General features: G+C 47.9%; 53 protein-coding genes and 1 riboswitch (1 of these 54 running past the window's edge). Of the genes, 36 read left to right on the forward strand and 17 right to left on the reverse strand.

The window, feature by feature from the left end; all coding sequences use genetic code 11:
• Positions 1 to 114: 114 nt before the first annotated feature.
• Positions 115 to 849: a T9SS type B sorting domain-containing protein gene (locus tag B153_RS35395; protein WP_425423150.1), complete on the forward strand. Its 735-nt coding sequence runs from the start codon at positions 115 to 117 to the stop codon at positions 847 to 849.
• Between the two features lie 101 nt (positions 850 to 950).
• Here B153_RS35395 and B153_RS0117855 read toward each other — a convergent pair whose 3' ends face one another.
• Entirely contained in the window at positions 951 to 1,664 is a 714-nt protein-coding gene (locus tag B153_RS0117855) for a YebC/PmpR family DNA-binding transcriptional regulator (RefSeq protein WP_020598106.1), read from the reverse strand.
• Between the two features lie 103 nt (positions 1,665 to 1,767).
• On the reverse strand, positions 1,768 to 3,021 hold the full coding sequence (gene lysA, locus B153_RS0117860) for a diaminopimelate decarboxylase (RefSeq protein WP_020598107.1): 1,254 nt from the start codon (positions 3,019 to 3,021) through the stop codon (positions 1,768 to 1,770).
• 42 nt (positions 3,022 to 3,063) lie between these two features.
• On the opposite strand from lysA, the gene B153_RS0117865 reads away from it, so the two are divergent.
• From B153_RS0117865 to B153_RS0117895, 7 genes are all read left to right on the forward strand, one after another.
• Entirely contained in the window at positions 3,064 to 4,455 is a 1,392-nt protein-coding gene (locus B153_RS0117865; protein WP_020598108.1) for an alkaline phosphatase D family protein, read from the forward strand.
• A gap of 58 nt (positions 4,456 to 4,513) precedes the next feature.
• Positions 4,514 to 5,236 carry a glucosamine-6-phosphate deaminase gene (locus tag B153_RS0117870; RefSeq protein ID WP_020598109.1) on the forward strand — a complete coding sequence of 241 codons (723 nt, stop codon included), beginning with the start codon at positions 4,514 to 4,516 and terminating at the stop codon, positions 5,234 to 5,236.
• 81 nt (positions 5,237 to 5,317) lie between these two features.
• Positions 5,318 to 6,640, forward strand: a complete 1,323-nt coding sequence (locus B153_RS0117875) for an NCS2 family permease (protein ID WP_020598110.1) — start codon at positions 5,318 to 5,320, stop codon at positions 6,638 to 6,640.
• 14 nt (positions 6,641 to 6,654) lie between these two features.
• Positions 6,655 to 7,488 (forward strand): 5'-methylthioadenosine/adenosylhomocysteine nucleosidase, encoded by an 834-nt coding sequence (locus B153_RS0117880; RefSeq protein WP_020598111.1) that lies wholly within the window; start codon positions 6,655 to 6,657, stop codon positions 7,486 to 7,488.
• Between the two features lie 132 nt (positions 7,489 to 7,620).
• Positions 7,621 to 8,700, forward strand: coding sequence for a lipase family protein (locus B153_RS0117885; protein ID WP_020598112.1), 1,080 nt, complete (start codon positions 7,621 to 7,623; stop codon positions 8,698 to 8,700).
• Between the two features lie 218 nt (positions 8,701 to 8,918).
• On the forward strand, positions 8,919 to 9,533 hold the full coding sequence (locus B153_RS0117890; RefSeq protein WP_020598113.1) for a TetR/AcrR family transcriptional regulator: 615 nt from the start codon (positions 8,919 to 8,921) through the stop codon (positions 9,531 to 9,533).
• Between the two features lie 13 nt (positions 9,534 to 9,546).
• Positions 9,547 to 10,698 (forward strand): FAD-dependent oxidoreductase, encoded by a 1,152-nt coding sequence (locus B153_RS0117895; protein WP_020598114.1) that lies wholly within the window; start codon positions 9,547 to 9,549, stop codon positions 10,696 to 10,698.
• Positions 10,699 to 10,704: 6 nt separating this feature from the next.
• Here B153_RS0117895 and B153_RS0117900 read toward each other — a convergent pair whose 3' ends face one another.
• The 4 genes from B153_RS0117900 to B153_RS0117915 all read right to left on the reverse strand — a co-directional run bounded on the left by B153_RS0117900 (position 10,705) and on the right by B153_RS0117915 (position 14,578).
• On the reverse strand, positions 10,705 to 11,433 hold the full coding sequence (locus B153_RS0117900) for an esterase family protein (RefSeq protein WP_020598115.1): 729 nt from the start codon (positions 11,431 to 11,433) through the stop codon (positions 10,705 to 10,707).
• A gap of 74 nt (positions 11,434 to 11,507) precedes the next feature.
• Positions 11,508 to 12,101: a GDSL-type esterase/lipase family protein gene (locus B153_RS0117905; protein WP_020598116.1), complete on the reverse strand. Its 594-nt coding sequence runs from the start codon at positions 12,099 to 12,101 to the stop codon at positions 11,508 to 11,510.
• Positions 12,102 to 12,107: 6 nt separating this feature from the next.
• On the reverse strand, positions 12,108 to 13,187 hold the full coding sequence (locus tag B153_RS0117910) for a homoserine O-acetyltransferase family protein (protein ID WP_020598117.1): 1,080 nt from the start codon (positions 13,185 to 13,187) through the stop codon (positions 12,108 to 12,110).
• A 77-nt stretch (positions 13,188 to 13,264) separates the two neighbouring features.
• Positions 13,265 to 14,578 carry an O-acetylhomoserine aminocarboxypropyltransferase/cysteine synthase family protein gene (locus tag B153_RS0117915; protein WP_020598118.1) on the reverse strand — a complete coding sequence of 438 codons (1,314 nt, stop codon included), beginning with the start codon at positions 14,576 to 14,578 and terminating at the stop codon, positions 13,265 to 13,267.
• 196 nt (positions 14,579 to 14,774) lie between these two features.
• Positions 14,775 to 14,878: riboswitch (SAM riboswitch) on the reverse strand.
• Between the two features lie 192 nt (positions 14,879 to 15,070).
• Here B153_RS0117915 and B153_RS0117920 point away from each other — a divergent pair.
• Entirely contained in the window at positions 15,071 to 15,397 is a 327-nt protein-coding gene (locus B153_RS0117920) for a DciA family protein (protein WP_020598119.1), read from the forward strand.
• Between the two features lie 24 nt (positions 15,398 to 15,421).
• Here B153_RS0117920 and B153_RS0117925 read toward each other — a convergent pair whose 3' ends face one another.
• The 3 genes from B153_RS0117925 to B153_RS0117935 all read right to left on the reverse strand — a co-directional run bounded on the left by B153_RS0117925 (position 15,422) and on the right by B153_RS0117935 (position 18,938).
• Positions 15,422 to 16,207 carry a polysaccharide deacetylase family protein gene (locus B153_RS0117925; protein WP_020598120.1) on the reverse strand — a complete coding sequence of 262 codons (786 nt, stop codon included), beginning with the start codon at positions 16,205 to 16,207 and terminating at the stop codon, positions 15,422 to 15,424.
• Complete coding sequence (locus B153_RS0117930; RefSeq protein ID WP_020598121.1) at positions 16,159 to 17,157, reverse strand: glycosyltransferase family 2 protein; 999 nt, start codon at positions 17,155 to 17,157, stop codon at positions 16,159 to 16,161. Before B153_RS0117930 ends, B153_RS0117925 begins: the two co-directional genes overlap by 49 nt.
• Before the next feature lie 182 nt (positions 17,158 to 17,339).
• Entirely contained in the window at positions 17,340 to 18,938 is a 1,599-nt protein-coding gene (locus B153_RS0117935; RefSeq protein ID WP_020598122.1) for a Na+/H+ antiporter, read from the reverse strand.
• A 109-nt stretch (positions 18,939 to 19,047) separates the two neighbouring features.
• On the opposite strand from B153_RS0117935, the gene B153_RS0117940 reads away from it, so the two are divergent.
• The 5 genes from B153_RS0117940 to B153_RS35400 all read left to right on the forward strand — a co-directional run bounded on the left by B153_RS0117940 (position 19,048) and on the right by B153_RS35400 (position 23,178).
• Positions 19,048 to 20,040: an ion channel gene (locus B153_RS0117940; protein ID WP_020598123.1), complete on the forward strand. Its 993-nt coding sequence runs from the start codon at positions 19,048 to 19,050 to the stop codon at positions 20,038 to 20,040.
• A 53-nt stretch (positions 20,041 to 20,093) separates the two neighbouring features.
• The gene (locus B153_RS0117945; protein ID WP_020598124.1) at positions 20,094 to 20,999 is read left to right on the forward strand and encodes a S66 peptidase family protein; all 906 of its coding nucleotides are present in this window, start codon (positions 20,094 to 20,096) and stop codon (positions 20,997 to 20,999) included.
• 12 nt (positions 21,000 to 21,011) lie between these two features.
• Positions 21,012 to 21,809: an SDR family oxidoreductase gene (locus tag B153_RS0117950; RefSeq protein WP_020598125.1), complete on the forward strand. Its 798-nt coding sequence runs from the start codon at positions 21,012 to 21,014 to the stop codon at positions 21,807 to 21,809.
• 132 nt (positions 21,810 to 21,941) lie between these two features.
• A complete protein-coding gene (locus B153_RS0117955; protein ID WP_020598126.1) occupies positions 21,942 to 22,895 on the forward strand; it encodes a hypothetical protein in 954 nt (317 codons plus the stop codon).
• On the forward strand, positions 22,882 to 23,178 hold the full coding sequence (locus tag B153_RS35400) for a type II toxin-antitoxin system HicA family toxin (RefSeq protein ID WP_020598127.1): 297 nt from the start codon (positions 22,882 to 22,884) through the stop codon (positions 23,176 to 23,178). Before B153_RS0117955 ends, B153_RS35400 begins: the two co-directional genes overlap by 14 nt.
• 70 nt (positions 23,179 to 23,248) lie before the next feature.
• Here B153_RS35400 and B153_RS0117965 read toward each other — a convergent pair whose 3' ends face one another.
• Positions 23,249 to 24,601 (reverse strand): amidohydrolase, encoded by a 1,353-nt coding sequence (locus B153_RS0117965; RefSeq protein ID WP_020598128.1) that lies wholly within the window; start codon positions 24,599 to 24,601, stop codon positions 23,249 to 23,251.
• 205 nt (positions 24,602 to 24,806) lie between these two features.
• Between B153_RS0117965 and B153_RS0117970 the strand changes: the two genes are divergently transcribed.
• A complete protein-coding gene (locus B153_RS0117970) occupies positions 24,807 to 26,789 on the forward strand; it encodes a glycoside hydrolase family 97 protein (RefSeq protein ID WP_020598129.1) in 1,983 nt (660 codons plus the stop codon).
• 20 nt (positions 26,790 to 26,809) lie between these two features.
• On the opposite strand, the gene B153_RS0117975 is transcribed toward B153_RS0117970, so the two are convergent.
• Positions 26,810 to 27,052, reverse strand: a complete 243-nt coding sequence (locus B153_RS0117975) for a helix-turn-helix domain-containing protein (protein ID WP_020598130.1) — start codon at positions 27,050 to 27,052, stop codon at positions 26,810 to 26,812.
• 144 nt (positions 27,053 to 27,196) lie between these two features.
• Between B153_RS0117975 and B153_RS0117980 the strand changes: the two genes are divergently transcribed.
• From B153_RS0117980 to thrA, 18 genes are all read left to right on the forward strand, one after another.
• Positions 27,197 to 27,970: a LytR/AlgR family response regulator transcription factor gene (locus B153_RS0117980; protein WP_020598131.1), complete on the forward strand. Its 774-nt coding sequence runs from the start codon at positions 27,197 to 27,199 to the stop codon at positions 27,968 to 27,970.
• A gap of 85 nt (positions 27,971 to 28,055) precedes the next feature.
• Complete coding sequence (locus B153_RS36745; protein WP_020598132.1) at positions 28,056 to 29,219, forward strand: sensor histidine kinase; 1,164 nt, start codon at positions 28,056 to 28,058, stop codon at positions 29,217 to 29,219.
• Between the two features lie 341 nt (positions 29,220 to 29,560).
• Positions 29,561 to 29,920: a response regulator gene (locus B153_RS37710; protein ID WP_157634738.1), complete on the forward strand. Its 360-nt coding sequence runs from the start codon at positions 29,561 to 29,563 to the stop codon at positions 29,918 to 29,920.
• Positions 29,921 to 30,036: 116 nt separating this feature from the next.
• Entirely contained in the window at positions 30,037 to 33,207 is a 3,171-nt protein-coding gene (locus B153_RS0117995; protein WP_020598134.1) for a lantibiotic dehydratase, read from the forward strand.
• A 203-nt stretch (positions 33,208 to 33,410) separates the two neighbouring features.
• Positions 33,411 to 33,590 carry a hypothetical protein gene (locus tag B153_RS0118000; RefSeq protein WP_157634739.1) on the forward strand — a complete coding sequence of 60 codons (180 nt, stop codon included), beginning with the start codon at positions 33,411 to 33,413 and terminating at the stop codon, positions 33,588 to 33,590.
• Positions 33,591 to 33,837: 247 nt separating this feature from the next.
• Positions 33,838 to 34,008: a hypothetical protein gene (locus B153_RS37715; protein WP_020598136.1), complete on the forward strand. Its 171-nt coding sequence runs from the start codon at positions 33,838 to 33,840 to the stop codon at positions 34,006 to 34,008.
• A 323-nt stretch (positions 34,009 to 34,331) separates the two neighbouring features.
• Positions 34,332 to 34,595, forward strand: coding sequence for a hypothetical protein (locus B153_RS0118010; RefSeq protein ID WP_020598137.1), 264 nt, complete (start codon positions 34,332 to 34,334; stop codon positions 34,593 to 34,595).
• A 272-nt stretch (positions 34,596 to 34,867) separates the two neighbouring features.
• Positions 34,868 to 35,038, forward strand: coding sequence for a hypothetical protein (locus B153_RS37720; protein WP_020598138.1), 171 nt, complete (start codon positions 34,868 to 34,870; stop codon positions 35,036 to 35,038).
• A gap of 36 nt (positions 35,039 to 35,074) precedes the next feature.
• Entirely contained in the window at positions 35,075 to 35,236 is a 162-nt protein-coding gene (locus B153_RS37725) for a hypothetical protein (protein WP_157634740.1), read from the forward strand.
• A gap of 27 nt (positions 35,237 to 35,263) precedes the next feature.
• On the forward strand, positions 35,264 to 35,425 hold the full coding sequence (locus B153_RS37730; RefSeq protein WP_020598140.1) for a hypothetical protein: 162 nt from the start codon (positions 35,264 to 35,266) through the stop codon (positions 35,423 to 35,425).
• 80 nt (positions 35,426 to 35,505) lie between these two features.
• The gene (locus B153_RS37735; RefSeq protein ID WP_157634741.1) at positions 35,506 to 35,874 is read left to right on the forward strand and encodes a hypothetical protein; all 369 of its coding nucleotides are present in this window, start codon (positions 35,506 to 35,508) and stop codon (positions 35,872 to 35,874) included.
• Between the two features lie 253 nt (positions 35,875 to 36,127).
• Positions 36,128 to 36,580, forward strand: coding sequence for a CPBP family glutamic-type intramembrane protease (locus B153_RS38875; protein ID WP_425423151.1), 453 nt, complete (start codon positions 36,128 to 36,130; stop codon positions 36,578 to 36,580).
• Between the two features lie 767 nt (positions 36,581 to 37,347).
• Complete coding sequence (locus tag B153_RS35410) at positions 37,348 to 38,328, forward strand: ABC transporter ATP-binding protein (protein WP_342664809.1); 981 nt, start codon at positions 37,348 to 37,350, stop codon at positions 38,326 to 38,328.
• 34 nt (positions 38,329 to 38,362) lie between these two features.
• Positions 38,363 to 41,998 carry an ABC transporter permease/M1 family aminopeptidase gene (locus B153_RS0118040; RefSeq protein WP_020598143.1) on the forward strand — a complete coding sequence of 1,212 codons (3,636 nt, stop codon included), beginning with the start codon at positions 38,363 to 38,365 and terminating at the stop codon, positions 41,996 to 41,998.
• Positions 41,999 to 42,760: 762 nt separating this feature from the next.
• The gene (locus tag B153_RS0118050) at positions 42,761 to 43,954 is read left to right on the forward strand and encodes an HlyD family secretion protein (RefSeq protein ID WP_020598145.1); all 1,194 of its coding nucleotides are present in this window, start codon (positions 42,761 to 42,763) and stop codon (positions 43,952 to 43,954) included.
• Between the two features lie 34 nt (positions 43,955 to 43,988).
• Entirely contained in the window at positions 43,989 to 46,253 is a 2,265-nt protein-coding gene (locus B153_RS35415) for a peptidase domain-containing ABC transporter (protein WP_020598146.1), read from the forward strand.
• The gene (locus tag B153_RS0118060; protein WP_020598147.1) at positions 46,250 to 47,698 is read left to right on the forward strand and encodes a TolC family protein; all 1,449 of its coding nucleotides are present in this window, start codon (positions 46,250 to 46,252) and stop codon (positions 47,696 to 47,698) included. The genes B153_RS35415 and B153_RS0118060 overlap by 4 nt, the downstream gene beginning before the upstream one ends.
• 270 nt (positions 47,699 to 47,968) lie before the next feature.
• A complete protein-coding gene (gene thrA / locus B153_RS0118065; RefSeq protein ID WP_020598148.1) occupies positions 47,969 to 50,425 on the forward strand; it encodes a bifunctional aspartate kinase/homoserine dehydrogenase I in 2,457 nt (818 codons plus the stop codon).
• Between the two features lie 4 nt (positions 50,426 to 50,429).
• Here thrA and B153_RS0118070 read toward each other — a convergent pair whose 3' ends face one another.
• Both B153_RS0118070 and B153_RS0118075 read right to left on the reverse strand, forming a co-directional pair.
• Entirely contained in the window at positions 50,430 to 50,786 is a 357-nt protein-coding gene (locus B153_RS0118070) for a DUF5615 family PIN-like protein (RefSeq protein ID WP_020598149.1), read from the reverse strand.
• Positions 50,787 to 50,792: 6 nt separating this feature from the next.
• Positions 50,793 to 51,026 (reverse strand): DUF433 domain-containing protein, encoded by a 234-nt coding sequence (locus B153_RS0118075; RefSeq protein WP_026262245.1) that lies wholly within the window; start codon positions 51,024 to 51,026, stop codon positions 50,793 to 50,795.
• Positions 51,027 to 51,178: 152 nt separating this feature from the next.
• Between B153_RS0118075 and B153_RS0118080 the strand changes: the two genes are divergently transcribed.
• The 3 genes from B153_RS0118080 to B153_RS0118090 all read left to right on the forward strand — a co-directional run bounded on the left by B153_RS0118080 (position 51,179) and on the right by B153_RS0118090 (position 55,016).
• Positions 51,179 to 52,309: a retropepsin-like aspartic protease gene (locus B153_RS0118080; protein WP_157634742.1), complete on the forward strand. Its 1,131-nt coding sequence runs from the start codon at positions 51,179 to 51,181 to the stop codon at positions 52,307 to 52,309.
• A gap of 68 nt (positions 52,310 to 52,377) precedes the next feature.
• Positions 52,378 to 53,970 carry an McrB family protein gene (locus B153_RS0118085; RefSeq protein ID WP_020598152.1) on the forward strand — a complete coding sequence of 531 codons (1,593 nt, stop codon included), beginning with the start codon at positions 52,378 to 52,380 and terminating at the stop codon, positions 53,968 to 53,970.
• Positions 53,971 to 53,984: 14 nt separating this feature from the next.
• On the forward strand, positions 53,985 to 55,016 hold the full coding sequence (locus B153_RS0118090) for a galactitol-1-phosphate 5-dehydrogenase (RefSeq protein WP_020598153.1): 1,032 nt from the start codon (positions 53,985 to 53,987) through the stop codon (positions 55,014 to 55,016).
• Here the strand turns inward: B153_RS0118090 and B153_RS0118095 are convergent, their stop codons facing one another.
• The 4 genes from B153_RS0118095 to B153_RS0118110 form a co-directional block, all read right to left on the reverse strand.
• Positions 55,017 to 56,417 carry a DUF4932 domain-containing protein gene (locus B153_RS0118095; RefSeq protein ID WP_051097304.1) on the reverse strand — a complete coding sequence of 467 codons (1,401 nt, stop codon included), beginning with the start codon at positions 56,415 to 56,417 and terminating at the stop codon, positions 55,017 to 55,019.
• A gap of 150 nt (positions 56,418 to 56,567) precedes the next feature.
• Positions 56,568 to 56,972, reverse strand: coding sequence for a hypothetical protein (locus B153_RS0118100; protein WP_026262246.1), 405 nt, complete (start codon positions 56,970 to 56,972; stop codon positions 56,568 to 56,570).
• A 17-nt stretch (positions 56,973 to 56,989) separates the two neighbouring features.
• Positions 56,990 to 57,430, reverse strand: coding sequence for a hypothetical protein (locus B153_RS0118105; protein ID WP_020598156.1), 441 nt, complete (start codon positions 57,428 to 57,430; stop codon positions 56,990 to 56,992).
• 56 nt (positions 57,431 to 57,486) lie between these two features.
• Positions 57,487 to 57,671: the 3' end of a hypothetical protein gene (locus B153_RS0118110; protein ID WP_020598157.1), read on the reverse strand. It continues 187 nt past the right edge of the window; only the last 185 of its 372 coding nucleotides appear in the window; its start codon lies beyond the right edge, outside the window; the stop codon is at positions 57,487 to 57,489.

Here is a 57,671-nt window from a genome sequence, read left to right on the forward strand (position 1 = left end):
CCCGTCACCTCGGCCAGCTCCTACACCTTCACCGATGACGGCTCCGACCGCTTCACCGCCGATGGCAACACCAGCCGCAGCCTCTCGGCCGACAGCAGCTACTGCTACCGGGTGATGACCCGGGGCCAGTACACCGACCTCCAGCTGGCCCGCCTGGGGGTGCTGCTCAACTACAGCCAGATCAGTTGTGCNTCCCCTTCGGACACCACCCGGCCCTGCCCCCCCGCCCTGAGCGTGGAGGCTCTGGACTGCGCTTCCCTGAGCTCAGAGGCCCTCTGTGACCAGAGCAGCTTCACCAACAAGCTCAGCTGGCAGCCCACCACCAGCCCCACTTGTGATGCCAACCTGGTATCCTACANGATCTACTACGGCCGCTACCCCACCGANTCGCTGACCCAGCTCAGCTCGGTNTCGGTGCCCACCACCCGCTTTGAGCACAGCAGCCTGACGACCGTGGCGGGGTGTTACTACGTGACGGCNGTGAGCCGNCGGGGNCTGGAGAGNGCNCCCTCCAACAAGGTGTGTGTGGATGCATGCCCGAGTTTTTTGCTGCCCAACGTGTTCACCCCCAACGGGGATGGCAAGAATGATGTGTTCCAGCCGCTGAAGTGTCCCCGGTTTGTGGAGCAGGTGGTGTTTGTGGTCTACAACCGATGGGGGGCCAAGGTGTACGAGAGTGTGGGCAGTAGCCTGAGCTGGGATGGTCGGAGCAGTGATGGGGCGGAGTTGCCGACGGGTCTGTACTATTATCAGGCCACGGTGCGGTATGGGTTGCTGGAGAAGGATGCCCCGCCCCAGGTTTTGAAGGGCTGGGTGCAGATTCTGCGGGAGGGTGTCTCCATGAAATAAGCTCACGACACGAGGCCAAGCAGAAATTGGTAATGAAAAAGGGAGGAGGCAGAACCAGTACGGATTCCCTACTCCCTTTTCATTACCAATTTCTGATCGGCCTACTTCATGTTGTGATACACCATTTGAACATCATCGTCTTCTTCGATACGCTCGATGAGTTTCTCAACATCACCAACTTCTTCGTCAGTTAACTCTTTGTAATCGTTCGGAATCCGCTCGAATTCAGCCTGTTTGATTTCATAGCCTTTTTCTTCCAGAAATTTCTGTAGACTCCCAAATGCGGTGAATCCGCCGTAAATAACCAATTGATCAGTGTCTTCGTCGTATTCAATTTCATCGCCACCGTAATCGATCAATTCAAGTTCTAGTTCGTCGCGGTCGACCCCTTCGGCGGGAATACGAAAAACCGACTTACGATCGAACATGAAATCGAGCATGCCCTGTGTACCCAGGCTACCGCCCAGTTTATTCAGGTAACTCCGAATGTTGGCGACAGTACGGTTATGGTTATCGGTTGCCGTTTCGATGACGAGCGCAATACCATGCGGAGCGTAGGCTTCGTATACAATTTCCTTGTAGTCTTCCTGCTCTTTCGACGAGGCTTTTTTAATGGCCCGTTCTACGTTTTCCTTCGGCATGTTAGCCGCTTTGGCATTTTGAATGATGGCCCGTAGCCGCCCGTTGGTATCCGGGTCGGGACCAGCACTTTTAACGGCCATAACGATGTCTTTGCCGATGCGGGTGAAGGTCTTTGCCATTTGCCCCCACCGCTTCATTTTGCGCGCTTTCCGGTATTCAAACGCTCTTCCCATTGTTCTTTGTGGTCATTAAGTGGTCATTCCATAGTCATTTGGTAGTCAGTGGTTGTAAGCAGCAAAGGCAATACATGACAACTACTGACAACTTAATGGCGATCTAATGACTATATACAATTGATTCAAATTCAATAATTTCCTGCCCTCGCATCAAATCCTCGAAGGTTTCGCGCTGACGAATAAGGTAGGGTTTACCCTCATAGACCAGCACCTCGGCAGGACGAAAACGGGCATTGTAATTCGATGCCATGCTGAAGCCATAGGCCCCTGCATTTTCGAACGACAGCACATCGCCCGGACGTACTTCGGGTAAGGTACGGTCGGTGGCGAAGGTATCCGTTTCGCAAATGTACCCCACTACAGTATATTTTTGAGGCTCGCCCGCTGGATTCGAGATATTTTTGATGTCGTGGTACGCATCGTACATCATCGGGCGAATCAGGTGGTTCAGGCCCGAATCGACTGCCACAAATGTCCGGGTTGGGTTTTGTTTGACAAGATTGGTGCGTACCAGCAGATGCCCACTTTCGCTGACCAGAAATTTACCGGGTTCGAACCAGAGTTCTAACTCACGGCCATACTGCTGGCAGAATTTCTGGAAAGCCGCCGACACCTGATTGCCCAGTTCGGCAACATCCGTAATGTGATCGCCCTCTTTGTAAGCTACTTTGAAGCCACTGCCAAAATCAATAAATGTCAGGTCAGGGTAATCGGTCGCCAGATCGAACAGAACATCAGCTCCTTTCAGAAAGGCGTTGGCATTCTTGAAATCCGATCCCGTATGAACGTGCAGCCCCGTTACCGACATCTGATATTTTTCGACCAATGCCCGCATTTCAGCTCGTTGCAGGATCGAAATACCGAATTTAGAGTCGGCATGGCCCGTTGAAATCTTGATATTGCCGCCTTCACTGATATGGGGGTTGATACGAATACTAACCGGAACCCGGCTACCGTAGTTTTGCCCTACCCATTCCAGCAGCGGCAAACTATCGACATTCAGTTGCAGGCCCAACTCGATGGCTTCGCTGATTTCGCCGAACGAAACCCCACTGGGTGTAAACATGATCTGATTCGGAGCAAAGCCAGCCAACATACCCATCCGGGCTTCGTTGACCGACACCGAATCCATTTCAACCCCCTGCTGGCGCATCAACTTCAGAATCGACACGTTGGTCAATGCCTTGGCTGCGTATTTTATCTTGAGGTTAACTCCGGCAAAAGCCGACCGGAGCAAGCCGATTTTTTCGATAATTTTGTCGGCATCGTACACGTACAAGGGCAGACCGAACTCATCGGCTATAGCCCGTACATCAACACCCTGAATCTGATAAACCTGGTTATTTAGTTGCATACCTTCATAAAACGAATCGCAAAATTACGCCATCTTTCCCCCATGTACAAAATTCAAAGGTATCTGTTCATACTTATCCTGCTTGGTACGTATCCGGCTTTTGCTCAGCGACCTACCACTGCCACCCCGAAGAGTCGCCCGGCCAACGCAGCTCAACCCGCCAGATCGAAGTCCAGGCTCCAGTCGGGCCCGATGGTAGGGTATTCCGACATGCGGGAAGTGATGCTTTGGGCACAAACCAACGAGCCGGCCAAAATTCAGATTCGTTACCATGAAGCGGGCAAGGATAACCCGGTTTATCTGACCAACGAAGTACAAACGACCCGGCAAGCGGCTTTTACCGCCCACCTGCTCGCCGATCGGGTGGAACCCGGCAAAAAATACGAATACGACGTGTTGATCGGGGGCCAGAAGGTGAGCCTGCCCTACCCGACCCAGTTTCAAACCCAATCCCTGTGGCAGTGGCGAACCGACCCACCGACTTTTCGTTTCGGCGTCGGAAGCTGCACCTACGTCAACGAACCTGACACCGATCGCCCTGGTAAACCCTACGGCGGAGGATATGAGATTTTTACGGCACTGGCGGCTCAGAAACCCGATTTCATGCTCTGGACGGGCGACAATACCTATACCCGCGAAACCGACTGGAATAGCCGCACAGGGGTTATGAGACGCTACACCCATACACGCTCTCTACCCGAACTGCAGCCTTTGCTCGCCAGCACACACAACTACGCTACCTGGGACGACCATGATTACGGCCCCAACGATGCCGACCGTTCGTACTGGCTCAAACCGGTTACCCTGGAAGCGTTCAAGCTTTTCTGGGCCAATCCGAATTTCGTTTTTCCGGAAGGCTGCGCGGGTACATTTTTCTGGAACGACTGCCAGTTTTTTCTGCTCGATGACCGAACATTCCGGGCTCCAAACGACATGCCCGATGGGCCAGAGAAAGCGTATTTTGGCGATAAACAGATTCAGTGGCTACTCGATGCCCTAACCTTCAGTCAGGCTCCATTTAAATTTATCATAACGGGTGGTCAGATCATCAATCCAACGAAGGCTTTCGAAAACTACAGTATTTACGGTACGGAACGAGATCGACTTCTGAAAGCCATTACCGATGCCAAAATCCCCGGGGTTCTGTTCATCACTGGCGACCGACACCACTCCATCCTGCATAAACTGGACCGCTCGAATACCTATCCCATCTACGACTTAACCATTTCGCCATTGACGTCCTCGGTAGCTCAGCCCCGCGCCGATGAGTTGAAGCAACCCACCTACATAGATGGTACCTTGGTTACGGAGCGTAATTTTGGGCTTCTCAGTGTAAGCGGCCCTCTTAAAGACCGGGTACTGACAATAAAAGTCTATGACCAGAAAGGGGCCGAACGCTGGAGCCGCGATATACGGGCCAATGAGTTGAAATGATAAACCTGTTTAACATTTCAGCCTCACCAACGTAAACCCTTAAATCTGAACTAAAAGCATGATTCTTCAAAAATTTCCTGACCACGACACCCTTTCGCAACATACAGCCGAACACATTGCCGAACTCATCATCCAAAAACCAAACGCCCTACTTTGTCTGGCTTCCGGCGATACCCCCATCGAAACCTACCATCGGTTTGTCGATCTGGTAAAAGCCGGGAAAGTCGACATCAGCCAATGTACGTTTGTGGGCCTGGATGAATGGGTTGGTTTTGGCCCGGACGATTTTGGTAGCTGCTCATATTATGTATTCCGGGATTTATTCAATCCACTCCAATTACGACCCGACCAGATTCATGTGTTCGATGCAAAAGCATCCGACCTTGCCGCCGAATGTGCCAAAATTGACGCGGTCATTCGGGCCAATGGTGGATTGGATTTACTGCTGGTCGGTATGGGGATGAACGGGCATATTGCCCTTAATGAACCCGGCACTCCTTTCAACTTGGGCTGTCATGTTTCCCAGCTAGCCGAAAGCACGATCACGGTTGGGCAAAAATATTTTAACAAAGAAACCACTCTCACACAGGGCATTACCGTTGGTTTACGGCATCTGGCCGAAGCCCGTGAGGTTATTCTGCTGGTGAGTGGCGAAAAGAAAGCATCCAAACTACGCGAAGCCCTGACCGGCCCCATTACCAACGAAGTTCCCGCCAGTATCCTGCAAACACACCCTAACGGACTGGTTTGGGTCGATGAAGCAGCCGGAAAATTGGTTTGATAGTTACCGTTTTTCGTTCAAAGTTTGTAGTTTGAAGCTGCAATCCTCCCAACGTCAAACCTCAAACTACAAACTTTTCCCTTGCTGACCTCTCTGCCAACTGCTACTGTTCATCGTCGAACCGAAATTTTGGCTGGTATCTCGACGTTTCTGGCGACCATGTACATCATTGTCGTGAACCCGGCTATCCTGAGCCAGGCAGGTTTACCGTTTAGCGGTGTTCTGACGGCGACGGTCCTGCTTTCGTTCTTTTGCAGCCTCATGATGGGCCTGTATGCCCGAAATCCAATTGTGGTAGCACCGGGCATGGGGATGAACGCCTTCTTTACCTTTACGGCGGTAAAAGGCATGGGTATTCAGCCTGAGGTAGCCCTGGGTGCGGTGTTTTGGGCGGGCGTGTTGTTTCTGCTGATGTCGGTGCTGAATCTTCGGTCGGCCATTGTGCGGGCTATTCCGCAACCTTTACGCTACGCGGTGTCGGCTGGTATTGGCCTCTTTATCACCCTCATTGGCTTCGAAAACGCGAAGTTCATCATTGCCAATCCGGCTACGCTGGTTGGTATTGCCCACCTGAACGACCCGATTATACTCACGTTTGTGTTTGGCCTGCTGCTCACCAGTGTCCTCGTCATTCGTGATGTACCGGGCGCTATTATCATCGGAATTGTGCTAACTACGCTGGTTGCCTGGCCCATCGGACGCTGGTGGGGCGATGCATCGGCCATTAATTTCGGGCAAAAAACGCTGGTCAATTTTCAGAGCGTGTGGGCTACCCCCGATTTTTCTCTACTGGGCAAACTGGATCTAATGGGTTCGTTGTCCTGGTCACTATGGCCCGTGATCTTTGCGTTCGCGTTTACCGATCTGTTCGATAGCCTGTCTACGTTTGTGGGCGTGGCCGAAGCAGGTGCGTTGCAGGATGAACAGGGCAACCCGCGAAATCTGAACCGATCCCTGCTAACCGATGCTGTAGCTACCACCCTGGCCGGAATCCTGGGCACCAGTCCGGGCACGGCTTATATCGAATCAGCGGTGGGAATTGCGCAGGGCGGACGGACGGGGCTAACGGCCATTGTGGCGGGCTGTTGTTTTCTTCCGTTCCTGTTTTTGTCGCCATTACTATCCGTTATCCCAGCTATTGCTACGGCTCCGGCATTGGTACTGGTAGGGGCATTCATGATGAAACCCGTTACGCGCATCCACTGGGCAAAATTGGACGATGCTTTACCGGCTTTTCTGGCGCTGGTGCTGATTCCGTTTAGTTACTCGATTACACAGGGACTCATTTGGGGGTTTCTGTCCTGGACGGTGATTAAACTGGCCATCGGCAAAACGAACGAACTCCCGTTAAGCCTGTGGGTTGTCGATATTTTTTGTGTACTGGCCCTCACGAGTGGACATTGATTAACTTTCCTGGCATGAATAAAAGGCGCCTTTTTCTCGTTTTCACGTTTTCGCTCTTTTACTCGTTCGCTTTTGCCCAACGCTACAAAACTAAACCCATTACGGGATTGCTGGGTGCGTTTGGAGCCGAAGTAGCCCTGGTAAAAGAGTCGTTGCGAAAACCCAAAACGGTTATCGTCGACGGTGTTTCATTTACCTGCGGCCGAATTGGTAATCAGCGGGTTGTCGTAGCCGAAACGGGTATTGGTAAAGTAAATGCCGCCATGACCACCACCCTCATGCTCGACCATTTCCGCCCTTCGCGTGTGCTGTTTACGGGCATTGCCGGGGGCACCAACCCCGATCTCCAACCGGGCGATATCGTCATTGCAGGCCGGACAGCTCATCATGATTATGGTTCCATTACCAGCAAAAACACGCCCACCCGGCAAACCCGCAACGCCATCACCAAAGAATTTAATCCCGTCTATTTCCCCGCCGATTCGTCACTGATGCATCTGGCCGAAAAGGTAGTCAGAACAGTCTCGTTAGAAGGCATTCCATTAGCGTCGGGTGGGGTCTCGGATCGGCCAGTAAAGGTGGTAACGGGTACGGTGGTGACGGGCGATGTGTTCGTAGCCTCGGTTGATAAAGTAAAAAGTTTGCGGACCGATTTTGGGGCCGACGCGACCGAAATGGAAGGCGCGGCAGTAGCCCAGGTTTGTTATCAGATTCAGGTGCCCCACCTGATTATCCGCAGCCTCAGCGACCGGGCCGATGCTGAAGCCCACATTGCTTACGACAAATTTTATCCAACAGCCGCCCGCAACTCGGCCAAGCTGGTGATAGCTCTGGTCAAGGCCTTATAGCCATTTAGTCAAAATAGTACTCACTAGAAAGTAAGTATACTGTTTTTTTTCATATTTGAGAACACTAAACGGCTGATCGATAAGTTATTGTTACTTATTGAACTCGTCAGTACTATTTATCGCTCCTCAACTATGAATCGTATTATTTACTTTCTACTGATCTTACTTCCTGTACGTCTTCTCGGGCAGCCGCTAAAGCCGGGGTTCGATAAAGCGGAGTACATCGAACTTTTAAAAGTATCGGCCCAATTTGGTGATTCAACCTACGTCAGGGCTTTTCCAACGCCCGAGCGCTTTACGTTCGTTTACCGTTCACCAATAGTCGGGCTGGATAATCGCTGGGATTTATGGGCCAACAATCAGGGCGTAGCGGTTCTGAGTATACGGGGTACTACGGCCAACAGCGTTAGCTGGCTGGCTAATTTCTACGCGGCTATGGTTCCGGCCAAAGGCGAACTCCAGATCAGCGACACCGAGAAATTCAACTATGAACTGGCTTCCAGTCCGTTAGCGGCTGTGCATGTTGGCTGGCTGGTCAGTACAGCCTTTCTGACGAAAGACATGCTCCCCAAGATTGATTCGTGTTATCGGACAGGCACTAAAAATATATTGATCGTGGGGCATAGTCAGGGTGGTGCCATCGCGTTTCTGCTAACAGCTCACCTTCGCCATCTGCAAAAACAGTCCCGACTGCCTGCCGACATCCAATTCAAAACGTATTGCAGCGCTGGCCCCAAGCCTGGAAATCTGCACTTCGCCTATGAATACGAAGCCGCAACCCAGGCCGGGTGGGCCTATAACGTGGTCAACTCCGCCGATTGGGTGCCGGAGGTTCCGCTAACCGTTCAGACTGTCAATGATTTTAATCCGACCAATCCCTTTGTGGGTGCTCCGGCCATGATCAAAAAACAGAAATTTCTGAAGCGTGTCGCCCTCAAGTACGTCTACAACAGTCTGAGTAAGCCCGCGCTCAAAGCTCAGAAAAACTACCAGAAATACCTGGGCAAACTAGCCTCCAGCACCGTAAAAAAGAATCTAAACGGCTATGTAGCCCCTGATTATTACAAAAGCAATAACTACGTCCGAACCGGCAACACCATTGTACTACTGGCCGACAGCGCCTATTTCGCTAAATATCCCGATAGCAAAGACCAAGTCTTTATCCACCATTTTCATTTGCCCTATTTATACCTTACCGAGAAGCTCCCCTGATTTTTGAAGATGTAGCTCACCAAGTTAGTACTGCTTCTGCCGACTAAGCATCGAGTTTGCCATTACGTACTTCGATCGGAATGGCAAACTTGTCAGCGTTAACGATTTCCAGCAAAAATCCGATTCTAGTTAAAGCCTGAAACAAATAAGGAAAAAAATCAATTAGTAAATGAACGTTTACTTACTAAAAAACATTATTTCAGCAAATAGCAGGTTCTATGCGGCCAAGAAATATTGAAAAGGAAGAGTCGATTCGGGCAGTAGCCTTAAAAATCATTCAGGAAGAAGGGCTGGAAAATCTGAGCATGCAGAAGCTGGCCAAAGCCGCCAACGTGTCGCCCCGGACGATCTATATAAAATATGAGAACAAAGAAGACCTTCTCATTAAGCTGTTCATCGACGAAGTGCTGGGTGCTTATGAAGCGGCTGTACTGGAAAATTTCGATGAAAACATGGAGTTTTCAGCAGGCGTCAAAAGGCTATGGCAGAACAGTTTCCGGTATTTCCGACACAATCGGCAAGCGTTTACGCTGATGCAATACGGCAAATCATCGCCCTTACTTAACAAGGCGTTTCGGGAAAGGGACATTCAGGAAGGACAGTTCTTTGCCCCCATTCATCGGTTTCTGGCCCGTCATGCCAGCGCCGGCACTATCCAGCATTTTCCATTTCAAGTCCATAGAGCCTTACTCTTCGCGCCCCTTTTCGATCTGATCAACGAGTACATTGAACATAGTGACCGCCCCGCGCAGCCCATCACCGACGAACTCCTGCTCGACTGTTGCCAAACGGTAATCAGTGGTATGCTTATCAAAACGAACAAACATCAATAATCGCAACAAACCAATGAACCCCATTACAAACAAAAAAATAGCGATCGTTGGCGGTGGACCAGGAGGGTTGACCCTCGCCCGACTTTTACAACAGAAAGGAGCGAATGTGACCGTTTACGAACGGGACGCCAATCCGCATGTCCGCGTACAGGGCGCTACACTGGACCTTCACCACGATTCTGGGTTATTAGCCTTACAGGAAGCCGGACTGATGGATGCGTTTAAAGCCGCCTATCGGCCGGGAGCCGACCAAACGAGAATTGTCGATAAAGCGGGGAAGATCCTCTTTGATGACGAGTTCAACGACAGTAACGATCTGTTCCGGCCAGAAATTGACCGTGGACCGCTCAGAAAATTATTACTGGATTCACTACAACCTGATACCGTCGTATGGGACAGTCATCTTTTATCGCTGAGTCCATCCGGTAATGGCTGGCAGCTTGATTTTAAAAAGGGTTCGTCGGCTTTTGCTGATCTGGTGATTGCCGCCGATGGAGCTAACTCAAAAATACGGCCACTCATCACCCCGGTCAAACCTTTCTATTCGGGCATTACCATTGTGGAGGGTAGCGTTTACGATGCTGAAACCAAAGTATCAGCCATCCATACGTTATTGATGGGCGGTAAAATTTTTGCGCTAGGTGACGAAAAAACCCTGATCGTCAGTTCAAAAGGCGATGGCAGTCTGGTGTTCTATACGGGTTGCCAAACAGACGAATTCTGGTTTCGCGACAATGGCATCGATTTTAGTGACCGAACCCAGGTACTGAACTGGTTTAAGACAACCTTTAGCGGATGGGATACTGGCTGGCTTGAACTGATCGAAAATGCCAGTTTCCCCTTAACGCTGCGCCCGCAGTACTGTATGCCTGTAGACCAGACCTGGGATGCCTTGCCGAATCTGACCATGTTGGGTGATGCAGCTCACCTGATGCCTCCTTACGCAGGTGAGGGCGTGAATATGGCGATGCTGGATGCCCTCGAATTAAGCAACTGCCTGACCAGCGGAGCCTATACAAATACCCAAACGGCCATTGCGGAGTATGAAAACCAGATGCGGGCTAGAGCTTCTGAAGTAGCCCGACTCACATTGGCTCAAACAGCCAGCCTGCATTCGTCCGATGCGATACCTAACCTGCTTGATCTATTCAATCAAACCGAATAAAAGCCCCTACAGATACAATTGCACCATTTTTCGCCAATCGTCGGCCTGATGGGCCCGACCGTCCCAAAGGTATAAGTCGTGTGCGATGTCTTTAGCCCAAAGCGTTTCACTCAAGCTAAGATTACTGGGCAGGAAAGGGTCGTCGGCTCCAATGGTCATTACAATCTCCATCCGGCGAAGGTGGCCAATCAGGGCTTCGTCCTGCAGATTGGGCAGGAAATGGTTCGGGCTGTGGAAATAAATATCCTCGTCGTAGTAATTATCAAAAAGCCCCCGAAACTCAGCTACTGGCTCCGATAGGTTATATCGACCACTGAATGCGGCTACTTTCCCAAACCATTGCGGATGCCGAAACGCGATGTTCAGCGCATGGTAAGCGCCCAGGCTACACCCATGCGCGATCATGAACGGCTGCGGATTTTTCAGTCTTGAAAACGTGAGTACTTCGTTCAGAATGTATTGTTCATACTGATTATGGCGTCGAATACGATCTTGCGGAGTAGCTGCACGATTGTATACGCTTTCCCGATCAACGCTATCTACGCAAAAAAGCTGGAGCCAGCCGTTTTCGATACGATCGGCTAATGCTTCAACCAGGCCCAGTTCTTCGTATTCATAAAAGCGACCACGTCGGGTTGGAAACACCAGAACCCGCGCGCCAGCATGGCCGAAAACGAGTAGTTCCATGTCACGGTTCAGATTAGGACTGAACCACTTATGATACTCACGGTTCATACCGCATGTGTTAAGTACCCATGAAAATACGGCGACCCGATCAAAAAATTAATATCAGGCAAGTAAATAAATCGTTAAAAACTCGGGACTTGCTGCTCAAGCGTTCGCTTCCAGGCCTGATATCCCGCCGGACTTAAATGCAGACCGTCACTCTCAAACGACTCCCGACGAGGCTGCCCATTTGGCCATAGCAACGGCGCGGTCATATCGATGTAATGCGCATTCTGTCTTTTTTCAACCTCTTTACCGATCAGGTAGTTGGTATACCGAATCCGGTCAACAATACCCCAGCGAGCCGGGCTAATTTTTATGGATAGATAGAAAAGCGGCAAACTGGGGAAATGGTGGCGCATTTTGTCGGCGAAGGTACAGAAGAATAAATACACCTCTTCCGGATGTCGCCCATCGCCCAGATCATTGTCGCCCGCGTAAAACACAACAGACTTAGGGTTGGCAGGTAACAGGAGCCGCTCGAAAAACCAGGAGCAGGCCGCCAGTGTAGAGCCCCCAAAGCCAAGGTTTAGGGCGTTGATCTGCGGAAAATCCTGCGCCAGCGTGGTCCAGAGCCGGATGGAGGAACTACCATAAAAAACCACCCTGTCAGACGCGGGCGGTAATGTTGTTAACTTCGACTCCAATTGCCGAACCTCGGCTTCGTACCAAACCATATTCTGTTATTTAGCCTGCCGCACAACTTCTTCCAACTTAACAACTTCGGCAGGGGCGCTTGCCATCCATTTTCGGATTATGTTTGCTAGTGGCCGAAATTCAATCAAGAATCCATCGTGGCCATACAATGAATCAATTTCTTCGTAGGTCGCATTCGGGATATGGCGAGCCAGAAACTGCTGTTCGGTGGGCGGAAACAATAAATCAGACCGGATGCCTACTACCAGTGTATAGGCCTTAATTTGCCCCAACGCGTTCAAAATACTCCCCCGATTCCGGCCCACATTGTGCGAATCCATCACCTTCGACAGGGTCCAGTACGTAAAGGCATTGAAACGGTCGGCCAGCTTATCGCCCTGGTAGCGCTGATAACTGGCCGATTTGTACCCATCCAGTTGTTCATTGTTATCCAGTGCCTGGGTAAAGCCATAGGTATCATAGTTCCGATACGAAATCATGGCCATAGCCCTGGCCGCTTTCATACCTGCTACCCCCGCATCGGCTCGTCGTTCGGGCCAGGTTGGGTCGGCCTCAATAGCCATACGCTGGGCTTCGTTGAAGGCGATGCACCAGGGCGATGCCACGGCACTGGCGGCAATGATTACCAGATTATGGATCAGATTAGGTTGTAGGATCGCCCATTCCAGCGCCTGCTCTCCCCCTACTGATCCTCCTATACAGGTATGTATTTTTTCGATACCCAACTCCTGCCGAAGTAAATCCAGGGCGTTCACCATATCCCGAATGGTAATCGCGGGAAAATCATGATAATAGGGCTGCCCGGTGGCAGGATTTACAGACAAAGGTCCGGTTGAGCCATAACAGGAACCCAGCACATTGGCACAAACAATAAATTGCCCGGTACCCGTGGGGGGAGCCGGGTCAAAATACCTGCCAGAACCAACCATACCACCCCACCAGTCGCCCGCATCGGCATTGCCCGTCAGCGCATGGCATATCCACACAACGTTCGATCCCTCTTCATTTAAGGTACCGCGTGTTGTATAGGCCAACCGAAACCCCGGCAGGCTCTCGCCCGATTCGAGCGAAAAAGAATACTTGTAATCGAAATACTGTAGTGTCAATTGAAAAATAGTTTCAGGTCTGAGGTCTGCCCTGTGTGCTTCGGATGAACCAGCCCCAAACGGCAGACCCCAAACTATTAAACACGTACTGATTCGGCAATTTGGGCGAAGGCCTGCTCAAAATCGGCTTTGATATCGTCGAGATGTTCGATCCCGGCCGAAACCCGCAGAACACCCGCTTCAACACCGGCACTGGCCTGATCCTGCTCGCTCAGTTGCTGGTGAGTGGTAGCTGCCGGGTGAATGATCAGCGTTTTCGAGTCGCCAACATTCGCCAGGTGGCTCACCAGTTTCAGACTGTTTACAAACCGATCGGCTGCCTCTTTATCGCCTTTTACCTTGAATGTAAACACGCCCCCAAAGCCTCGTTTCAAATATTTTTTGGCCAGTTCGTGGTAGGCACTGCTTTCCAGACCGGGGTAATTGACAAATTCAACCTGATCGTGCTGCTCGAGCCACTGGGCCAGCGCCAAGGCATTCTGAACGGTCCGATCAACGCGAAGGGAGAGCGTTTCCAGCCCCTGAATCAGCAAAAATGCATTGAACGGGCTGAGTGCCGGACCGTAATCGCGTAAACCTTCAACCCGTGCCCGAATGATAAACTGGATGTTGCCAAAAGGCCCGCCCACCCCAAAAACATCGCTGAATACCATGCCATGATACCCTTCCGACGGCTCACTGAACTGAGGGAATTTCCCATTACCCCAGTTGTAATTTCCACCATCGATAATAACGCCACCAATGCTGGTGCCATGGCCACCCACCCATTTTGTAGCCGACTCAACCACGACAGCGGCTCCATGTTCGAGCGGTCGAAACAGATAACCGCCTGCACCGAACGTGTTATCGACAATCAGTGGGATGTCATGCTGTTTGGCCAGAGCCGCGAAGGCTTCGAAGTCAGGCACATTAAACCCTGGATTACCGATGGTTTCGAGATAAATAGCCTTCGTATTTTCATCAATCAGTTTGGCAAACGATTCGGGCTTATCGCCATCGGCAAAACGCGCGTCGATACCCAGCCGCTTGAACGACACCTTAAACTGATTGTAGGTACCACCGTACAGGAATGAAGTGGTCACGAAGTTATCGCCCGCATTCAGAATATTGTTCAGAGCAATGAATTGTGCCGCCTGCCCCGACGATACGGCCAGCGCAGCTACACCGCCCTCCAATGCCGCCATGCGTTTTTCAAACACATCGGTAGTCGGGTTCATGATGCGCGTGTAAATATTACCGAACGCTTTCAACGCAAACAAATCAGCGCCGTGAGCTGAGTCGTTGAATACATAGGATGTCGTTTGATAAATTGGGACTGCCCGGGCATTGGTCGTGGGATCTGGCTCTTGCCCTGCGTGTAGCTGGAGCGTTTCGAAATGCAGTTCTGACATGATTGAGGATGTATGTTCTAACGTGGTTTTGGTAAAATCTTACGACTCATGGTGAATATTTGGCTGGTTGACCAATTTATAGTCACCAGCAACGAACAGCACACGACAAACCCTCCCGGTTTTCGTGGCAGAAGGTGGTTGTGCTTAGTAGGCCCCACAGGGCATACAGCGTTGAATACAGAGCATGTGAAGAAACGATTTATAGTCCCTAAATAACTTTAGGCAGGAGTTAGCACCTTGCCATGTGGTAGGTTGCCAGCGGTTCGCAGAGCCTGATCTCTCCCCGCTTCTTTATAAATCAACGCGCGTCGGTATGATAAAACCGCGTACCTATTGACTTGATACTGCAAGTATAGCAGTCAACGAGGGCGAATCCAAAAAACGACCGCTTTTTCTGACGGTTAAAATATTTTTTGTGATAACACACATCCTTGCCATACACGGCGTTTAATCCTTCTTTACTTTTGTAGCAAAACGACAACATCCCACCCCATGAACCAAACGTACCGCTACAATCGAGACAATGCTACCCGCGTAGCAGGAACCACTACGGTTAAGGACGCCATTGGGCAACTGTTGAAGGCTTATCAGCTTCAAACGCGCTTCAACGAAACGTATCTGGAAGCCTTCTGGGGAAAAATGATGGGGCCAGCTATTGCTTCCCGAACAAACCGGCTCTATGTCCGTGATCGGAAGCTGCACATCGAAATTGCGTCGGCTCCACTTCGTAATGAACTTGTCAATGCCAAACAGAAACTGATTCAACTCGTCAATAAAGACATGGGCAGCGATGTGATTGACGATGTTATCTTTATCTAGAAACGGTTTACGAAGCCTATAAGCTTACAACCCTTCTACAAATTCCTGCATGCCCTTGAATTCGCCCATCGGCTTCAGGTATTGCAGTAACTTTTCGACCCGATCCAGCAACCCTTCGTGCGAATGCCGACGCACATAGGTAGGGATTTTTTCATAGGCCGATAAGTCGGTAAACTCCCAGGGGTGTACATACAGGTTCAGAAACCCATCTGCTTCGAGGGTCTGGCGGCAAAGTCGTTTATAGTAGCTAAACGGAAAATTTTTCAGGCTCAGCCAGAACAGAGGTAAGCGAAGTGTTGGTGTAACCGAAGCCGGAATTTGCCAGACGCCAACCTCCCGGAACGGATGCCGGGGTTCGCCCCAGTGATTGTAGCGGCCCGGAAGCCAGGTCGGATGCAAGGAGGAATTGTACTGATACCCCGCCTGTTTCACGTCGTTTGGATCGACAAAGCCCATCCTCGCGCGACGAAAACCCGTAATGGGACGATTCAGCAAATCTTCCAGTGCGAGTCGGGATTTGAGCAGATCGGCGGGTTCGAAAGTGGTGTGATAATAGCCATGAGAAGCTATTTCATGCTTGCCAGCCAGACGTAGCATCAAGTCCGGCTCGTGAAGGGCATAATTGGCCGTTGTGAACAGCGTCGTTCGAACATTCAGTGTATCGAATCGTTCGGCCAGAAGGGTTAAGCCACGCGTTGAAACGGCCACCTGTTCATTCAAAGGAATGTTGTGGCCGAATTCAACGGCGGTATCAAATTCTTCTACGTCAACGGTGAATAAAATATTTCTTCCTCGATTGGGGATTGCCATGGCGTTACAGTCTCCTCGATCTCGCTCGTGTCGCCGATAATATAAGCTGGTCGGCCTTTCACTTCGACAAACGTTTTGCCCAAATATACGCCGATAATCCCGATCATAATAAACTGTACCCCGCCAATCAGCACTAATAGCAGTACCAGCGTTGTCCAGCCCGATACGGTTTCGTCGGTAAAATAATGTTCATAAATCGCTTCGGCCCCAAACAGGATAGCAAACAGCGACATACAAAAGCCAAGTGTTACCGACAGATAGAGCGGACGCGTTGAGAACGATGTAATTCCCATAGCGGCCAACTGCATCATTTTCCGGAATGAATATTTCGAACGACCGGCATAGCGTGCGGCTGGTTCATACAGGATCCGGCATTGGCGGAAGCCTACCCAGGAGATAGCCCCCCGCAGAAACAGATCAGCTTCTTTGAACTGCTTGATGGTATCCACGACTTTTCGGTCGAGCAACCGGAAATCGGCAGCTCCATCTTCAATCTCCAGATTCGAAACCCGGCGCAGGATACGGTAGAAATATTTTGAGGTAGTGCGTTTGAACCACGACAGCTTAGGATCGGGTCGCCGAACGGTATAAACCACCTCAAAGCCCTGCCGCCATTTGTCGATCAGTGCCGGAATCAACTCGGGAGGGTGCTGCAGATCGGCATCCAGGCAAATGACAGCGGCTCCCCGCGCATTGTCATAACCAGCCCGCAAAGCCATCTGGTGGCCAAAATTGCGCGAGAAGGAAATGAACCGCACGACCGGGTATTCCTGACTCAATTGCCGCAGTACGTAACGGGTTTGATCGGAACTACCATCATCAACGATCAGGATTTCATACGATTCGTACTGTTTCATTACCGCCATCAGCCGATGTACCAGCACGGGTAAATTCTCTTCTTCGTTATAAGCGGGCACAACCAAACTGATCATACCCTGATGAAATGCCATAGGTTACTAATTAGTAAGGAATTATTACGGATGGGGTTTCGAAGAAACTGGGTATAAATATAAGTAGATTTACCTAATGCACAACAAAAAAACCGTTGTATAATCTTTAATTTTCGGATAATGCCTTTTAATACCCTAGCTATTAACCACTTGCCAGACTGAGCATACACCCCAATTTAGGTCTAGGGTTGGACCAGACTCAGACGGGCCGCTTCGAGATCTAGCTCCTGTTCCATTTTCCGAATGACCTCCCCATCCAGCAACGTACTTTGCCGTTGCTCCGTCAGCACGGTTCGCTCTACATCAATCAGTTCGAGTTGCAGACGGATCGCCTGCTGGTAGAGTTCCGTTGGTTTATGAGGGGTACTGATCGACCCGCGCAGCATACCATTTAGCTCGTTAATCCGTAGTTCGTACGTGTTTTTCACATAGTTGAGCACGTCATCATGCACCGAGCCAGCCGAATGGTTTTCTTCCAGATGGGTAATCACCTGGAGAGCCATTTGCCGGCGAAGCTTCCGTTCCTCCTGCTTCTCGTCGATGTTTTCCCGCACATTAAGTGCTTCGACCAGCAAAGGCAGGGTTAGCCCCTGTATGACCAGGGTAATCAGAATCACAATAAAGGTGATGAACAAGATCAGATCGCGGGCAGGAAAGGGCTGCCCGTTGGGTAAGGTATTGGGTAAGGCCAGCGCACCAGCCAGCGAGACTACTCCACGCATGCCTGCCCAACCAACCACCATAACCTGCTGCCAGGCTGGTTTCGCTTCACGCTGGCGAATACGGGCACTGAGCCAGCGAGGTAGGTAAGCCCCCGGAAATACCCATATCAGTCGGCTTATTACGGCTACTACGCTGATCAGTAAGGCATAGTTGATTGCTTCGGGGAGTGTATATCCGTTCAGGTCAGCCACAATCATGGGAAGTTGCAGACCGATCAGGATAAAGACGAGGCCATTGAGCAGAAAAACCACAATTTCCCAAACCGAATTGGTCTGTAATCGACTGTGGTAGGTAAAGAGTTGCGAGGTTCGGGCCGACAGAAACAAACCGGTAGTCACAACGGCCAACACACCTGAGAGGTGAAAGTTTTCGGCAAGTAGGTAGGACCCATACGGTGTCAGTAAAGTTATGGCGGTGCTCGTCACATTGTCTTTACTAATCATCCGATGAACCCAGATCATAATCCAGCCAATGGCCAGACCGATTGCTACACTGATCAACGCGATACCAATGAACTGATAACTAGCCTCCCAAAGAACAAAATGATTGGTAAGGATAGCTACTAGTCCATACCGATAAATAATCAGGCTGGTGGCATCATTGACCAGGCTTTCGCCCTCCAGTACAGTCGTGATCTGTTTGGGTATATTGAGTCCGCGCATAACGGAGGTAGCCGCTACGGCATCAGGTGGTGCAATGATTGCCCCTAACAAATAGCCCTGGGCCAATGAAAAACCGGGGATAAAAGCGTGAGCAAACAGGGCTACCAGTGTCGATGTAAATAAAACCAGCCCCACAGCCAGCAATGATACCGAACGGCTATATAATTTTAATTCTACGTTATCGATCTGCCAGGCGGCTGCGTACAGCAAGGGAGGCAAAAAAACCAGAAAAACCTCATCAGGCGACAAAATAACGGGAGGCAATCCCGGAATCCAGCCGATCAATAGCCCCACAATAACCAGCAGGATTGGATACGATATCCGCAGCCAACGGGCCACGACCACCAATAAGGTAGTGACCCCCAGCAGACCTGTTACAATTTCAATTGGATGCATTGAATGATCAGAATTGGAATGATTGCAGCTTAACGGTTAAAGCCCGGCAAATTTGCTATAACTTTGTCAGTAGGCCATAACTGGTGATAGAGTAACAATTATACGCCTTATGAATTCATCAACCCGCCAGGTTTTAAAAAAAACGCCCAAAAACAGTCGGTTAGTTGAACAGGAAGAACAGCGTAACGACATTGGCTTCGGCACCAAGCTCACCGATGCCCAGGCCCGGTTGGTCAACCAGGACGGAAGTTTCAATATTGTTCATGCCAACGTCAGTTTATGGGATCAGTTAAACATCTATAATCGGCTCATTACAATGCGCTGGTCGCATTTTTTTGGCTGGATTCTACTGGCGTATCTGATTACAAACACACTTTTTGCCGGTGTGTATATGCTGGCAGGGGCCGGCACCCTCGAAGGTATGGATGATGACTCCATTTACGGTCCTTTCTGGAAATGTTTTTTCTTCAGTTCACAAACGCTTACGACCGTAGGTTACGGGCATATTTCGCCCAATAGCTTCCTGACCAGTTGTATTTCAGCCTTCGAATCGATGGTTGGGCTGCTGGCATTTGCACTCGCTACCGGCCTGCTCTACGGTCGGTTTTCGCGTCCGGTGGCACACATTCGTTTTTCGAAGCATGCCGTACTAGCCCCCTATCTGGATGTCAACGCCTGGATGTTCCGAATTATCAACACACGTCCAAACCAGCTTATCAACCTGGAAATCAGTGTGAGTTTATCAAGAGTAGAAGCCAATGCGCAAGGTATACTCACCCGAAAATATTACCCAATTCATCTCGAACGGAATACAGTGGCTTTTTTCCCGGCCAACTGGACGCTGGTACACGCGATTACAGAAACCAGTCCTTTGTATGGTCTGACTCCCGAGGATCTGGAAAAATCGGATACTGAGTTCTTAATTTCATTTCAGGCACTGGACGACACCTTTGTGCAGGGTGTCCATCGGCGTTTTTCCTACCGTCATGATGAGATACGCTGGGGCTATAAATTCCGGCCTATGTACGACGGGGCTCAAACCGGCCGGGTCATACTTGACCTGGACAAACTTGACGAGATTGAAGAAGCTACGTTAAATTGATACTGGTGTTTATGGTAAACTGAATACCCTAAACCGCAAACAATAGATTAACCTTGATTGTACCTCCTTTTTTACGCCCTGGCGACACGGTAGGTGTGGTATCTCCGGCCAGTTGGTTTCCTTATGAAGAACTAGCCGATGGGCTCCGCATTTTGCGAGACGATTGGCAGCTAAATGTCATCGAAGGCGATAGTCTGCGCGCAATCGACGGACCTTTTGCGGGTTCAGATGACCTCCGCCGGGCCGATCTCCAACGGCTTTTCGATGATCCAACGGTTCGGGCAGTGTTTGCCGCTCGTGGTGGATACGGATGTTATCGAATTGCTGACGGGCTCGATCTGACGGGCTTGGAGGCCAATCCGAAATGGCTCATTGGTTTCAGCGACGTAACGGTATTACTTAGTCTACTCCATAATCATCAGTTGGTCAGTCTGCATGGACTCATGCCCCGCCAGTTTGGTGATCCCGACCGAGCCGCTTCGCTGGAATCGGTTCGGCAATGGTTATTTGGCGAAATCCCCGCTCATTACACTGTACCTGTGCATCCACTGAACCGGATTGGCCAGGCCTCGGGTCCATTGGTGGGTGGTAACCTGACCATGCTCAGCAATTCGATTGGTACCCCTACCGATGTCGATCTCGACGGAAAAATTCTGTTTATCGAAGACATCGACGAAACGTTTTTCTCCCTCGACCGGATGCTGACCCAGTTCCGGCGAGGTGGAAGGCTGGCCAATCTGGCAGGTTTGGTAGTGGGCCAGTTTACCGACATGCGCGGCAACGCATCACTTCCTTTTGGCAAAGACGCGAATGAGATTATTGCCGATGCCGTTTCGGCCTACCGTTATCCCGTACTGTTCGATTTTCCGGCGGGCCATGTGCCGTTCAATCTGGCCTTACCAATCGGGAAAACAGTTACGCTACAGCTAACAACTCAAACGGCCCAGCTCGTATTCTAACCGATCTCTCCTATGAGTTTTGCCAATTCCGTTGTCTGGATTACAGGGGCATCGTCTGGTATCGGTGAAGCTATCGCTGTGGCGCTGGCCAGCTATAAAAACATATCTCTGGTGATTTCAGCCCGTCGTGCCGACGAACTACATCGGGTAGCCAATCAAACTGGGTTACCAGCTTCCCATTTGCTTGTATTGCCCATGGATATGACCGAGATCAACAGTTTAGCAACTCATGTCGAAACGGTTCGTCAGCGGTTTGGCCGGATTGACTACCTGTTTCAAAATGCAGGAATCAGCCAGCGAAGTTCCGTTGTCGACACCGATTTTTCAGTGTATCGGCAACTCATGGAGGTCAATTTCTTTGGTGTGGTAGCACTCACCAAGCTGGTTTTGCCGATTATGCTGGCACAGGGAAGTGGTCATTTTGTAGTGACCAGCAGTGTAGCCGGGAAATTGGCGACGAAGCAACGCTCCGGCTATTGCGCCAGCAAACACGCGCTGCATGGTTTTTTCGATGCTCTTCGGTCGGAGGTCTATGAGGCCGGGCTTCGGGTAACCATTGTTTGTCCTGGGTATATCCGGACAGCCATTTCGATCAATGCGCTTAATGCCGATGGACAGAAGCACGACCAGATGGACGAGAATCAGCAGAAAGGCATGGCTGCTGACGACTTCGCCCGACGGCTATTACGAGCTGTCGAATCTCAAAAAGAAGAGGTATATATTGGTGGGAACGAAATCTACGGCATCTACCTCAAGCGTCTCTTTCCCAGCTTATTATCCAGAATCCTTCGCAACCGAAAAGGGGTTTGAGCATGCTTACGGCATTCTGATCCAAAACAATGCACTAGTCAACGAACTCATTTTGCAGCTTTTAAGCAAACAAGTAGTTGGCCTAATTTTTGTACTTTTGGAGCAAATTCACGCTTAAATTGTTAACCTTTTATGCAAGAGCAGCCCAAAGAAATATTTAATCTGCAGATTGGTGGAGAGGTTGGCAAGTATAACTCTTTGCCTGTTGAGTATCTTATTGAAATTGCTAAAAACCTCCAAAATTTCTTACAAACACTTGCCAGAGTAAATGTATCAGACGGTTCAACCATAGATCTTAACAATTTCAAGTTAGAACTTACTGGATTTCAAAAAGGTAGTGCTGTACCACAATTTGTATTCACTCCTCGCAGACGACTTACACTTGATGCTGACATTGATAATCAACGACTGTTAGTCAGGCAAAAGTTTGACGAAGTGGTTGAAGCTTCAAGCAAAGGAGACTTCGCTAAAGTAAGACAGCTTTATCCTGATGCCTATCGTCGAAACGAAGTGGTTGATGGGTTGTACAATTTCGTTAACAGTTTCGGTAACTCTCCCGTAAGTGTGGTTGATTTAGATGCTAAGAAAGGTAAAGATAAGATCACCCCACTTTATCGCATCCGGCCTTTTGGCAAAGAAGTTCGTGACCGATTAATTACAACTGTTATTGAAAGCAGAGACTTAGAGACGGTAGAAGAGATCAGCCTAAGAAGGGTAGTTACAACTTATCGCGGTGGAGCACGAGTAAAAACCAAGACAGTCGAGGAGTATTCAGACAAACAAGCAGCTATATCACTAGCTCCAGATCAGATCCTATCACATACGCATACTTATAGATTAATCAGCCCTCTTCGTTGCCTTCTTGAAAAAGAAGATGACTACTATGTCTTAACATGTGAGTTACTCGACTTAGTCGGCACAGGTTTGTCAATAGAAGAAGCACAGCAAAGTTTTGCAGAAGAGTTTGAGTTTATTTATAAACGTTACAATGCTTTGTCCGATAAAGAACTTACTCAGCGACTTCAATCCATTAAAACAATCCTAAACGCCTTAATTAAACAAGTCGATATCCATGCCCACGCTTGACGCAAAACAGACATATAAAAATTTAAAAAAGAAGGGATTTGAAGATGCTCCTAGTCGAAGTGATGACCATAAATATCTGGAATTTCGCCATAAGGGGAAAGTAGTTCTCTATACTAAAATTAGCCACGGAGAAAAAGAATTAGGGGATTTTCTCATTGGTCAAATGAAGAGGCAGTGTAAACTAGATAAATCTGATTTCATGGATCTGGCTAACTGTCCACTGTCTTTAGATGAATATACTATTAGATTACGTGAACAAGGCTTATTAGACGATAACGATTGATTAAAAAATTGTATACATTGGCTGACGCCTGATTTTTCGCGTCAGCCAACCACAAATGTCAAAATAATTCTTACTGCCCGCCCAGAGTCAATTCCTTAACGGCAACGCCTTTGTTGGCAAACTCCATATAATCGGTCGTCAGGCGGCACAACGATTTCATACCCAACACAAAACCACCTTCATCGATGTAGAAATCGGGCGTATGGTGCGAAGGTACTTCAGTTCCTCGTTTCCCTTTAGGCATACCGCCCAGAAAGAAAAAGAAACCCGGTACTTTTTGCTGATAGAAGGAGAAATCTTCTGCTCCGGTTTGCGCGGGGGTAATCTTGACGTTGTTTTTACCGGCAACGGTTTCGAGCGACGGGATCATCTGATCGGTTAGCTTCGGATCGTTGTACGTAACCGGGTACATGATGTCGATTTTCACTTCGGCTTTGGCGCCAGCACTTTCGGCGATATTGGTCGCTATTTCGTTGATCCGACGATGCACCAGTTGCTGCGCTTCGGGGCTGAACGTACGGATGGTGCCAATCATGTTCGCTTCTTCGGGAATGATATTCTGCCGGATACCGCTATGCAATGCCCCAACGGTTACTACAGCCGGATTATCGGTCAGAGTAAGGTTACGGCTCACAATGGTTTGCAGGCCCAAAACCACCTGTGCAGAAGTAACGATGGGGTCAACACTCGACCAGGGAGCGGCACCATGGGCCTGCTTCCCTTTGATTTTAATAGCGTACGAATCGACCGCAGCCATCGTAGCACCCGGCCGGTATTTGATGGTTCCTACTTCGGTTTGTGAATTGATGTGCAGACCAAAAATGGCGTCTACTTTAGGATTTTCCAGAACCCCTTCTTTCACCATCAGGTAAGCGCCCCCTTCTTCACCCTGCGGAGCCCCTTCTTCGGCAGGCTGGAAAATAAACTTAACCGTTCCGCGCAAGTCGGCCTTTACGGATGTCAGAATTTCGGCTACCCCCATCAGGATCGCCACGTGCGAATCGTGCCCGCAAGCGTGCATAACCCCCGTTTGCTGGCCGTTATATTCGGTCCGTTCCTGCGATTTAAAAGGAACGTCGACCCGTTCAGTTACCGGAAGCCCGTCCATATCTGCCCGAAGCGCCACAACCGGGCCAGGTTTTCCCCCTTTCAGCAAGCCCACAACCCCTGTTTTGCCCACACCCGTTTTCACTTCTATGCCCAGCGACTGAAGATGAGCCGCTATTTTGGCTGCGGTCTGAAACTCCCGGTTCCCCAATTCGGGGTGCTGGTGAAAATCACGACGCCAAGTTACCACTTTTTTTTCAAGACTTTCGGCCATTTTATCCATTCGGGTATTCAAGGTAGCCACCTGCGCGAATACCGACTGCGCCAAAAGCCCGCCCAAAAGCAGTGAAGAAACTAATATGTTATGCTTTTTCATCAAAAAAGACAGTTTTTGAAACTAAGTTCGATTAGCGTTCAATTTACACATAAGTCCGTATAAAATAAGGCTATTAGAGCGAACCCTTCGTTAAACCACCCCATTCTTATTGTCTTACCAAGTTATATTTTCCATTTGGAGCCTGTGGCAGAATCCTTTTTTCTCCATTCCTTTTGCTTAATTTCCTGCTGGTAAACCATCGTTTATGAAACCCAACCGTCTATTTTTCCTGTTGATTGTTTTGCTCCTTCAGGCACAGATTGCCTCCTGTGAGGTACGGGTATCGTCGCCCAATGGTCGTATCGAGTTTGTTTTTAACCTAACTCCGTCGGCCCCTACCTACAGGATTCTATTCGACAAAAAGATTCTGGTCGACCACTCAACGCTAACCCTCACATTTCAAAATGCTGACCTGTTCGGCCCCAATCTGCTTCAGCAAAAACCGACCATCGAAACTATCGACGATACCTACGAGCTTGTAGTGGGGAAGGCCAAGAAAGTGCATACGGTGTATCGGGAAGCGACCATCCCTCTGCTTGAACGGAATAAAGCCGGGCAATCGGGTCGACAGATTATGTTATGGGTTCGCGTATTCGATGATGGCGTAGCGTTCCGGTATGAGTTTCCGAAACAGGCCAACTGGGAATCATATATCCTTACAGACGAAAACACGACATTCCAACTCCCTCAGAACCCAACTGTTCGGGCTTTGTTTCTACCCAGTTTCACCACTTCCCACGAAGGGCTTTATACGACTATTCCATTGGCAAAAATCAAAAATGATACGCTGATGGATATGCCCGCGCTGTTTGAGTTTCCTAATAAAACCTATCTGGCTATCACCGAAGCGGCACTGGTAAATTATGCGGGCATGTATTTGACGAAAAAGAATAATGTGCTGACCAGCCAGCTTTCGCCCCTACCGAATCAGAAAGAGGTGAAAGTAAAAGCCACACTTCCTCACCAGACTCCCTGGCGGGTGATGCTCATCAGTGACCGGGTCGGCACCCTGATCGAATCAAACATACTGACCAGCCTGAATGAACCCTGCCCGTTTGAGGATGTTGCGTGGTTGAAACCTGGCAAAACCACTTTCCCCTGGTGGAATGGCAATGTAACCCCTGATACGACTTTTGCCCCCGGCAACAATTTCGAAACCCAGAAGTATTACATCGACTTTTGTGCGGCCAATCACATCGACTACCACTCTGTAGTTGAGTACGGTTTGCATGAATGGTATGTCAACGATGGAGCAGGTTTCGTACCAGGTCCGAACGTCAATGCGGCTAAGGCGGTACCAGGGCTGGATATGCAGCAGGTGTGCGACTATGCCAAAAGTAAAGGCGTTGGTATTCGGGTATGGGTTTACTGGTCGGCCCTCTACCCAAAGTTGGAAGAGGTATTTACACAATACGAAAAGTGGGGAATCAGCGGGCTAATGGTCGATTTTATGGACCGCGACGACCAGGAAATGGTCAATATTCAAAACGAAATTCTGCACTCAGCCGCCCGTCATAAATTACACATCCAGTTTCACGGAGCCTACAAACCGACAGGTATGCACCGCACTTATCCCAACGAACTCACCCGTGAAGCCACACTCAACTACGAAACCAACAAATGGAGTGGCCTGGATACGCCCGATCATGACCTTTCTTTCCCGTTTACCCGACTGCTGGCGGGCCCAGCGGATATGCACCTCGGTGGGTTTCGGGCCGTACCGGATAAGCAATACAAAATTCAGTATACCCGCCCACTCATGCACGGCACCCGCTGCCACCAGTTGGCCATGTACGTTGTGCTCGAAAGTTACCTCAATATGGTATGCGATTACCCGGATGCCTACAGAGGTCAGCCGGGCTTTGAGTTTATCCAGCAGGTGCCCACCACCTGGGATGAAACCCGCGTTTTGAACGCCGAAGTAGGTCAATACATCACCGTAGCCCGTCGCAAAGGGACCGACTGGTTTATTGGCAGCATCACCAACTCAACCGCCCGCGAGCTATCTGTCAAACTGGATTTTCTGCCCGAGGGCAACTATTCGGCCGAACTCTACGCAGATGCTCCCGACGTAGCTCAAAACCCGAATCATCTCATCCAGCAAACCCAGGCGGTTGGCCGTTTGGAAGTCGTATCGCTGAAATTAGCCGCCGGAGGTGGTCAGGTCATGCGGTTACGAAAGCAGTGATTTTGTATCTATATCCAACCCTAAGAAAGCTGCTGGCGCACAGCAATAACTAATAAATCAGGGACTGTCAGACTGAGCAGGTCGGTAAGACTAATATTATATAACGACGACACCTGTTGCAGGACGGTTAGGGATAATTCCGTTCGGCCGGTTTCCTTTTTGCTGTAAGCCGCCTGACTTACGCCTAGTTGAAAGGCTACATATTCCTGTGGATAACCGTGAATTTCCCGAAGTTTGCGGATTTTGGTGGCTAAGGCATTCATAGATTAAACTGGAAAAATTTGTGTTAGTTAACACCTGCAAAACAAAGACCTGTGGCCAGAAAGGGAAATATATTTCGACAAATGTGGATTCTTGATCGATAAATGAGTCACCAGAATCGCTAAATCGAATATATTGCCCCCATTATGAACGAAACGCTTACCTGTTACTTAGTTGATGATGAGTCGCCAGCACACGTCATCATGTCGAAATACATTAGCCGGGTACCTTATCTGACCTTGCTTGGCAAAAGCTACGATCCGTTCGAAGGACTGGAGCAAGTACAGGCCCTCAAACCCGATGTACTCTTTCTGGATGTCGAAATGCCCTATATGACGGGTGTTGAATTTCTAAAATCGTTGCCCTTGCCGCATCCGGTGATTATTATGGTAACGGCATCGCCCCAGTTTGCCATTGAAACCTACAACTTCGACTCGGTCACACACTATCTGCTCAAACCCGTTGGCTTCGACAAGTTTCTGGAAGCGATTAATCGAGTTACCAAACGACTTGGCTTTGCTATTGATCCTGAAGCCCCTATTCCAACCAAGCCTCCTATTCGCTCCCAGACCGAGCCACCTGTTGATCCCCGCGAAAAGATTCCCTACTTCCTGATTAAAGAAGACAAAAAGCTGATTCGAGTAGCCCCGGAAGACATTGTGTTTGCCGAGGGTATGAAAGATTATATCAAACTGCACCTGACTTCCCGTGTACTCATTACTCACATGACCATGAGCAAGCTGGAAGAGATGGTGCCTCCCTCGCAGTTTTTACGCATCAACCGTTCTTACCTGATTCGTCGACAAGCCATTAAGGAAATCGATGGAAACCTAATCACTACCCTCGACGGCAAAAAAGTAGCCATTGGGGTCACGTATCGGGAACGCGTGATGGAAGAATTGAAGAAAAATATGATTTAAGAATGAATACGAAGTAATAAGCAATGTCCAGTCATAAGTTTTATTAATCCATCATTAACTACAAATATGACTCTCCGTTAAATACATGAAGATTCAATCACACATCAATCAATCCACACAAGACTTTATCTTAGGTTTTTATGAAAGCAACCGCCAAACAATCCGTGGGTTTTGGCATATTTTAATGTGGATAGCAGTTTATTTTTTATTAATAAGAAGCACTGCTCCAAGGATATTCGAAGATAATACAAAAGTTATCAATACGGCTTCATTTGTAGATCTTTTGCAAACTATAGTATTATATTATTTGATAGGTTACTATATTTTTCCTCGATTATTTTATCAAAGATATTACGCTACATTACTGCTATCTTTAGTATTCATCTTTTTTTGTGTTTATCAGCTAAACTATAATTTATTCTATTATTTAGCTTCTATAAGCACTCAAAATCAGCAAAGAAATACTTATGCTATAAAAATAGCAACCATGCTTAAAGAAAGTGGCTGGCTAGGCTGCTTTACAAATTTACGAATTAGTTTATGGAATTTATCTTATGGCTTCTTTTTACCAATGTTACTATTAGTATTCAAAGCATTTCGTGACATAATAACATATCAAAAAAGAATAGTAACAGTTGAACGAGATAAATTTGAATTGGAATTAAGTTTTTTAAAAGCACAAGTTAATCCTCATTTTCTATTCAATACCCTCAATAGTATTTATGCCGACATTTTTGATACGAATGAAAAGGCCGCCGATTTGGTGCTACGCTTATCGGAATTGATGCGATACAATCTCTATGAAACTGACTCTCCCAAAATTGCTCTTGATAAAGAATTAGCCTATATACAAAACTACCTTGACTTGGAACGTAATCGCCTTTCAGATCAGTATGTAGTAATTGATTATAAACAGAGTGGCAATTCTTCAATTTTTCAAATTACCCCTTTGTTGCTCATTGCATTTGTAGAAAATGCCTTCAAACACGGTATTAAAGGAACTACAGAACCCGCCTATGTACAGGTAAGGACCAGTTTACTAGAGGACCAACTCATCTTTCAGGTAGAAAACAGTATTCCTCTTAAACGACCGCTTGGTGAGCCAGACAAGAAGTCGGGAGGCATTGGTTTAGACAATATCCGAAGGCGATTAGAGGCATTGTACAAAGGCAACTATGAATTAATTACGAATATAGCTGCAACTACCTATACAGTTACGCTCAAGATAAAAGTAGAACCTTTACCCTAACAAAGCATTAGTCGAAGGTATTAGTCCATTAGTCGAAAAAGTCATGTTCACATGTCGAAAGTAGTTGAAGCGGCCTATATGAATCTGCTACTTTTGAATAGTCAAAGGACACCGTTCCGGCTCCTAAATCATTAAAACCACAGCATTTGCTTACACTCATGAAAACGCTAACATTACCCGATCTTCCTGCTTCCAACACACCAGCTCGCTTAGTCTTTAAAAGGCAACGTATTGTTTGTCTAACAACTATGCATACTAAAAACGGCCCCAAAGGAGGTGACTCAAGCAGATTATGTGATTTTTTTACAATTGCTTAATTCATTTTGCCAATCTATCTTCTCTTGAACCCATCCTGGGCGAGTAAACGTCAACTCGCCTATTACTTTCAGCGCATCGGTTGGGTTATCATCTGGCAGTCTAGTCCATTTACAGAGGAAATGCTGCCTATGATCCAGTCCGATGATTGTGCGCTGGTTTTTGTCAGGCTGGCTGAACTGGACAACCCGGTACCAGCACCGTTTCTGGATGTACTGCGGCAACATCCTGCCGTAGTGGTTACTTCACCTTATCCACAACATCTGTTCAGTCATCTGAACCTGCATCCGCTCGATTTTCTGACTGAGCCGTATTCATTTGAGCGTTTCGCACGTTGTATGGAACGGTATTGGAATCAGCACAACCCGAAAGAGTCTCCTCTTTGAAGGAGGCTCTTTCGGGTTGTTTAAGTGAATCTGTATTAAAAAATAGGTTAGTACTAATTATCCTATTGGTTTTACATTGACGACAAAATATCTTTGAGGCTTATCCATCTAGTTCGATGATTCAGCCTGACGATTACTTTATCCTACGTCAACCAACGTTTCCAATCAATAACCTGATTCAGTTTTATACTCAACTTTTCTCCCAACCCATCGGCGAACTGCTGCGCCAGCATTATCGGCACCCGATAGCCCAGCAGGCCATTCTGACCGCATCGCCCCTCCTCTATGAACGAATGCAACGCTGGCTGGCGGGCGAAACACTTCCCGAACAGGAGAAGCTTTACATCACCCTGCATAAATACCTGATTCGGATGTGTAGTCGTCCTACACCGTATGGCCTTTTTTCCGGTTGTACAATAGGGTATTTCGATGAGCATACGCAATGGAGAGCCGGAACAGCGAACACCATTCAGACACACCTTCGCCTTGATACCGAGTGTATGCTGGCCCTTTGCCGCTGGATTACACTCCACCCCGTTCTCCGGGATCAGCTGCTTTTATTCCCTAACTCATCGCTTTATCCGGTAGGTACATCGCTGCGGTATGTAGAGCAGCAAGTCGAAACGGCAAAGCCAGGAACAGGCCAACGGCAATATTTCATTAGCATGACCGATGCCGACCGACATCTGTCGGCCATTCTGGAAGCTGCCCATTCAGGGGCTACCATTCAGGAATTGGCATACGTTTTAACACGCTTTCAAATTGAAGAAACCGAGGCCGTTGAGTTTATTGAACAATTAATTGAAGGACAATTACTATCGTTCGAGATCGGGCCTACCGTAACTGGCCCTGATTATCTGGATCGATTGATAAACCGTATCGCCACACTGACTGGTACTTCCGTTATTGTAGAATCCTTACGTCAGCTACAGGCATTTATTCAACAACCCAATAGATTACAGGCGCATACAAGCGTTCGGGCCTGGTTCACTGAACGTGACATCCATCTACCCGTTGCCGATCTAGTACAGGTAGACACCTTCTTCGAGCATCCGGCACCCAGGCTTGGCCGCCGGGTGTTACACCAACTACAACGCGATCTGGAAAAATTACTGGTATTGAATCGGTCAGCCATTTGTCCGGACCTGGACGAGTTTAAACGCCGGTTTTATAATCGCTATGAAGACGAAGAAATTCCGTTGGCACTAGCCATCGACGCTGAGTTTGGCGTAGGCTATGGGTCAGGAGCAGCATTCGGGGTTGGCTATGCACCGTTAATAGACGACCTAACCCTTTCGACCGATCTGGCTCCTGCTCATACAAGTTGGGATTGGTGGCAAACCCTGGTCATGGACAAATATACCCGCGCACTGCGAACGACACGCACTGCAGGTACAAACGATGAAATTGTCCTTACCGACGACGATCTGGCCTACATTGGTCGCCATCAAACGTCTCAGGCACCTCTACCCGATAGCTTTTATGTGTTTGGTACTTTAGTAGCCAACTCGCCCAAAGAATTGGATGAAGGCAACTTCCGCTTTAATCTGCTGGCTTGCAAAGGGCCATCGGCTATAAATCTGATGGCCCGGTTTGGCAATGGTCATGCCGAACTGGCCCAACGTATGCAACGGAGCATACGGGCCGAGGAAGCTTATCATCCCGATGTAATTATGGCCGAAATTGTACACCTGCCCGAAAATCGGGTTGGTAATATTCTACATCGGCCAACGCTCCATCAATACGAAATACCGTATATGGGTCACGCATCGGTAGATACTGACCATCAGATCCCCCTGACCGACCTGATGGTATCGGTGCGAAATGATACGCTCATTCTACGATCAAAACGACTCGACCGGCGGGTAATTCCCCGGCTGACTAATGCCCATAATTTTACACAGGGGCTACCGATCTATCGTTTTCTATGCGACCTACAGACCCAGGATGCTCATTTGTCGATTGGCTGGAACTGGGGTCTGCTACGCACCCAGACCTACCTACCGCGCGTGCGTTATCGTTCCATTATACTGAGCCGGGCAACCTGGCAAATCCCCTGCCGCGAACTCACGCCCGATAATCCATTACGACTGGTAACCGAGCTAACAGCGGCTGGCTTACCTAATCAGTTTATGCTGGTACAGGGCGATAATGAACTCTTTATTTCGATGCATACCCCTGCCTCACTGGCACTGCTTATGCAGGAAATTCGCCGACAGATAACTGCCCACCAGAAGGCTAATCCACAAAATGAACGAAGAGCTACTGCCGATATGCCAGGGTATATTCGGCTGATCGAATGCTTATCGATTCCCGAGCAATGCCCTTTGCAGGATAAACGGGACCGTTATACGCATGAACTACTCATTCCATTTCGAAACAAACGCGTACAGCCTTTTGCCGGATTAAATCAAGCGGTAATACCCAGACTACAGCGTAAGTTCTCGGTGGGTAGCGAATGGTTTTACCTGAAAGTATATACGGGCGAAAAAACGTCGGACCAACTCCTGATCGATACCATTTACCCAACCGTAGCCCAATTGCTAAAAACTCAGATTATTCAGGAGTTCTTTTTTGTACGCTATAAAGATACCGACCCTCATCTGCGCTTACGGTTCAGAGGAAATGCCCACCTGGAATTCTATCATCAGGTAGTTCGGGCCATGGAAAAAGCCCTTCATAAGGCAGTAGAATCGGGCGTTGTGCATCGGGTGCAGGTCGATACCTACCAGCGCGAACTGGAGCGCTATAGCCTGGAGCAAATGCCGCTATGCGAACGGTTGTTTTACTACGATAGCTTATCGACGCTACTTTTTCTGGCCTATATGGGCGACACCTTCGATGAAAATGTTCGCCTGGCCTTTGCCATACGCAAAATTGATCGACTATTGACCGGGGCAGGTTTTCCAATAGAGACCTGCCATCGTATCCTGGAATCGCTAAAAGAGCGTTTTTTCCAGGAATTTGGCGGCACCCCCATCCTACGCCATCAACTAGCCGAAAAATACCGCGCCTATCGTCCCCTTATTCATCAGGGCCTGAGTGCCAATTTTTTATCCATACCGGGACTTAGCGATTGGGAGTATCGGCAGGAAGGCCTACTCCAACAATTAATGCAGTCCAACGTCAGTTCCTACCAATTGCACACCATTATCGACAGTCTGATTCACATGATCGTAAATCGGCTATTTCCATCCAAGCAGCGGGCTTATGAGCTAGTACTCTACTACTGCTTGGCTAAATACTACGACTCGGTACAGGCTCAACAATTGACGTCCAACGCATAAAATCAAAATAGCCTACAAAAGCCTTACTCATATTACTCGTTTTCATATCCACTACACTCTCTATAACTAATCCGAATACAATATAATCAAACGAATTACACTACAACTACTCGTTATTGAAACAGGCGAAAATAACGCTCAATTTTGACTCAACAAATCAGCCAAGCGAAATCAAAGAATGGATATCTAAATTAACTATAGCTATGAAAAAGCACCTTCATTCGGAGTATTCTTTTGAGGTATGGATTAACGAAGCGAGTGACAACCTGGGCGACGAAACTGGCTCTTTCGATGACAACTGGATTGTATCGGCAAGCGATCTATTTAGCCAGATGAACCTACCGACTAATGATCCTATGGGTTCTTATGAAGAAGTGGCCTAATGCCGTATTGTTTTTATAACCAAAGCGAATAAAGTACAACCTAAGGTTTTTGAAACACAACACACTACCCATCATCTTTGCAATGTCGATTACGAAAATAAGTTAGACTGTAAGCCGCTCAATTAGGTCCTAACATACGAGTTATTTTCCAGAAAGCCGACGTGAATTAAAAAATAAGAATACTGCAACTATCCAGCCTTTTAATTTAGTATTTTTTACAATTCAGTTTATTAACAGTTTAAATTTTATGAAACAAATTATGAATAGTCAGAATCAAACAATCGAAAATGTAGATGTATGTATGCTCGATCAAAACGAGCTACGTGAATTAAATGGTGGCATCGGTGGCAACGATGGTGGATGTATTCCAAATCCAGACCCTAAACTACCCGAACTCCCTATTGAAATTTTGTACTGAATTAATACATTGCAATTAGTAAGACCTATACAAGAAACGTAGGATAAATGTACTAGAATTCATACAGATTAAACAGCGCAGGCACGGCCTTCTAGATAAATACCGTGTTTGCGGAAACGTATCAGTTATATGCATACGAATGTGTGTGATAAAAATGAGTAACTCCCCGTTACTCAAAAATGGGGAGTTCTTCTTTTCCTACATGCTAATAATAACAGAATAACTTATAATCTGAGCGAATAAAGTACAACCCGAAGTTATTGAAACAGAAGCTTGTTCGCCAGAAATTTGCATCATCCAGTAAACGAATCACAAACAAGATCATGAAAAAAATAGCGTTCATGGCCGCAGCCGGATTGATGATTCTGGCGGTTGCCTGCAAAGAAAATGACACCATAAAACCAACGTATAGCACTACTACGTATAGTGCTGATGACCAACCCGAAGCAACTATTGTCGTCGATGTTGATTCAGCAGTAAAAACGAAGCGTATATTGCCTATTAAAATACAACCAATTGAGCAACCTGTAACCAACCCATCCTTAGGCCAGGGAAAAGATTTGCCTATGGATCAGGTAATTAATTAGTATAGCTTGCTACAAATTAGCAAGTTTATCAACCAAGAACTATAACTGTATACACCAATCTAGTTACGGCAAATTTTCGGAAGATAACTAAACAGGCTCTTATCAGATGTGGGCAGCAGCCCAGCAAAGACATTAGTTAGAAAATTGCTACATTAGCTCGATTAGTAAATACAAGTTATAGAATATATTAAGAGTGCCCTATCACAACCGATGCATCCCGGGTTTAAGCAGAGGAGGGGATAGGTATAAATTTAACCTAAACAAAATTAATAATGAATAATTTGCTAAATAATGAATATCCTGAAATAAAAGAACTCAATTTCGAAGAAATAGGAGCTGTGAGCGGAGGCTGGGCTTGGTTATTGGAAGGTATTGCTGGGTATATTGCTGGAGAAGTCCTGGATGGAGTCCTTAGGTATGCTTCTGGAGAAAGATCACGATAAGGTTTTATTAATAGAATCGACTAATTAGCTCTAATCATGGAAAATCAACAGATGGATGCTCAAGAAGATCTTGACCTTCAGGAACTCACCTCGATTAATGGAGGAATACACTGGTTCGTTGCAGGCCTTATTGTATATGTTGCGGGTGAAGTTCTGGATGGAATTGTACGCTATGCAGATGGTGAAAGAAGTCGTTAATCTTTAAAAATATAAAAAAACACTAAAATGAAACACATTGAATTTGGGGATGTAACAGCCTTGTCAATTGATGAAATGATTGAAGTAGACGGTGGTGGTAAAATATCTGATTGGACAGTTAAAGCTTTAACATGGCTTGGCGATAACTTATCAAAGCTTCAGACTGACGACTATTATTTATATATGTAATTTAGTGAAGATTCTACAAATAGTACGGGCCATTAATATAAAAGCCCGTACTATTTGACTTTTGTAAGGCATATAAGTTAATGAAGATTACTAGATTGTTGATAGGGATTTCATGTGCTGTTTTGACAGCACTAATTCAGCTTTGGATAAGACCAAGTTTGAGAGGAATAAATTCATACTTAGATATCATTCTTGGAAGTTTACCTAATTTTTTGGCTGTATTGGGATTCTCATTTATTCTTATTCATTTTAAAAAAGCTAAACAGAAGACATCGTCATCTATGATGGCGGCATTTCTGGGTATAATAGCTCATGAAATATTTACTCAATCCACCCCTTCTGGCTCTTTTGGCGGCATGTTTGATTGGTATGATATTATAGCTTCAGCATTGGGAGGTATGTTTGCTTATCTAATCGAAAAACATTTCCTAAGGATTCAAAATAGTTAAATTTTCAACTTTGGCAACGCATTTTATTCTGGAGTATATAACTCCTAATAATAAATCAGGCTTATACATCAAAACAAAGGAGCTAGTATATGCTTTCTTTATATATTTCCTAGTGTTTCTAGGTTGTGGAATTTTAATGTACACTACAGATATTTTTGTGGTGAAAGTATTGCACTATCCATCAATCCTTAAATCACATTATAATACAGACGAGTATTTAAAAAGAAAAGGGTTATACCTGGGAGCATTCCTTATGACCATTAAAGGACCCATAGTTGAAGAACTTTCTTTTAGACTATTATTGAGACCGACACGGATTAATTTGTTAGTATCATCCATCTTTTCATTTCTACTTTTTACCGAGCTGGTATTTGGGTATGGTACATTAATTAATTATTTTATTAGAGTAGTTACAGCTATAATTTTTTCTTTATGCGTATTACATTATCAATCAACTATAATTTACTACTTGTCTCATCATAAAAAAAACAGCCTAATTGTTAGCTCTGTTTTATTTGGCTTTACGCATATTTTAAATTTCTACCCTATACAGTTAAGTATTTTATTTATATATCCTATCTATGTTTTACCACAAATTTGTATGGGTTTTATCTTAGGAGCCATTAGGCTGAGGAATAGCATAGCAAGTTCTATAGCTCTCCACATATTAATTAATGGTTCTGTAGTATGGTATAAATTATTGTAGGTTTAGCGAAGATTTAGCTATGATTATGGCTTTGTTGCATTGCTCTCAAACGATAGTTTGGTTCCCAACAAAGAGGCCTGCAAAAAGCCTACCAAGCATCTAAATAATAGAATACAGTTACTTTATCAGCTTTTATCAAGTCATTTTTTATAGTGATTGAACTCAAAAACCGACCTTTCGAGAGCCATGCAACAAAGCCTTTAGTAATTTGCATAGTTATTGGATGCATTTTAGGCTATGCAGCTAAAGAGTGAGATGATGAACGAAGTCAAATGCCACGTTAATTAATTTAAAATTATTGACCTGCCAGATTTATTTTTATCTGTCAGGTCAACTGAATTCCATAAAAATGACATCAAAACAAATTCTTTTGGTAATATATATAATTGCAGGTGTTGCAGGCATATTTTGCATATACATCTATATTTCTACTGAAACTACGTTTCCTTATTTATTAGTTGGGGCAACATCACTAGGTTTAGGAATCAGAGGTTACTTGAAGAATCGATCCTGAAAGAAATCTATAACTCTTTGGCTTATGCGGCATATGCGTTTTATTGTGCTCGTGTAGGATGCTCCTACAAAAGCTGGCCTAATGATAATTGTGCCGAAGAACCTTACTTATAGACATCTTTATAAAAATAACTCTGCTAATCAACCATCTGGCCAATAGTTGGTCGGTTTCTATGGGCCCATTGGTCGAAAGAATGTAGGCATTGGTCGAAATAAGTTGATGCCGAAGGGTGGATATGTATACTTTTGACAGCATGGCAGCTACAGAAAATCTGCCATACACCACCTTCTTTCTGCTGATATGTATGAAACTATTGATTGAAAACCTTGCCAAAACCTACAGCAATGGTGTTCGGGCGCTTAATCATGTATCGCTCACGATAGAACCCGGTCTTTTTGGATTGCTTGGCCCAAATGGAGCGGGTAAGTCGAGTTTGATGCGGACAATTGCCACGCTACAACTGCCCGATGAAGGGCGCGTTGTGCTGCAAGATATTAACGGGCAAGATATTGATGCGGTTCGCCAGCCCGACGAACTGAGAAAGGTGTTGGGCTATCTGCCGCAGGATTTTGGCGTCTATCCCCGTATCGATGCCATTACACTGCTCGATCATCTGGCCATGCTCAAAGGCATTCATAATCGGTCGGAGCGGAAAGAAACCGTCGAAACCCTATTGCAACGGGTCAATCTTTGGGATATGCGAAAGAAAAACCTGAGTGGCTACTCAGGGGGTATGCGGCAGCGGTTTGGCATTGCGCAGGCCCTGCTGGGTAACCCCAAACTCATTATTGTTGATGAACCAACGGCTGGCCTGGACCCCGCCGAACGAAACCGTTTTCTGAATCTGCTGGCTGGAGTCGGGCAGGAAGCAATTGTGATTTTATCGACGCATATTGTTGAGGATGTTGAAGAGCTTTGCCGCCAGATGGCCATCATCAATAAAGGGCAGGTGCTGCTCTCAGGGCATCCACTGGAGGCTATCAACCACCTCAAAGGTCATATCTGGAAAAAACAGGCCAGCCTATCGGAAGTCGATGAACTATACCGGACGCTCATCATTATCAACGAACGCATGATTGCTGGCGAACCCGTCGTATATGCCTATTCGTTAGCGCAACCAGCGCCTGGTTTTGTACCCGTCGAGGCTGGTCTGGAAGAGGTTTATTTTACACAGATAACCGATGCAGCTAGGCGGTATCAGACCCAGCCAACCGTTTCGTCGTCGGCCACCTAGTATCTACCTATCTCCTGAAAAATCGACCCTCCTTATGAACTGGTTATCGATCCTGCGTTTTGAGTTTCGCTATCGGCGAAATCGTCCGGCTACGTACCTTTTTTTTGCCTTACTTCTCGGCCTTAGCTTTGCTATCGTGGCTACCGACCTCATTAAGGGGCTGTCGGGAGGGGCCGTGAAAGACAATGGTACTACTGTTCTGACCACCCTTAGCCTGGTTCTGTTTATGATGATGGGCATACTGGTTAGCTCAGCGATTATGGGTGTAGCGGTAGTGCGTGATTTTGAGCATCGAACCGATGCCTTGTTTTTCACCAAACCCATTCGTCGTTGGGAGTTTCTGACCGGCCGATATGCGGGCGCCATGCTCCTTTTGCTTCTTACGCTTACGGCCATACCGCTCGGCCTGCTGCTGGGCGATCTGGCTCCCTGGCGAAACCCGGATCGGCTATTGCCCATTCGGATAGCCGCTTACTGGCAACCCTACTGGACGATTTTGCTGCCGAATGCTCTCATTGCCGGGAGTATATTTTTTATGGTCGGAGCCCTGAGCCGCCGAATGCTGGTTGTGTTTGTGCAGGGAATGGGGTTTCTGATTTTGTATCTGGTATCGGGTACGCTGCTGTCGGAAATAGATCGACGCGAAATTGCCGCCCTGTTAGACCCCTTTGGTATGAGAGCTGTAGGGTACACAACCCAATACTGGTCGATTAGCCAGAAAAATAATTCGTTAATTCCACTGAGCGATATACTGCTCTGGAATCGGGTATTGTGGCTAGGCATAGCGGCTTTGTGTCTGGTTATTACGTATTGGCGGTTCTCATATCAGTCGGTGACAAAGCAGTCAGTCGGAAAAGAGAAGCCATTGGTTACCAAAACCGATGTAGGGATGCTTCGCGCTCCGTTAAAGCAGGTAACGCGGCAATATGGGCTGGGGAGCTGGTTGCTCAACCTGTGGCGACTGACGGTTTTTTATACCAAAGTGGTCATGAAAGACCTACCTTTTCTGGCCTTGTGTATTGGCGGATTAGGCATGTTTGTATTCTCAGCCGTCAATAATACGGGCGAATGGTATGGCACCCACACGTTACCCACAACCTATGTCATGCTGAACAAGATGACGATTTTTACGGGGCTGTTTCTGTTCATTCTGATGGTGCTTTATGTGGGCGATCTGACCTGGAAAGAGCGCGACGTTCGAATCAGTCAGATTAGCGATGCCTTACCCGTACCCAACTGGATTCGGCTAGTGAGCAAATACCTCGGCCTGGGTCTGGCCTTCGCCCTTGTCATTGCACTAAGTATACTGCTGGGGGCTTGTATGCAGGCCCTAAAAGGCGAAGCTAACCTGATTGAGTGGCGGGTATATGCTACCAGTCTATACGGAAACGCATTATTGTCGTTGCTGACATTTATGTTGCTGGGCTTTTTTATCCATGTGGTCGTCAACAATAAGTTTGCGGGTCATGCCCTGTTGATTCTGTTCTTCGTTTCGCTGGGTATGCTGTCTTACCTCGGCATTGAACACAACCTGCTCATTTTCGGAGGGGGTTCGCTCGGCACGTATTCTGACATGAACGGCTTCGGTCACTATGTCACTCCCTATTCCTGGACATCGCTTTACTGGCTGGCTTTCGGGGCCATTCTGTTTGCGGCAGCGGTGGTGCTGTCGGTTCGGGGTTCAGAAGCCCTGATGAAGGTTCGGCTGCGTATTGGGCGTTATCAGCTAACGCGCGCTATGCTGACCTTTGTGATGGCGGCTTTTCTGGTGTTTATCTGTACGGGTTCGTATGTCTATTTCAACACGAACGTACTTCACAAGTACCAGAATCATAAAGAGGACGAAGCCGAACGGGCTCGTTACGAAAAAGCGCTGCAACGATTTGTTAACCTGCCGCAACCCCGCATTACAAATGTTTCGGTAGCTGTCGATCTGTATCCGCAAACCCGCGATTTTACGGCAAAAGGCTGGTACATACTCCAGAATAAAACAAATCAGCCCATTCAGCAACTCCACCTGCAACTCTTACCAGCCGACGAAATGCAGGTAAAACAGCTTCGGCTATCGGTGCCCAATCGGCTCGATGACCGCTATGCGGCCGATTTTTCATACCGAATCTTTGCCCTCGATAAACCGCTCCTGCCGGGCGATAGCCTCCGGCTCGATTTCAACTTGCTGTATCGGACCAAAGGGTTTAAAAACAATGGCGAAAACACCGAAATCGTGCAGAATGGTACCTTCTTTACGAATCAGTATTTTCCGGGTATTGGCTACAGTGAGCAGTATGAGCTACAGGACGACGACAAGCGAAAAGAAAACGGCCTGGCCCCTAAAGAACGGATGCGGGCGCAGAACGACCCCATTGCCCGACGACAGAATGTTTTAGGGAAAGATGCCGACCTGATTCGGTTTGCCATGACCGTTAGTACATCGCCCGATCAACTGGCCATTGCACCGGGTTACCTGCAAAAAGAGTGGACCGCCAAAGGCCCCGATGGTATGCCCCGGCGATACTTTTCGTACAGGATGGACAGTCCGATTGCCAATTTCTACTCCATCGTATCGGCCCGATATGCCGTCCGAAAAGAGTTATACCGTAGCAAAGGAGGCAATCCGGTTAGTCTGGAACTATACTACCATCCGGGGCATACCCATAATCTGGATCGGATGATGCGTGGTATGAAGGCCGCTCTGGACTATTACCAGACGAATTTTGGTCCGTTTCAGCATCGGCAGCTACGAATCATGGAATTTCCTCGCTATCGGGCCTATGCTCAGTCGTTTGCCAATACCATTCCCTTTGGCGAGGATATGGGGTTTGTGGCCGACATTGATGACCAAAACGATGTAGATATGCCCTTTTTTGTGACGGCCCACGAAACGGCTCATCAGTGGTGGGGACATCAGGTAGTGGAAGCCAATGTGCGGGGAAGTGGTTTTCTGTCCGAATCGCTCGCCGAATATAGTGCCCTCATGGTGATGAAACATCACTACGCTCCCGAACAGATGAAGGAGTTTCTGAGCTACGAACTGGATTATTACCTGAGAGGTCGCCAGACCGAGACTAAAAAAGAACAGCCCCTCTCGCAGTGCGAACACCAGTCGTATATCCACTACAATAAAGGGGCGCTGGTGTTATATGCCTTGCAGGATCAATTGGGCGAGAATCGGCTCAATCAGGCGTTACGCAGTTACCGCGCCCGCTGGAATGTCGAGCAGGTGGCTAAAACGGGGATCTACCCAACGGCCGCCGATCTGACCGCCGAATTACGAGCCATAACACCCGACACGCTACAGGGATTGCTGGATGACTGGGTCAATAAAATCACGCTATATGAACTGAAGACGGATCGGGTAACGGTAAAACCTACCGGAAAAGCGTATGAGGTAACGCTCCGGGTGTCGGCCCAAAAAGTACATGCCGATAGCCTGGGAAACGAAACCAGTCTGCCGATCAACGAATGGATATGGATCGGGGTATATGCTCCTCAGTCAAAAGATACCAAACGGAGTAAACTGCTGTACTACCAGCGACATCGCATTAGCCAGCCTAGTCAAACGATTACGGGGCGCGTGAGTCAAAAGCCGGAGCGTGCCGGTATCGATCCACTGAATCTGCTCATTGATCGCCATCCCAGCGATAATGTAAAAACTATGGAAGAACCCTGAATCTACATCTATCCGGCCTCTGAAAGCGACGCTGCTTTTGGGGCCGGATAAACATGATAAGGTATATTAAACCTGCATTATGTGTTTATTAAATGCAATCTAAATTTCCTGTCATTCAGACGACGGAAGCCTCTTCGGGTAAGCGAAAAACTTATACTTACCCGAAGAGGCTTCCGTCGTCTGAATGACAAAAAAGACTCAAAGGCTTAAATTACAGTGTGCTTAGGCACAATCAGACAAATACCACCCACTATTTCTGTATGGCTTAGCCGGGGTTGGTTATTTAAAAGAAGGGTACCTGTTCACAAAGCTTGATCGGCCAGATGGGTATACCGTACAAAACAAACGCCTTTCGGGGGCCATTAACGTATTTTATGCTGATAAATCACCCGTATTGGTAAGTGGTCTTGGTCTGGCTTTTCTCAAAAAAAGACGCGAATATTTTATCGAGTCAAATCAATATCTTCTGCTGAATAAAACGCCTTTTTTACGATTTCGGGAAACGGGAAAACTCTTCAATAAGAAAGCAGATGCTGCGCTGAATGATACAGAATTCGAGATTTCGTCTACGACCTCAACTCGGCTTACCCGCCCCATCAACGTATCGTTCGGCATTAAATGGCATTTTTGAGGGCATAACTTATTCGCCCCCGTTATAAACTACAACCTCCTGTTATTGAGTCCCGCGTGGCATCGCCCGACCTTTGGAATACTAAATAACCGCACGAAAGCGGAAGCCTTATCCCAAACGTCAACAAAACGATGCCGCAACATACCGTACATCCGCCTGCCATAATCGAGTACACAACGGAGGCCTACCTGCCCCAGGTTACGGTTCGGGGCCAACTCATCTACTGCTCGGTTGCTCTGGCTGTTGTAATGGCCCTGGTTTCGCTCCCGTTTATCCATACCGAAGTGTCGGTGCAAAGCAGTGGCATTATTCGCCCGGTAGCCGAACGGAACGAACTTCGTCCACTGGTGGCTGGTACGGTGGCCGAGGTGCTGGTACACGATAATCAACCCGTTCGCCAGGGGCAACCCATGATTCGGCTTCAGACCGACGTGCTCGAAACCAAACTCCGGCTCAACCGCTCCCAACAAACTGAGAAGCTCCTTAATATCTACGACCTCCAGCGGCTCGTTCGGGCTGACCGGAGCAGTTTACTGAGCTTAACGGGCTTACAATCTCCGTTGATTCGGCAGCAATACGAACAGTTTCGGTTTCTGCTAACCGAAAACGCCCAGACGCAGCAAAAACGCAAACGTGAACTGGACGTTACGCGGCAACTTTATCAGGACAAAGTACTAGCTCAGCAGGAGTTTGAAGATAAAGAGTATGCGTATAAGACTGTAGTGGCTCAGTATGCATCGCAGATAGAACGGCAAGTGAGCGATTGGCAGGCAACACTTACCCAGCACCAACTGGCTCTTGATGAACTCCGCGCGCAAGAGCGTCAACTCCTGCACGAACGCGATTTACATACCATAAAAGCCCCGGTCGCGGGTACGGTTAGCCAACTGGCGGGTCGGTATCCGGGTAGTTATGTGCAACCGGGCGAGGTACTAGGCGTGGTTTCGCCCGATTCTAATCTGCTGGTTGAGTGTTATGTATCGCCAAAGGATATTGGGTTGCTACGGCCTGGCATGGTGGCCCGAATGCAAGTCGATGCTTTCGACTACAATCAATGGGGATTAGCGCAGGGCAAAGTGGTTGAAGTCTCCAACGATATTGTGGTGATGGATAATGGAGCATCGGCCAAACAGCCAGTCTTTAAGGTAAAATGTAAGCTCGACCAAAACTTTCTGGCTCTCAAGGAGGGCTATAAAGGCTACCTCAAAAAAGGCATGACTCTCCGGGCACGTTTCGTAGTGACCCGCCGTAGCCTGTTCGACCTACTCTACGACAAAGCCGACGATTGGCTGAATCCACAAACCAACGCCCTGGCCCAAAACTAAGCCCCACCTGGCCATCAATAGCTTTCAGAAAATCATGGCAAAAAATACGATTATCAAACAACACGATATAACCGATTGCGGAGCCGCCTGCCTGGCCTCTATTTCGGCCCACTATAAGCTGATGATGCCCATTGCCCGCATCCGGCAAATGGCATCGACCGATCAGAAAGGTACCAATGTACTGGGCATGATCGAAGCGGCTACTCGATTGGGGTTTCAGGCCAAAGGCGTGCGGGGTACATTCGAAAGCCTGTCGAAAATTCCGAAACCAGCCATTGCGCACGTCATCGTAAAAGAAGTGCTCCATCATTTTGTCGTTATCTACGACGTGACCGACAAACAGGTTGTGGTGATGGACCCCGGCCCCGGCAAATTCATAAAATACAGCCACGAAGAGTTTACGAAAATCTGGACGGGCGTGTTGATTTTACTGCTCCCCGGTGAACAATTTGAAACCGGCAACGAGAAAGTATCGGCCATGCAGCGGTTCTGGCAATTGATTCGGCCGCACCGTAGTGTCATGATTCAGGCGTTGTTTGGCGCCTTGATTTACACCGTACTGGGTTTATCGACATCCATTTATGTCCAGAAAATTGTGGACAATGTGATTGTAGAGGGCAATCGAAACCTGCTCAATCTGTTGAGTATCACAATGATTCTGATTCTGGCACTTCAGCTTTTTATTGGTAGCCTGAAAAGCATGTTTGCCCTGAAAACGGGCCAGCAGATTGATGCCCGACTGATTCTGGGTTATTACAAACACCTGATGACATTGCCCCAGCAGTTTTTCGATACCATGCGGGTGGGCGAAATCATTTCACGGATCAACGATGCGGTTAAGATTCGGGCCTTTATCAACGATGCCGCTACCAGCTTGGTTGTCAATGTATTCATTGTGCTGTTTTCGTTCGGTATGATGTTTACCTACGATTGGAAGCTGGCGTTGATTATGCTGGCCGTGATTCCGTTCTATGCGGCTATCTATTTCGTCGTAAACAGGCTGAACAAAAAATACCAGCGTACCCTGATGGAAGATGCCGCCGAACTCGAATCGCAGTTGGTCGAGTCGCTCAATGCGATGGGTACCATTAAGCGGTTCGGTTTGGAAGCTTTTGCCAACATCAAAACCGAAACGCGGTTTGTAAAACTGCTCAAAACCATTTTTACGTCGGCGCGCAACTCCGTTTGGTCGGGCAATGCCACCGAAATAGTGTCGCGTCTGTTCACGATTATTCTGCTTTGGGTCGGTACTGGCTTTGTGATCGACAATCAGATTACACCGGGCGAGTTGCTCTCCTTTTATTCGCTGATTGGCTATTTCACGGGTCCCGCCAGCCAGCTTATCGGTGCCAACCGAACCGTTCAGGACGCGCTGATTGCCGCTGATCGGCTGTTTGAGATTATGGATCTGGAACGCGAAGCTACCGAGAACAAAATTGAGCTTCGCCCCGATATGATTAGCGATATTCGTTTTCAGGACGTTTCGTTCCGCTACGGCACCCGCACGCAGGTATTCGATCAGCTTAGCCTAACTATTCCGAAAGGAAAAATTACGGCTGTTGTGGGCGAAAGCGGTTCGGGCAAATCAACACTTCTCTCACTGCTTCAGAACCTGTATCCCCTTCAACAGGGTACGATTCGTATTGGCGACTACGACATTAAGCATATCAGCAACGAAAGCCTACGCCGTCGGGTAAGCGTAGTACCGCAGAAAATCGACCTGTTTGCCGGTAATGTGATCGACAACATTGCCGTTGGCGAGTACCAGCCCGATATGCAGCGCATTGTCAGCATCTGTCAGCAACTGGGCATTACCGAATTTATTGAGAAACTACCCAATGGCTTCCATACCTATCTGGGCGAAAATGGGGCTAGTTTATCGGGCGGGCAAAAACAGCGGATTGCCATTGCACGGGCCCTGTATCAAAACCCTGATATTTTGATTCTGGACGAAGCTACCTCCTCGCTGGATTCGATCTCGGAGCAATGCGTACAGCAAACCATTCGGCTCCTGCGCCAACAGCACAAAACCGTAATTCTGATTGCTCACCGATTGAGTACGGTCATGCACGCCGATAAAATCATGGTGGTCGAGCAGGGTAAACTGACTGAAGAAGGTTCGCATACCGAATTGCTGACCAGGGGCAATGCCTACTACAAACTCTGGGCATCCCAAATGCCCCTAACCGCAGCAGGATTATCGATTCCATCACTCGATCTGCTCCAGATCAGTGCCAATGGCGACCAGCCGTTATCAACCCTGAATGCCGCAGAACCTCAAACCGCCTTAACCGTATGAAAAAGAGCCTGCTTATAATAATCATGCTGTGGGCTACCGGAACAGCATGGGCGCAATTGGGGAATACTTCCTTGGCAACGTCCATGACCCTGACACTTGATCAGTGTATCGCAAGGGCACTGGACAATCAACCCTCGGTTCGGCAGGCCGTTTTGCAGCAGCAACTTGCCGACAACGCCGTTGAACAGAGCCGCAAAAGTCAGCTCCCTATCCTACAGGCTAATAGCAATCAGGGTATAAATTTTGGGCGAAACGTTGACCCGTATACCAATGGAATCACCAATGCTTCGATCATCACCAATAATCTCGGCCTTGCCCTGAACTGGACTGTTTTTAATGGATTTCAACTAAAAAATACGCTGGCCCAACAAAGCCTTACGGCGCAGGCAGCTCGATTCGATGCAGTTGCAGCCCGGAATATGGTCGTACTTAATGTATTGCTAGCCTACTTACAGGTGTTGTCAGCACAGGATTTAGTTTCTGCCAGCGATGTACAGGTAGCCGTTGCCCAGGCACAGGTCGAACATACCGAAAAGCTGGTCAAAGCCGGTACAACGGCTCCTTATAATCTGTACGACGTTAAAAGCCAGTTGGCCAACGATCAAACCCAGCGCGTACAGGCTCGGATGAACCTCAATACGGCCATACTGTCGTTATTGCAGCTACTAAATCTGCCATCGGGTACACCGCTTCATCTGATTCGATTCGTCGATACAAGTACCGAAACATCAACTGTTAGCGGATTAAATGGGTATCAGATTTATACGCAGGCCCGAACGTTTATGCCCGAAGTACAAGCGGCCGAGTTACGGACAAAAGCCGCTCAGGTCAGTCTGCAACTGGCCAGAGGAATGGCGTATCCGAGTATAGTCTTAACAGCAGGCTGGGGCACATCCTACTCCAGTGCAGCCCGTCAGAGCGTATATGGCTCCGACCCGGTTGAGCAAACAACGGCTGGTTTTGTCGATGTGGCTGGTCAATCGTACCCAGTTAAAGTACTGGCCCCATTATCGAGTGCAGATCGAATTTCTTATTTTCAGCAGATTGGCAATAACCAGTACAAGAGCCTAGGCGTAAGCATACGAATACCGATTCTGAATGGATTTCAGGTACGCTACCGCACTACCACGGCAGGCTTGCAGCAGCAATTGGCCGAATCGAACGCCGAAAGCGTTCGCCGGAATTTAAGGCAGGCTATCGATCAAGCCGTGAACCAGTGGCAAAATACCAACGAACGCTACCAGGCATTGGAACAACAGATTTTAGTGATAACCCAGGCCTATAAAGCCGCCGAATCTCGCTATCGGGCTGGCCTGCTGAATGCGGTTGAGTATAACGTAGCTAAAAGCAATCTGGACCGAGTTAATCTAAATTTGATTCAGGTACGATATGAACGTCTGTTACGCCAAAAAGTGGTTCAATTTTATCAAGACGGCACATTATAGAAGGCAATCCAGTCTCCATTTTATCCACCTCCGTTGCTTTTTGTAGATGATTGCCAATTCATTTCTGGCTGTTGATTGACTGGCAACAACCAGACGTGGCAGAAGGCGTACCGGTTGGTGCGCCTTTCTTATTGAGAAATCCTGTATAATTTGCGTTAGGCATTATCTTTGCGCCTTTAAAACTACCTCATCAATAGCTTCCTGAATAAATCGCGTTGAGTGTTTATAAACAATTCACTCATTCGCTCATTCACTCATTCGCCATTACAAATGCAGGTTCTTAAATTCGGTGGCACCTCCGTCGGTTCCGTAGAAAGTATCAAACTGGTTCTCCAAATCATTGACAATCACCGCCAGAACGGCGACCAGATTGCTGTTGTTTTCTCGGCAATGGGGGGCGTTACCAATCAACTTATTGAGATTGGACGCATGGCCACTACCGGCGAAACCGACTATATGGAACTGGTTCGACGGATTGAAGACCGGCACTTCAACGTGGTAAAAGCCCTGATTCCCATTAAAGAACAGAGTAAGGTGTTTGCCCATGTTCGGGGCATTATTAACGAACTGGAAGATTTGCTGCGGGGTGTTTCGCTCATTCGGGAGCTATCGCCCCGTACCCACGACCTGATTACCAGTTTTGGCGAACGGTTATCCACAACCGTCATTACCGAATGTGTAAAAAGTCGTGGGATACCGGCTCAGTATTGCGACGCCCGCAAACTCATCAAGACCGACGCGCAGTTTGGTCATGCCGAAGTCAACTATACCCTCACCAATCAGTTGATTCAGGAGTATTTCTCAAAAACCACTGACCTGCAACTAATTACGGGCTTCATCGGCTCTACTGAGAAGAACGAAACCACTACGCTGGGCCGAGGTGGCTCGGACTATACAGCCTCAATTATTGGGGCCGCGCTGAATGCCGAAGTGATCGACATCTGGACGGATGTGGATGGAATGATGACGGCCGATCCCCGAAAGGTGCCGAATGCGTTCAACATTCCGACCATTACGTATGCCGAAGCGATGGAACTGAGTCATTTCGGAGCGAAAGTTATTTATCCACCCAGTCTGCAACCGGCCTTCGCCCGAAATATACCCATCCGAGTACTCAATACGTTCAATGCTACCCATAATGGCACCATTGTGAGCCGGACAGCCGAACGGCGGCAGTACACCATTACGGGTATTTCGAGCATCGACGATATTGCGCTGGTCAACGTACAGGGTTCAGGTATGATCGGTGTAGCGGGGGTATCGGCTAAGTTGTTCGGTGTATTGGCCGCCCATCGGATTAGCGTCATCCTGATTTCGCAGGCGTCGTCGGAGCACTCCATCTGTTTTGCCATCGACCCACGCGGAGCCGACAACGTAAAGGCGATTCTGGAAGCCGAATTTGCTACCGAAATCGAACATGGGCATATCGACAGCATCGCCATCGAGCGTGATTTGTCGGTCATTGCCACCGTGGGCGAAGGCATGAAAAAAAGCTCTGGTATTGCCGGAAAGCTATTTTCGGTACTGGGCAAAAACGGGGTCAATATTGTGGCTGTTGCGCAGGGCTCATCGGAGATCAACATCTCGGTGGTCATCAACAAAAACAACCTCTCGAAGGCGCTCAACTCCCTGCATAATATCTTCTTCCAGTCCGAAGCCCGCGTACTCAATCTGTATCTGGTCGGTACTGGATTGATTGGCAAAACGCTTCTGAAACAGATCAATCACCAATCGGAATTTCTGCGGACTGAAAAACTGCTGAAAGTGTGTGTCGTGGGCATGACGAACAGCCGAAAAATGCTGCTCGACCCCAAAGGTATTTCGCTCGACGATTGGCACGAACGGCTCTTAACCGAAGGTGTAACGACTTCCTTACCTGCCTTCGTTGATCGGATTAAAGATTACAACCTGCCCAACTCGGTATTCATCGACTGTACGTCGGATAAAGACATTGTGCAGTTTTACGAATCGCTGCTGGACAGCAATATCTCCGTTGTAACCCCAAACAAAGTAGCGAACTCAGGCCCCTACAGCGAGTATCGGCGGTTACAGCGTACAGCCCTGAATCGGGGGGTTAAATTCCTGTACGAAACCAACGTGGGAGCCGGTTTACCCATTATCAACACCGTACAAGGGCTGATGACCGCCGGTGACCGTTTTCTGAAAATCGAAGCTATTTTATCAGGAACGTTATCGTTCATTTTCAACACCTTCCGTCCCGGAACTTCTTTCGCTGATGTGGTCCGTGAAGCCAAAGAGAAAGGCTATACCGAACCCGATCCCCGCGACGATCTGAGTGGTCTGGATGTAGCCCGAAAGATTCTGATTCTGGCCCGCGAAGCTGGTTTTCCACTCGAACCGGAAGACATTACCATCACGCCCCTACTACCCGAAGCCTGCCAGTTGGCGCCAACGGTTCCCGCCTTTTTTGAAGAGCTCGAACGAAATAACGCCTATTTCGAAAATCTGCTTTCCGAAGCCGAAGCCCATGGTGAAAAGCTCCGTTTTGTCGCCAGTTTCGAAAACAACAAAGCAACCATTAGTCTTCGTCCAGTTGGTCAGGAGCACCCATTTTATCAGTTAACCGGTGCCGATAACATCGTTTCGTTCACCACCGAACGCTATAAAGATCGCCCATTGGTAGTAAAAGGACCAGGCGCTGGTGCCGAGGTAACCGCTTCAGGCGTATTTGCCGATGTAGTGAGTATCGGGAGTTATCTGGCGTAGCGAATTAGTAGCTAATCAGATGAGTACGATTAGCTACTATCATTGTTGCTCCCTCCTCGAACAACTTGATTATTGTTGGCAATTGCCGATCAAGCCAGTCGATTAGGTCGTTATTGCGTATGTTGCCAAGCGTCAAATAAAATAAGGAGGGAGGACTACCAAATTTGTAATAGAAATCCGGAAAATCACTGTCTTTCGTGATAATGATCCGGTTTTCATGGACAGCTATTTCCCGAATTGTTTTATCAGCGAGTAAATGGCCATTCGTAAAATGCGTCGTATGGACAGCATCGAGGCCTCTTCTGCATAAATATGATGCTAAAACAGGAGGTAGCTGAGTATCAACAATAAATCGTAACATTCTGCCTTAAGCAGCCAGGGGCGTTATATTTTTTGTATTTGTAATTTTCGCAGCATACAAAAGGCAAGCTAAGATATCTGCTTCTTCGAGATAAGGATAATCGCCAAGTATCTCCTGATGGGTCATACCAGAAGCTAATAATTCCAGCAGATGGGTTACGCCAAAACGCATGTTTCGAATGGATGGCTTACCATGTAGTACATCCGGGTTGAGTGTAATTCTATCCAGCAAGTTTTCCATATAATACAATTTGGAACTATACAAAAATATAAAAGTATAATGAACAGAGCAGTATGTAACTTATAAAATCTATTTTCTTACCTTATAAAAAAATATCGGCTTTCAACGCCATAACTAAAATGGCTACAGTAGGGCTTTTACAAAAAGCGTTCATGAATAAACCATTGATCTGGCTACTACTAAGTTTATCCATTACGTATACAATCGCTGCTCCTAAGTCCACTTCACCTACAGATACCATTGCGCCAGACTATGTCAAAGCGGTTGACCTTTGTTTGTTTCACCAGTTTACCGACGCAGAAAAGTTACTGAAACAAATCATTCAGAACGAAGAACATCCGAATCGCGAAGCAGCCCGATATCTATTACTGGAAGACGTTTATTTCCGGCGAAATCAATACCAAGCCTACGTCCGTTTTTGCGATTCAACAGCTTATAGGGGTTATAACTTGTCTGAAGCCCGTTTATTAGCTTCCCAACCGCTTCCCAGTTTCAGCCTTCCAGCCGATAGTATTCAACTGCCGATACGGGTACGAAAATGGCCGATTGTGACGGTGCTGATTCACGGAAAGCCCTACCGTTTCATTATTGATACCGGAGCCGAACGAACAACTATTTCGAAGCATTTGGCAGCCAGGCTACAGGCCAAGTCTTTACTTAATACATCTGTTAACAACAGTCTTCATCAAGCCGTTTCTAGTGTCTTCACCCGGATTGATTCGCTCCAAATCGGCGAGCTGATTGTCAGAGATTTACCCGTTTGGCAAACAAGCATGACAGGTTTTCCGGCCGATGGACTTTTGGGTTGGGACGTGTTGCAACAGTTTCGATTTACCATCGACTATAAAGCTCAACAGCTTAGTTTTCGAAAACCAATTTTTCTGCCAACCGCGACACGTAACCTGCTGGGAATTGGTCGGCTTCTCCTGCTTTCTCAAAGTGATATAGGTAATCAACTCGATCTATTTTTGGATACCGGCTCCAATGCCGGAATAAGTTTAACACCTGTGGGAATTTCCAAAATCGGGCCGTATCAAAAGGGAAGTCGACTTGGTGCTCAGTTAGGGTTGGGTGGACGCTTTAAAATTCGTAAAGAACAAACGGTAAAGCAGACAATTATTCATATGGGGCCGCATGTATTAAACCTGAGAAAGGCCCCAATTGAACGTTCTAACGAACTAATATGCAGTGTCCTTAAAGACGGTACGGTTGGCAGTGGGCAATTCAGGAAAGGCCGACTCACTATCGATTACCTGAATAATCATTTCGATTACGACGAGTAAAAGCCTTCTCGTTATCTCATTCCAAGCATTTTATCGTAACTTCGTAGGCCATACTTATCACTTTTTCTGTGACCGCCGATTCTCAGCAGCAAGCCCTGATTGACCGTATTCGCGACATTGGCCATGCCGAAGCCGTCCGTCGGTTTTTCGGGTTGCTCAAAGACTTGATCGATATGGTCAACTTACCGAATGGCGATGCCCGGCTGGCGTTTGTGGTAAAACCCGATAAAGCGTCTATTACGGCCAATATCAACTTCTTTCAGGCACTCCGAATTCAGAAACCGCGCCGGGGCGAAGTTGAATATCACCTGACGATCAAAAAATCCTGTCAGGACCGCCTTAGAAATCTGGACGAGCTGGGCTTTGAACCGTTGACCGAAAAGTCCGATTATCTGGCCGTGATCATTGGTCAATCGACGGCTCATTTGCTGTATAACCCTACCCTACGCACCTGCTGGGAAGATTGTCTGCTGGAACTGGTCGAAAGTACCAAACGAGGGCCGCATCTGGCCCGGCATAATGCGGATGTGTACCAGGCCGCAGAAGACGAAGCCTTCCTGAGTGACATGATTCGTTTGGCCGATGACCCGAGCTTGGGAGAGCGACTGGTAAACGGGCAGATGCTTGAAGAGCCCGAAGCAAGCTACGAGCCGGAGCCTTCACTGCCCAATCAGCCACATAACCTTATCCTGTTTGGCCCGCCGGGTACAGGCAAAACGTTTGCGTTACAACCTTACCTGACCGATAAGAATGCGAGTCTGATTACTTTTCATCCCTCTTACAGTTACGAAGAGTTTGTTGAAGGTATCCGGCCGGAGGTCATCAATAATCAGATTAGCTATAAAATTCGCAGAGGGATTTTTCACCGGGCGTGTCTGACAGCCATTCAGCAGGCAGGTTATGGAACCCTGGCCGACTGCCTGAATGATTCAGCGGAAAACCGAAGCAAAAAACTGAAACGGGCACCTGCACATTACCTGCTCATCGATGAGGTCAACCGGGCCAATGTGGCCAGTGTATTTGGGGATCTGATCACGCTACTCGAATCGGACAAACGACTGGGTGCTGAATATGAACTCTGGCTAACCCTCCCCTACTCGCAGGAACGATTTGGCGTACCGATCAATCTGTTTGTGATCGGCACGATGAATACCACCGACCGATCCATTGCTCTGCTCGACATTGCACTCCGTCGGCGGTTTTCGTTTCGGGAAATGTTGCCGGACCCGTCCATTTTAAAGACCGTCGATGGGGTCGATTTAGCCCAGTTGCTTCGGACCATGAATGAGCGTATCGAATATCTTCTCGACCGTGATCATCAGATTGGCCACGCGTATTTGACTCCTGTTGACACCTTTGCGGATCTGTGTCAGGCATTTCGCGACCGGATCATTCCGTTATTGCAGGAATATTTCTTCAACGACTGGGCCAAAATTCAGTTGGTACTTGGCGACAATATAGCCTGGGGCAAAGATCCCGATCATCGACTTGTTCGGACTAAAAAGAAATATACGGCCAACACCGCCAGCAAACTGTTTGGCGAACTACCCGACTCGATGGATGATGTCGTAACCTATGAAATAAACCCAAATCTTCAACAGGGGGCCTACGATCAAGTACCTGTCGACGCGTTTATCAGGATATATCAGAGACTGAATTAGCCTAGAAAAAAGAAATGAAAGCACTTGTTCTTACCGAATACAATCAGTTCGATTTGCAGGATCTGCCCAAACCAGGTATTCGGCCAAACGAAGTTCTGGTTCGCGTACAAGCCGTAGGTATTTGCGGGTCTGATGTTCATGGCATGGATGGCAGCAGCGGCCGACGTATTCCACCCATTGTGATGGGGCATGAAGCCAGCGGTATCATTGCCGAGGTGGGTAGCGACGTTCGCGACTGGTCGGTAGGCGACCGGGTTACGTTCGATTCGACCGTATATGCCCTGGACGATTGGTATAGCCGCCGGGGGCATTACAACCTCAGTGATGGCCGCGAAGTGGTTGGCGTATCAACGCCCGACTTTAAACGCCAGGGGGCTTTTGCGGAGTACGTTTCCGTTCCTCAACACATTCTGTACGCCATTCCCGATAACGTTACGTTTACCCAGGCCGCGCTGGTCGAGCCGGTAGCCGTGGCACTCCACGCGCTCAGCCTGACCCCTATCCAGATCAATGATTCGGCGGTAGTAGTGGGCGCGGGTATGATTGGCTTATTTATCATTCAGGCGTTGAAACTGGCTGGTTGCACCACGATCATTGCGATCGACCTGGACGACGACCGATTGGCGTTGGCGCAGACGTTGGGCGCTACACACGCCATCAATGCGCGAAGTGGTGAGGTAGCCCGGCAGGTACAGGCACTCACGCATGGCCGGGGTGCCGACGTTTCGTTTGAAGTAGTGGGCGCTGGCCCGACGGTCGAAACCGCCATTGAGTGCGTTCGGAAAGGGGCTACCGTAACCCTTGTCGGTAACCTGGCCCCGACGGTCGAGATTCCCTTGCAAGCCGTCGTAACCCGTCAGTTGCGCCTGCAAGGTTCGTGTGCTATCAATGGAGAGTATGAAGCGGCTTTAGCCCTGATCTCGTCGGGCAAAATAAATGTCGAAGCCATTCTGAGCGCCGAAGTCCCACTGGAAGAAGGAGCTGACTGGTTTAAGCGGCTGTACGCCAAAGAAAAAGGGTTAATAAAGGTCGTTCTGAAGCCCTAACTACGGCTGAGCGGTTGCCCAGGCAATAATAGCCGGGTACAAATCGGCAACGGTTTGGACCGGCTTTTTTGTGCGATAAAGCCGTAGCAACTCCTCGTTGAATTCTTTGAAACGTTGAAAGCCCCGGTTCACGACCATCCCTTTTTCGACACTGGCATTTAGCGTATCGAAACTTTTGGAATCAAACCGATCAGCGTATAGCAGCGAAACAAGGGCGTAGTTCATGTACTCTTCAAAGCACGAAAGCGCATTGTTGTAACCAGCCGATGGCTTGTCTTTCGTAATCCACTTCGATAAATCCTTAAAAGCAGTTCCTAGCTGTGGGGTGTATTTTTCAGCTTCTGGGTTCAGATAGCTATGATTTAGTTCAGTGAACACAATCTTCATTCGCTGCCCTTTGGTAATGGCCGCTGGCTGGCTTTTCTGAACTGCGCTTACGAATGGGAAATCGACATGGGCCTGTGCTTCGGTAAAGCCGTTATCACTGAAATTGTTTGCTGATTGATTCCAGCCAACCAGTGGAGAAAACAACACTTTGAGAGCCGAATAACGCGTGGTTGGAAACTGTTTTTCCAGCCAGGTTTTCATGTAGGCGACATCGACATTCTGGCTAAAATCCCTAATCAGGCTCGCATAGTATGGCTGATGTTTTGTGTAAAAAGCTTTGAATTTCGACTGTTTGGCAAATTGTTCGAGCAATGGAATATACGGCAGTAGTGTATTTTGCTCTCCCCAACTGACCCGATCATAGACACCACCGTTCACTAGCCTATCGCCCTCGAATCGGAAGGCATAGCTATCCATTTTCAGGTTATGATACTGATCGGGCGAAGCACGTAGCAACGAGTCGAATACCTGCACAGCCCGACTACTTTTGTAAGGTACAAACTGCGTCATCACAGCCGAATAATAGTCTGTTCCTTTATAAATAGCGTCCGTTTTGCCGTAGTCGGTCAGGGAAAACACCACATTGATCAGTTCATAGACTTCTGGTACATCAATGATCGTTTTTCCCTGGTTGGCCTTTTTGTAGGCATCCGTAAAGACAGCCGCCTTCACAAACGGGTGACTGGAGAAATGACACTGAACCGTATCGCCTTTTTCCTGCCGAATGATCTGAAAATTAGTCTGGACGCCATGACGAAGCAACAACACAATCGAATCCTGTTCCGAAACGAGGGTTAAGGGCGTACGTTCGGCCTCGGTACCAAAATCATACGAGAACTCCTTCGGAATATCATTGATCCCATTGAAGTTACCCCGTTCCTTATCCAGGTACATGATAAGGGAATTTCGTTGAGCCCGTATGGTTGGTATTGGTTGCGATTGGCCCGAAGCCGTAAGTATTGGAAGGAGGCTGATGAGGAAAAGAAGGAGATACTGGCCGACGAACAATTTCATATTGCTGAGTTGTAAGTAACCTGATGCGGGTGGTTGAGTTTTGAGACACCTGCAATATAGAAAACTCCGTTTACCCAATAGCATCATGCGGCCTTTCTTCTTGCCCCCTACGTTAGAAAACAGCCTATCAATCGTTTTTGGTGTCCAAAATCAATTAACGGCTTCATACTGGCTAACCATGTAATCATCTGTCAGTTCAAGTGACTGCTTGCTTAGCTGTGTAATCGTGGTCTTTTTTACAGTACCACAAAGGGCAGTAGGGCATAAGACCCAGTCTGAATACTTGATTGTAATCCCCTCGCGGGTGAACGCTGTAGGGACACAGCAATTACCCTGACCAGACGCCCCATTTCGCCGATACACGATGGCCCCATCTGGCCGATACTCCAGATCATAATAAGCATCCGTATCGTGAAACGTCCATTTTGTGTCCTGTATTGGTCGATACCGAATGAGGTGCCAGCGCTGATAAAAATCGTCCAGAGGGCCAACGACCTGATCACGCTGACAGGCTCCTATCAGAATCAGCAAGAGGACTATAAACGGATTTCTCATAGCATAGACCTGATCTCTTAAGGATACGGTACGTACGTTACGACAGCCCTATCCTGCTGAATAACTAATTCATTCGGACTGAGCTTAGCAATCTGCCAAAACGGGTCAAATAGCGCACAACTGACCTGAGCGCATAGGCCATTGGGTGTTCGCTCAGGCATGGGTATATCAGCCACATTCTGTAGATCCAGGATACCCCCTTTCCACCTAAACCGGGCAGGTGAGCAGCAGGGATCATATTTCCCGTCTTCGCCGTACAGAATGGTTCCGTTCTGCCTGAACTCAACGAGTGCCCAGGAATTTGTTGCGGCTACCTCAACCGGATCGCCAGTGTCGTATTGGACCTTCGCTATTCGCCATTTCCGGTATAATAGATCGTTGGGCGCTACGTCGTCGGTTCGTCGGCACCCCACTACCAGTAGAAGCAGTACAATTCCATTGAGTAAATACGATTTCATAATTTCTGCTCTAAAGGTTATGCTTCACAAATTCGGTTTTAAGCCTGATGAGCGATTTACAGACTTCGTTTATAGAGAACATACGGCTCCTGCGACCATAAACGACTCATGATTTCTTCTCGGTCTGCAGACGATAGTTGACTCATATCTACTGAACTCCCGTCGCAACGGTAGATATGACATCCCATACACGACCAATGATAAGCGTATAGATCGATATACGTTTCGCCTTTGTATGTAG

Origin of the sequence: Spirosoma panaciterrae DSM 21099, assembly GCF_000374025.1 — a bacterium.
Taxonomy (GTDB): Bacteria; Bacteroidota; Bacteroidia; order Cytophagales; family Spirosomataceae; genus Spirosoma; species Spirosoma panaciterrae.

What these genes read in the sequence shown, in the direction of transcription:
- B153_RS37715 (WP_020598136.1), top strand. Translation starts at nt 33,838, where the DNA reads ATGAAACAAATTATGAATAGTCAGAATCAAACAATCGAAAATGTAGAT.
- B153_RS35415 (WP_020598146.1), top strand. Translation starts at nt 43,989, where the DNA reads ATGGCAAAAAATACGATTATCAAACAACACGATATAACCGATTGCGGA.
- B153_RS0117955 (WP_020598126.1), top strand. Translation starts at nt 21,942, where the DNA reads ATGCAAGAGCAGCCCAAAGAAATATTTAATCTGCAGATTGGTGGAGAG.
- B153_RS0117980 (WP_020598131.1), top strand. Translation starts at nt 27,197, where the DNA reads ATGAACGAAACGCTTACCTGTTACTTAGTTGATGATGAGTCGCCAGCA.
- B153_RS37725 (WP_157634740.1), top strand. Translation starts at nt 35,075, where the DNA reads ATGGAAAATCAACAGATGGATGCTCAAGAAGATCTTGACCTTCAGGAA.
- B153_RS0118000 (WP_157634739.1), top strand. Translation starts at nt 33,411, where the DNA reads ATGAAAAAGCACCTTCATTCGGAGTATTCTTTTGAGGTATGGATTAAC.
- B153_RS0117895 (WP_020598114.1), top strand. Translation starts at nt 9,547, where the DNA reads ATGAACCCCATTACAAACAAAAAAATAGCGATCGTTGGCGGTGGACCA.
- B153_RS0117880 (WP_020598111.1), top strand. Translation starts at nt 6,655, where the DNA reads ATGAATAAAAGGCGCCTTTTTCTCGTTTTCACGTTTTCGCTCTTTTAC.
- B153_RS37735 (WP_157634741.1), top strand. Translation starts at nt 35,506, where the DNA reads ATGAAGATTACTAGATTGTTGATAGGGATTTCATGTGCTGTTTTGACA.
- B153_RS0117935 (WP_020598122.1), bottom strand. Translation starts at nt 18,938, where the DNA reads ATGCATCCAATTGAAATTGTAACAGGTCTGCTGGGGGTCACTACCTTA.
- B153_RS0117885 (WP_020598112.1), top strand. Translation starts at nt 7,621, where the DNA reads ATGAATCGTATTATTTACTTTCTACTGATCTTACTTCCTGTACGTCTT.
- B153_RS0117965 (WP_020598128.1), bottom strand. Translation starts at nt 24,601, where the DNA reads ATGAAAAAGCATAACATATTAGTTTCTTCACTGCTTTTGGGCGGGCTT.
- B153_RS37720 (WP_020598138.1), top strand. Translation starts at nt 34,868, where the DNA reads ATGAATAATTTGCTAAATAATGAATATCCTGAAATAAAAGAACTCAAT.
- B153_RS0118060 (WP_020598147.1), top strand. Translation starts at nt 46,250, where the DNA reads ATGAAAAAGAGCCTGCTTATAATAATCATGCTGTGGGCTACCGGAACA.
- B153_RS0118100 (WP_026262246.1), bottom strand. Translation starts at nt 56,972, where the DNA reads ATGAGAAATCCGTTTATAGTCCTCTTGCTGATTCTGATAGGAGCCTGT.
- B153_RS0117975 (WP_020598130.1), bottom strand. Translation starts at nt 27,052, where the DNA reads ATGAATGCCTTAGCCACCAAAATCCGCAAACTTCGGGAAATTCACGGT.
- B153_RS0118080 (WP_157634742.1), top strand. Translation starts at nt 51,179, where the DNA reads ATGAATAAACCATTGATCTGGCTACTACTAAGTTTATCCATTACGTAT.
- B153_RS0117950 (WP_020598125.1), top strand. Translation starts at nt 21,012, where the DNA reads ATGAGTTTTGCCAATTCCGTTGTCTGGATTACAGGGGCATCGTCTGGT.
- B153_RS0117865 (WP_020598108.1), top strand. Translation starts at nt 3,064, where the DNA reads ATGTACAAAATTCAAAGGTATCTGTTCATACTTATCCTGCTTGGTACG.
- B153_RS0118095 (WP_051097304.1), bottom strand. Translation starts at nt 56,417, where the DNA reads ATGAAATTGTTCGTCGGCCAGTATCTCCTTCTTTTCCTCATCAGCCTC.
- B153_RS37730 (WP_020598140.1), top strand. Translation starts at nt 35,264, where the DNA reads ATGAAACACATTGAATTTGGGGATGTAACAGCCTTGTCAATTGATGAA.
- B153_RS0117855 (WP_020598106.1), bottom strand. Translation starts at nt 1,664, where the DNA reads ATGGGAAGAGCGTTTGAATACCGGAAAGCGCGCAAAATGAAGCGGTGG.
- B153_RS0117890 (WP_020598113.1), top strand. Translation starts at nt 8,919, where the DNA reads ATGCGGCCAAGAAATATTGAAAAGGAAGAGTCGATTCGGGCAGTAGCC.
- B153_RS35410 (WP_342664809.1), top strand. Translation starts at nt 37,348, where the DNA reads ATGGCAGCTACAGAAAATCTGCCATACACCACCTTCTTTCTGCTGATA.
- B153_RS0117915 (WP_020598118.1), bottom strand. Translation starts at nt 14,578, where the DNA reads ATGTCAGAACTGCATTTCGAAACGCTCCAGCTACACGCAGGGCAAGAG.
- B153_RS0117920 (WP_020598119.1), top strand. Translation starts at nt 15,071, where the DNA reads ATGAACCAAACGTACCGCTACAATCGAGACAATGCTACCCGCGTAGCA.
- B153_RS0117925 (WP_020598120.1), bottom strand. Translation starts at nt 16,207, where the DNA reads ATGGCAATCCCCAATCGAGGAAGAAATATTTTATTCACCGTTGACGTA.
- thrA (WP_020598148.1), top strand. Translation starts at nt 47,969, where the DNA reads ATGCAGGTTCTTAAATTCGGTGGCACCTCCGTCGGTTCCGTAGAAAGT.
- B153_RS0117900 (WP_020598115.1), bottom strand. Translation starts at nt 11,433, where the DNA reads ATGAACCGTGAGTATCATAAGTGGTTCAGTCCTAATCTGAACCGTGAC.
- B153_RS0117930 (WP_020598121.1), bottom strand. Translation starts at nt 17,157, where the DNA reads ATGGCATTTCATCAGGGTATGATCAGTTTGGTTGTGCCCGCTTATAAC.
- B153_RS0117905 (WP_020598116.1), bottom strand. Translation starts at nt 12,101, where the DNA reads ATGGTTTGGTACGAAGCCGAGGTTCGGCAATTGGAGTCGAAGTTAACA.
- B153_RS0118070 (WP_020598149.1), bottom strand. Translation starts at nt 50,786, where the DNA reads ATGTTACGATTTATTGTTGATACTCAGCTACCTCCTGTTTTAGCATCA.
- B153_RS0118075 (WP_026262245.1), bottom strand. Translation starts at nt 51,026, where the DNA reads ATGGAAAACTTGCTGGATAGAATTACACTCAACCCGGATGTACTACAT.
- B153_RS36745 (WP_020598132.1), top strand. Translation starts at nt 28,056, where the DNA reads ATGAAGATTCAATCACACATCAATCAATCCACACAAGACTTTATCTTA.
- B153_RS0118010 (WP_020598137.1), top strand. Translation starts at nt 34,332, where the DNA reads ATGAAAAAAATAGCGTTCATGGCCGCAGCCGGATTGATGATTCTGGCG.
- B153_RS0117940 (WP_020598123.1), top strand. Translation starts at nt 19,048, where the DNA reads ATGAATTCATCAACCCGCCAGGTTTTAAAAAAAACGCCCAAAAACAGT.
- lysA (WP_020598107.1), bottom strand. Translation starts at nt 3,021, where the DNA reads ATGCAACTAAATAACCAGGTTTATCAGATTCAGGGTGTTGATGTACGG.
- B153_RS0117995 (WP_020598134.1), top strand. Translation starts at nt 30,037, where the DNA reads ATGATTCAGCCTGACGATTACTTTATCCTACGTCAACCAACGTTTCCA.
- B153_RS0118050 (WP_020598145.1), top strand. Translation starts at nt 42,761, where the DNA reads ATGCCGCAACATACCGTACATCCGCCTGCCATAATCGAGTACACAACG.
- B153_RS35400 (WP_020598127.1), top strand. Translation starts at nt 22,882, where the DNA reads ATGCCCACGCTTGACGCAAAACAGACATATAAAAATTTAAAAAAGAAG.
- B153_RS0117970 (WP_020598129.1), top strand. Translation starts at nt 24,807, where the DNA reads ATGAAACCCAACCGTCTATTTTTCCTGTTGATTGTTTTGCTCCTTCAG.
- B153_RS0118040 (WP_020598143.1), top strand. Translation starts at nt 38,363, where the DNA reads ATGAACTGGTTATCGATCCTGCGTTTTGAGTTTCGCTATCGGCGAAAT.
- B153_RS0117870 (WP_020598109.1), top strand. Translation starts at nt 4,514, where the DNA reads ATGATTCTTCAAAAATTTCCTGACCACGACACCCTTTCGCAACATACA.
- B153_RS0118090 (WP_020598153.1), top strand. Translation starts at nt 53,985, where the DNA reads ATGAAAGCACTTGTTCTTACCGAATACAATCAGTTCGATTTGCAGGAT.
- B153_RS38875 (WP_425423151.1), top strand. Translation starts at nt 36,128, where the DNA reads ATGACCATTAAAGGACCCATAGTTGAAGAACTTTCTTTTAGACTATTA.
- B153_RS0118105 (WP_020598156.1), bottom strand. Translation starts at nt 57,430, where the DNA reads ATGAAATCGTATTTACTCAATGGAATTGTACTGCTTCTACTGGTAGTG.